Origin of the sequence: Streptomyces iakyrus (genome assembly GCF_000717055.1) — a bacterium.
In the GTDB taxonomy this organism is placed as follows: Bacteria; Actinomycetota; Actinomycetes; order Streptomycetales; family Streptomycetaceae; genus Streptomyces; species Streptomyces iakyrus.
Window position 1 is genome coordinate 286,465 of the sequence record NZ_JNXI01000001.1, and the last position, 56,281, is coordinate 342,745.

Annotated in this window: 62 protein-coding genes and 3 pseudogenes (2 of these 65 running past the window's edge); 14 read left to right on the plus strand and 51 right to left on the minus strand. The window is 68.6% G+C overall.

The window, feature by feature from the left end:
• The 6 genes from OO68_RS01240 to OO68_RS01260 all read right to left on the minus strand — a co-directional run.
• Positions 1-499: the start of an HEXXH motif domain-containing protein gene (locus OO68_RS01240; RefSeq protein WP_033306183.1), read on the minus strand. Its footprint begins 1,355 nt before the window's first position; the window shows 499 of its 1,854 coding nt (coding positions 1-499); it begins with the start codon at positions 497-499; its stop codon lies off the left edge, out of view.
• A 132-nt stretch (positions 500-631) separates the two neighbouring features.
• Positions 632-805 carry a hypothetical protein gene (locus OO68_RS46085; protein ID WP_157852647.1) on the minus strand — a complete coding sequence of 58 codons (174 nt, stop codon included), beginning with the start codon at positions 803-805 and terminating at the stop codon, positions 632-634.
• Positions 806-906: 101 nt separating this feature from the next.
• Entirely contained in the window at positions 907-1,227 is a 321-nt protein-coding gene (locus OO68_RS01245; RefSeq protein ID WP_245236871.1) for a CU044_2847 family protein, read from the minus strand.
• 78 nt (positions 1,228-1,305) lie between these two features.
• Complete coding sequence (locus OO68_RS01250) at positions 1,306-1,485, minus strand: hypothetical protein (RefSeq protein ID WP_033306185.1); 180 nt, start codon at positions 1,483-1,485, stop codon at positions 1,306-1,308.
• Between the two features lie 320 nt (positions 1,486-1,805).
• Complete coding sequence (locus OO68_RS01255; RefSeq protein ID WP_033306186.1) at positions 1,806-2,189, minus strand: hypothetical protein; 384 nt, start codon at positions 2,187-2,189, stop codon at positions 1,806-1,808.
• A gap of 90 nt (positions 2,190-2,279) precedes the next feature.
• Positions 2,280-2,963, minus strand: coding sequence for an NADPH-dependent F420 reductase (locus OO68_RS01260; protein ID WP_051814237.1), 684 nt, complete (start codon positions 2,961-2,963; stop codon positions 2,280-2,282).
• A 74-nt stretch (positions 2,964-3,037) separates the two neighbouring features.
• Between OO68_RS01260 and OO68_RS01265 the strand changes: the two genes are divergently transcribed.
• Positions 3,038-3,409 carry a winged helix-turn-helix transcriptional regulator gene (locus OO68_RS01265; protein WP_033306187.1) on the plus strand — a complete coding sequence of 124 codons (372 nt, stop codon included), beginning with the start codon at positions 3,038-3,040 and terminating at the stop codon, positions 3,407-3,409.
• Here the strand turns inward: OO68_RS01265 and OO68_RS43590 are convergent.
• Positions 3,401-4,227, minus strand: a protein-coding gene (locus OO68_RS43590) for an IS5 family transposase (RefSeq protein ID WP_403551747.1) whose coding sequence is annotated in 2 segments (ribosomal slippage) — positions 3,401-3,883 and positions 3,886-4,227 — 825 coding nt in all. Because the reading frame shifts where the segments join, the coding sequence is not laid out codon by codon here. The genes OO68_RS01265 and OO68_RS43590 overlap by 9 nt on opposite strands.
• 990 nt (positions 4,228-5,217) lie before the next feature.
• Here OO68_RS43590 and OO68_RS01285 point away from each other — a divergent pair.
• Complete coding sequence (locus tag OO68_RS01285) at positions 5,218-6,705, plus strand: hypothetical protein (protein ID WP_033306189.1); 1,488 nt, start codon at positions 5,218-5,220, stop codon at positions 6,703-6,705.
• Between the two features lie 167 nt (positions 6,706-6,872).
• On the opposite strand, the gene OO68_RS01290 is transcribed toward OO68_RS01285, so the two are convergent.
• The 38 genes and pseudogenes from OO68_RS01290 to OO68_RS42035 form a co-directional block, all read right to left on the minus strand.
• Positions 6,873-7,658 carry a DUF4192 family protein gene (locus OO68_RS01290; protein ID WP_033306190.1) on the minus strand — a complete coding sequence of 262 codons (786 nt, stop codon included), beginning with the start codon at positions 7,656-7,658 and terminating at the stop codon, positions 6,873-6,875.
• A gap of 16 nt (positions 7,659-7,674) precedes the next feature.
• Positions 7,675-8,520, minus strand: a pseudogene (locus OO68_RS48570) (DUF4192 family protein); the annotation flags it as partial.
• Positions 8,517-9,044 carry a hypothetical protein gene (locus OO68_RS46670; protein WP_033306192.1) on the minus strand — a complete coding sequence of 176 codons (528 nt, stop codon included), beginning with the start codon at positions 9,042-9,044 and terminating at the stop codon, positions 8,517-8,519. The pseudogene OO68_RS48570 and the gene OO68_RS46670, both read right to left, overlap by 4 nt.
• A complete protein-coding gene (locus tag OO68_RS01305; RefSeq protein WP_033306193.1) occupies positions 9,041-10,051 on the minus strand; it encodes an N-6 DNA methylase in 1,011 nt (336 codons plus the stop codon). The genes OO68_RS46670 and OO68_RS01305 overlap by 4 nt, the downstream gene beginning before the upstream one ends.
• A 91-nt stretch (positions 10,052-10,142) precedes the next feature.
• Positions 10,143-10,445, minus strand: a complete 303-nt coding sequence (locus tag OO68_RS01310; protein ID WP_033306194.1) for a hypothetical protein — start codon at positions 10,443-10,445, stop codon at positions 10,143-10,145.
• Between the two features lie 61 nt (positions 10,446-10,506).
• Positions 10,507-11,148: a hypothetical protein gene (locus OO68_RS01315; protein ID WP_033306195.1), complete on the minus strand. Its 642-nt coding sequence runs from the start codon at positions 11,146-11,148 to the stop codon at positions 10,507-10,509.
• A 298-nt stretch (positions 11,149-11,446) separates the two neighbouring features.
• The gene (locus OO68_RS01320) at positions 11,447-12,034 is read right to left on the minus strand and encodes a hypothetical protein (protein WP_106974248.1); all 588 of its coding nucleotides are present in this window, start codon (positions 12,032-12,034) and stop codon (positions 11,447-11,449) included.
• A gap of 38 nt (positions 12,035-12,072) precedes the next feature.
• Positions 12,073-12,573 carry a hypothetical protein gene (locus OO68_RS01325; RefSeq protein WP_033306197.1) on the minus strand — a complete coding sequence of 167 codons (501 nt, stop codon included), beginning with the start codon at positions 12,571-12,573 and terminating at the stop codon, positions 12,073-12,075.
• Positions 12,574-12,634: 61 nt separating this feature from the next.
• Entirely contained in the window at positions 12,635-12,976 is a 342-nt protein-coding gene (locus OO68_RS01330; protein WP_051814239.1) for an HU family DNA-binding protein, read from the minus strand.
• Between the two features lie 157 nt (positions 12,977-13,133).
• Positions 13,134-13,943 carry a hypothetical protein gene (locus tag OO68_RS01335; RefSeq protein ID WP_033306198.1) on the minus strand — a complete coding sequence of 270 codons (810 nt, stop codon included), beginning with the start codon at positions 13,941-13,943 and terminating at the stop codon, positions 13,134-13,136.
• 33 nt (positions 13,944-13,976) lie between these two features.
• Positions 13,977-14,387, minus strand: coding sequence for a hypothetical protein (locus tag OO68_RS01340; protein WP_033306199.1), 411 nt, complete (start codon positions 14,385-14,387; stop codon positions 13,977-13,979).
• A 19-nt stretch (positions 14,388-14,406) separates the two neighbouring features.
• Complete coding sequence (locus tag OO68_RS01345; protein WP_157852648.1) at positions 14,407-15,132, minus strand: hypothetical protein; 726 nt, start codon at positions 15,130-15,132, stop codon at positions 14,407-14,409.
• Between the two features lie 32 nt (positions 15,133-15,164).
• On the minus strand, positions 15,165-16,655 hold the full coding sequence (locus OO68_RS01350; protein WP_033306201.1) for a DNA cytosine methyltransferase: 1,491 nt from the start codon (positions 16,653-16,655) through the stop codon (positions 15,165-15,167).
• 211 nt (positions 16,656-16,866) lie between these two features.
• Positions 16,867-17,490 (minus strand): hypothetical protein, encoded by a 624-nt coding sequence (locus OO68_RS42880; protein WP_051814241.1) that lies wholly within the window; start codon positions 17,488-17,490, stop codon positions 16,867-16,869.
• A 90-nt stretch (positions 17,491-17,580) separates the two neighbouring features.
• Positions 17,581-17,904 (minus strand): hypothetical protein, encoded by a 324-nt coding sequence (locus OO68_RS46090; protein WP_033306202.1) that lies wholly within the window; start codon positions 17,902-17,904, stop codon positions 17,581-17,583.
• A 30-nt stretch (positions 17,905-17,934) separates the two neighbouring features.
• Positions 17,935-18,861, minus strand: coding sequence for a helix-turn-helix domain-containing protein (locus OO68_RS01365; protein WP_157852649.1), 927 nt, complete (start codon positions 18,859-18,861; stop codon positions 17,935-17,937).
• Between the two features lie 100 nt (positions 18,862-18,961).
• Positions 18,962-20,095 carry a PD-(D/E)XK nuclease family protein gene (locus OO68_RS01370; protein WP_033306204.1) on the minus strand — a complete coding sequence of 378 codons (1,134 nt, stop codon included), beginning with the start codon at positions 20,093-20,095 and terminating at the stop codon, positions 18,962-18,964.
• 79 nt (positions 20,096-20,174) lie between these two features.
• Positions 20,175-21,170, minus strand: coding sequence for a phage recombination protein Bet (gene bet / locus OO68_RS42885; RefSeq protein ID WP_051814243.1), 996 nt, complete (start codon positions 21,168-21,170; stop codon positions 20,175-20,177).
• Positions 21,171-21,197: 27 nt separating this feature from the next.
• A complete protein-coding gene (locus tag OO68_RS01380; protein WP_051814244.1) occupies positions 21,198-21,542 on the minus strand; it encodes a hypothetical protein in 345 nt (114 codons plus the stop codon).
• 108 nt (positions 21,543-21,650) lie between these two features.
• Positions 21,651-21,854 carry a hypothetical protein gene (locus OO68_RS01385; protein WP_033306205.1) on the minus strand — a complete coding sequence of 68 codons (204 nt, stop codon included), beginning with the start codon at positions 21,852-21,854 and terminating at the stop codon, positions 21,651-21,653.
• Positions 21,855-21,945: 91 nt separating this feature from the next.
• Positions 21,946-22,518, minus strand: coding sequence for a hypothetical protein (locus tag OO68_RS01390; RefSeq protein WP_157852650.1), 573 nt, complete (start codon positions 22,516-22,518; stop codon positions 21,946-21,948).
• A gap of 156 nt (positions 22,519-22,674) precedes the next feature.
• Positions 22,675-23,121 carry a site-specific integrase gene (locus tag OO68_RS01395; protein ID WP_033306207.1) on the minus strand — a complete coding sequence of 149 codons (447 nt, stop codon included), beginning with the start codon at positions 23,119-23,121 and terminating at the stop codon, positions 22,675-22,677.
• An 85-nt stretch (positions 23,122-23,206) separates the two neighbouring features.
• A complete protein-coding gene (locus tag OO68_RS01400; protein WP_019753491.1) occupies positions 23,207-23,452 on the minus strand; it encodes a hypothetical protein in 246 nt (81 codons plus the stop codon).
• A 329-nt stretch (positions 23,453-23,781) separates the two neighbouring features.
• Positions 23,782-24,678: pseudogene (locus OO68_RS01405) on the minus strand (peptidoglycan-binding protein); the annotation flags it as partial.
• Between the two features lie 149 nt (positions 24,679-24,827).
• Positions 24,828-25,265, minus strand: a complete 438-nt coding sequence (locus tag OO68_RS01410) for a hypothetical protein (protein ID WP_033306209.1) — start codon at positions 25,263-25,265, stop codon at positions 24,828-24,830.
• A complete protein-coding gene (locus OO68_RS01415; protein WP_157852651.1) occupies positions 25,266-26,375 on the minus strand; it encodes a hypothetical protein in 1,110 nt (369 codons plus the stop codon).
• Entirely contained in the window at positions 26,372-27,298 is a 927-nt protein-coding gene (locus OO68_RS01420; protein WP_033306211.1) for a hypothetical protein, read from the minus strand. Before OO68_RS01420 ends, OO68_RS01415 begins: the two co-directional genes overlap by 4 nt.
• Positions 27,299-27,311: 13 nt before the next feature.
• Complete coding sequence (locus OO68_RS42890) at positions 27,312-28,250, minus strand: phage tail family protein (RefSeq protein ID WP_051814245.1); 939 nt, start codon at positions 28,248-28,250, stop codon at positions 27,312-27,314.
• The gene (locus OO68_RS01430) at positions 28,250-32,518 is read right to left on the minus strand and encodes a phage tail tape measure protein (RefSeq protein WP_033306212.1); all 4,269 of its coding nucleotides are present in this window, start codon (positions 32,516-32,518) and stop codon (positions 28,250-28,252) included. The genes OO68_RS42890 and OO68_RS01430 overlap by 1 nt, the downstream gene beginning before the upstream one ends.
• Positions 32,519-32,552: 34 nt before the next feature.
• Complete coding sequence (locus OO68_RS43600; protein ID WP_033306213.1) at positions 32,553-32,951, minus strand: TFIIB-type zinc ribbon-containing protein; 399 nt, start codon at positions 32,949-32,951, stop codon at positions 32,553-32,555.
• Positions 32,894-33,448 (minus strand): hypothetical protein, encoded by a 555-nt coding sequence (locus OO68_RS01440; protein WP_033306214.1) that lies wholly within the window; start codon positions 33,446-33,448, stop codon positions 32,894-32,896. The genes OO68_RS43600 and OO68_RS01440 overlap by 58 nt, the downstream gene beginning before the upstream one ends.
• 2 nt (positions 33,449-33,450) lie before the next feature.
• A complete protein-coding gene (locus OO68_RS01445; RefSeq protein ID WP_033306215.1) occupies positions 33,451-34,086 on the minus strand; it encodes a phage tail tube protein in 636 nt (211 codons plus the stop codon).
• Between the two features lie 131 nt (positions 34,087-34,217).
• Positions 34,218-34,661, minus strand: a complete 444-nt coding sequence (locus OO68_RS01450) for a hypothetical protein (RefSeq protein ID WP_157852652.1) — start codon at positions 34,659-34,661, stop codon at positions 34,218-34,220.
• Positions 34,658-35,086, minus strand: a complete 429-nt coding sequence (locus OO68_RS01455) for an HK97 gp10 family phage protein (protein WP_033306217.1) — start codon at positions 35,084-35,086, stop codon at positions 34,658-34,660. Before OO68_RS01455 ends, OO68_RS01450 begins: the two co-directional genes overlap by 4 nt.
• Positions 35,086-35,517, minus strand: coding sequence for a DUF6093 family protein (locus OO68_RS01460; protein ID WP_033306218.1), 432 nt, complete (start codon positions 35,515-35,517; stop codon positions 35,086-35,088). The genes OO68_RS01455 and OO68_RS01460 overlap by 1 nt, the downstream gene beginning before the upstream one ends.
• Positions 35,507-35,878: a hypothetical protein gene (locus tag OO68_RS01465; protein WP_033306219.1), complete on the minus strand. Its 372-nt coding sequence runs from the start codon at positions 35,876-35,878 to the stop codon at positions 35,507-35,509. Before OO68_RS01465 ends, OO68_RS01460 begins: the two co-directional genes overlap by 11 nt.
• 318 nt (positions 35,879-36,196) lie before the next feature.
• Positions 36,197-36,769, minus strand: coding sequence for an NUDIX domain-containing protein (locus tag OO68_RS43605; RefSeq protein WP_051814250.1), 573 nt, complete (start codon positions 36,767-36,769; stop codon positions 36,197-36,199).
• Between the two features lie 44 nt (positions 36,770-36,813).
• A pseudogene (locus tag OO68_RS42035) lies at positions 36,814-38,578 on the minus strand (ATP-binding cassette domain-containing protein).
• Between the two features lie 507 nt (positions 38,579-39,085).
• Here OO68_RS42035 and OO68_RS01485 point away from each other — a divergent pair.
• Positions 39,086-39,562: an SAM-dependent methyltransferase gene (locus OO68_RS01485; RefSeq protein ID WP_033306221.1), complete on the plus strand. Its 477-nt coding sequence runs from the start codon at positions 39,086-39,088 to the stop codon at positions 39,560-39,562.
• A 140-nt stretch (positions 39,563-39,702) separates the two neighbouring features.
• Here the strand turns inward: OO68_RS01485 and OO68_RS01490 are convergent, their stop codons facing one another.
• The 6 genes from OO68_RS01490 to OO68_RS01515 all read right to left on the minus strand — a co-directional run bounded on the left by OO68_RS01490 (position 39,703) and on the right by OO68_RS01515 (position 45,806).
• Positions 39,703-40,758 (minus strand): phosphotransferase enzyme family protein, encoded by a 1,056-nt coding sequence (locus tag OO68_RS01490; protein ID WP_033306222.1) that lies wholly within the window; start codon positions 40,756-40,758, stop codon positions 39,703-39,705.
• Positions 40,755-41,201, minus strand: coding sequence for a helix-turn-helix domain-containing protein (locus OO68_RS01495; protein WP_157852653.1), 447 nt, complete (start codon positions 41,199-41,201; stop codon positions 40,755-40,757). The genes OO68_RS01490 and OO68_RS01495 overlap by 4 nt, the downstream gene beginning before the upstream one ends.
• A 109-nt stretch (positions 41,202-41,310) precedes the next feature.
• A complete protein-coding gene (locus tag OO68_RS01500) occupies positions 41,311-42,654 on the minus strand; it encodes a glutamine synthetase family protein (RefSeq protein WP_033306224.1) in 1,344 nt (447 codons plus the stop codon).
• A gap of 95 nt (positions 42,655-42,749) precedes the next feature.
• Entirely contained in the window at positions 42,750-44,285 is a 1,536-nt protein-coding gene (locus OO68_RS01505; protein WP_033306225.1) for an amino acid permease, read from the minus strand.
• An 86-nt stretch (positions 44,286-44,371) separates the two neighbouring features.
• A complete protein-coding gene (locus OO68_RS01510) occupies positions 44,372-45,388 on the minus strand; it encodes a hypothetical protein (protein ID WP_033306226.1) in 1,017 nt (338 codons plus the stop codon).
• Positions 45,389-45,611: 223 nt separating this feature from the next.
• Positions 45,612-45,806: a hypothetical protein gene (locus tag OO68_RS01515; protein WP_033306227.1), complete on the minus strand. Its 195-nt coding sequence runs from the start codon at positions 45,804-45,806 to the stop codon at positions 45,612-45,614.
• A gap of 478 nt (positions 45,807-46,284) precedes the next feature.
• On the opposite strand from OO68_RS01515, the gene OO68_RS47340 reads away from it, so the two are divergent.
• The 11 genes from OO68_RS47340 to OO68_RS01560 form a co-directional block, all read left to right on the plus strand.
• Complete coding sequence (locus OO68_RS47340; protein WP_167345867.1) at positions 46,285-47,649, plus strand: helix-turn-helix domain-containing protein; 1,365 nt, start codon at positions 46,285-46,287, stop codon at positions 47,647-47,649.
• 55 nt (positions 47,650-47,704) lie between these two features.
• On the plus strand, positions 47,705-48,295 hold the full coding sequence (locus tag OO68_RS01525) for a 2'-5' RNA ligase family protein (RefSeq protein ID WP_245236872.1): 591 nt from the start codon (positions 47,705-47,707) through the stop codon (positions 48,293-48,295).
• A gap of 319 nt (positions 48,296-48,614) precedes the next feature.
• Positions 48,615-49,877 (plus strand): helix-turn-helix domain-containing protein, encoded by a 1,263-nt coding sequence (locus tag OO68_RS01530; RefSeq protein WP_245236873.1) that lies wholly within the window; start codon positions 48,615-48,617, stop codon positions 49,875-49,877.
• A complete protein-coding gene (locus tag OO68_RS01535) occupies positions 49,874-50,437 on the plus strand; it encodes a flavoprotein (protein ID WP_245236874.1) in 564 nt (187 codons plus the stop codon). The genes OO68_RS01530 and OO68_RS01535 overlap by 4 nt, the downstream gene beginning before the upstream one ends.
• 260 nt (positions 50,438-50,697) lie before the next feature.
• Positions 50,698-51,126 carry a helix-turn-helix domain-containing protein gene (locus tag OO68_RS48225; protein ID WP_280922457.1) on the plus strand — a complete coding sequence of 143 codons (429 nt, stop codon included), beginning with the start codon at positions 50,698-50,700 and terminating at the stop codon, positions 51,124-51,126.
• A 49-nt stretch (positions 51,127-51,175) separates the two neighbouring features.
• On the plus strand, positions 51,176-52,054 hold the full coding sequence (locus tag OO68_RS01540; RefSeq protein WP_033306230.1) for a GNAT family N-acetyltransferase: 879 nt from the start codon (positions 51,176-51,178) through the stop codon (positions 52,052-52,054).
• Between the two features lie 583 nt (positions 52,055-52,637).
• On the plus strand, positions 52,638-53,297 hold the full coding sequence (locus OO68_RS43615) for a phosphotransferase family protein (protein ID WP_329503715.1): 660 nt from the start codon (positions 52,638-52,640) through the stop codon (positions 53,295-53,297).
• Positions 53,294-54,259 (plus strand): radical SAM/SPASM domain-containing protein, encoded by a 966-nt coding sequence (locus OO68_RS01545; RefSeq protein ID WP_078625126.1) that lies wholly within the window; start codon positions 53,294-53,296, stop codon positions 54,257-54,259. Before OO68_RS43615 ends, OO68_RS01545 begins: the two co-directional genes overlap by 4 nt.
• Positions 54,256-54,957: a phosphorylase family protein gene (locus OO68_RS46100; protein WP_033306232.1), complete on the plus strand. Its 702-nt coding sequence runs from the start codon at positions 54,256-54,258 to the stop codon at positions 54,955-54,957. The genes OO68_RS01545 and OO68_RS46100 overlap by 4 nt, the downstream gene beginning before the upstream one ends.
• Positions 54,957-55,652, plus strand: coding sequence for an SDR family oxidoreductase (locus OO68_RS01555; RefSeq protein WP_051814257.1), 696 nt, complete (start codon positions 54,957-54,959; stop codon positions 55,650-55,652). The genes OO68_RS46100 and OO68_RS01555 overlap by 1 nt, the downstream gene beginning before the upstream one ends.
• Positions 55,652-56,281 carry the 5' portion of a nucleotidyltransferase family protein gene (locus tag OO68_RS01560; RefSeq protein WP_157852656.1) on the plus strand. It continues 201 nt past the right edge of the window, so 630 of the gene's 831 nt are visible here — the first part of the coding sequence; the start codon lies at positions 55,652-55,654; its stop codon lies beyond the right edge, outside the window. The genes OO68_RS01555 and OO68_RS01560 overlap by 1 nt, the downstream gene beginning before the upstream one ends.

Sequence of the window (56,281 nt, forward strand, 5' to 3'; positions counted from 1 at the left end):
TCCCGCGCAAGGTCGCGACGTAAGGTCGCGTGGTGTCGGCTCCGGTACGGGGAAGCCGGGCCGTCCCCAGGGACGGCAGGTGGAGTGCGCCCCCACCGGGCACGGGCACCTGAATGTGGAACTCCACATCGGCCCGCGCAGCCGCGGCAGCCGCCAGGGTGTGAAAGTACCCGGCCTCCGTCCACAGGGGGAGGTCGCTTGTTCTGACACCCCGCAGGCGTCGCAGCACGTGAGCGGCCCAGACCCCGGTCGAGGGATGCATCAGCACCCTGTCGAACGCCTCCGGGTTCTCGTACTGCACCCGGCTCAGCAGTTTCCAGGCTGCGTGCACCGAGGGCAGGGGCCCCATCGCGGCGGGGTCGGCCGCGATGGCTTCGAGCACCATACGGATCAGGACGAAACGTTTACTCTTCTGCGCATGACGGAGCAGTGCCAGGGTTTCGCTGTCACCGCCACCCGTGGACAGCTGGACGAAGCACTCCAGCGGCAGGCGATGCATGTCGCCGAAGCCTTCCTGAAGTTCTGCGGAGAAGACAGCGGAGGATAATCGCGGCTGATTCTTCTTCCTCACCCCATGGCCTCCAGTCGGAGAAGCGAAGCCGATCTCTCCACGAAGAAGCGACAGAGCGACTCAGCAGTTCGTCCCCGTGGCCGACGCCGTCAGCGGCACCGGAAGATCGACCTGAAGAAGAATGCGCCGCACGGACTGATCAAGGTTTCCCAGAGGACACAACATCAGTTCGTCCAAGGAAAGTTCAGCCACGTTCACCAGTTCTGTCGCGATGTCGTGCTCCGCGCGATTCATCCACCAACTCCCCTGTCCGGCGCGGCCCTTGACCGCCCTGTCTCCCATGATGCCCGTGTACGGACAACGTGGGAAGGGGAGCCTGCCTCGACGAAACGGGATCACTCGTCCCCCGCGTCACGGCACCACTCCAGTTTCACGACGAAGTTGGCCTCCGTGGCCCCGCGGGCGACGATCACCCCTGCCTCCGCCGACAACTTGATGCCGAACTCGACGCCCACCCGGTCCGGGGTCTGCGGAAGATGGCGCAGCTTTTCCCACACCGCGACGACGACGGGGCGGATCTTCTCCAGGGACTGCTGGAGGCTTTCCTGGGCGATGGCCGCCACCTGCCCGGGCCGTGCGACGCGGACGATGCCGTCGGTGTCCTCCGACACTTCGACCCGTACCGACTCCCCGCCATCGATGGGAACCTCGATCACATACGACACAGCGCCCGCCCCGTTCCAGCCCGTTGAACCGGTCCGAATCAGCAGCAGGATAGAACGTATCGATGAGGGTTACAGGGCCACGACGAAACCGACGGCGGGGCGGGCGGACCGGCCCGACTCCCCCGAGCGACGATGCGGCCGGGACGTCCCGAAGCCGCCGATGATTGCCGGCACCATGATCATGCGGGCAGTGGCGGCACGGGTCAGCAGCACGGCGGTGCAGCGGGCGGTCCGGGCGGTCCCGTCCAAGGCTCCCCGGACCGTCTGAGGAAGGAGCCTCCAACCCGCGCACAGCGGATGCTCATTCCGGCGCGCAGAGGCTCCGTCCCGCGGGCGACATCCCCGCGTCGAAGCCCGCGGTGCGGGAACCTCAGCCTCGCCGGCACCGCCCTGAAGGAGGCCCCGGCCGCCGGCGACCGTCTCGCCGCTGCATCCGCCACCGCCGTCAGGCAGTGGTTCGAACTGGGGTGGCCCCCTTCACCACCCTCCGGCAGCGGAATCACCTTCCGACGGGGAGAGCCGGCCGCTGTCGTTCTCCCATCGCCGATGAGCCCTCTGCCGGAGCCCTTTCACAGCCCGTGCCGGTCAGGGGTGCTCATCAGCTTGCGTCGGCGTTTGAGTTCCGCCCGCAGGCCGGCGAGATACCCGGTGAACGCGTCCTCGGTCCCCAGCGCGCGGTGGCAGTCACGGGCCGCCAGGAGCAACCCGGCCAGGTGCTCGTAGGCCCGGTCCCCGGTCGGCTCCTTCGACCGCTCGACCAGCCGCAGGTACACGCCGAGCGCCTCGGCCGAACGTATCTCGCGCGACAGGTCGGCGAGTCGCTCCCACTGCCGGTCGTCCGCACGGTCGGCCGCCTCGCGCCAGGCGGCGTCCAGGTCGCCTTCGTCGAGCAGCACGTCGATCAGCACGGGCCCGCCGTACCGGCCGCCGCGCTCACGACGGGCGTCCTCCACACCGGCATCCAACCGCGGATCGGCAGCTCTTGGAGCCCCGAGCAACCCCGGCAGTCCACACGTGTGGCCGCATGCGACGACTAAGAACCCCTAACGAAAAGCCTTATCGGTGGTTTGTAACTTCTCGTCTCTCGGTCCGGCGGCATAGGCCAGCGGGGGTGCGATGGCTTGGGCATCGGCCCCCTCGCCGATCCATAGCCCGATGAAGAGTGCCGCGGTCGCTTCCAGGAGTCCGGCTCGTTCGAGAGAGCCGCCCGCCACGGGTTCGCAGCCGACATGCTGCACCAACTGGTGTACGAGGGCGAGAGCTGTTTCGTCGTCTCCACAGACCGGAACGGCCAGTCGGCGCCCGTCGAAGATGGGCGCCGACATTCGCCACACGTCCTCGTGGCAGAGATTGAACGCCTTGACCACATGGGTTCCTGGTGCCGCCGCGGCCAGTTGCTGTGCGGCCGAGAGGCCGCTCTGTGTCAGCAGCCGGAAGCCCGGGCCGACCGGATTGGAACAGTCGATCAGCACCTTGCCGTCCATGGCCGCTCGTAGTTCCCGCACCACGCTCGTACCTGCGCCGAAGGGCAGCGCGGCCAGTACTACCTGACCGAAGTCGGCCGCCGCACGCAGGCTGACAGGCTTCGCGCTGCCCCCGAGGCTCGTCGCGAGTCGCTCCGCCTTGTGCATGTCCCGTCCTCCGACGGCCACGTCGTGCCCGGCCCGGACCCAGTGGGTGGCGAGCGCGTCCGCCATGTTGCCCGTGCCCAGTACGCCGATTCTCATCACGCATTTCCTCCCACGACCTGCTCGGACCATTCGCAACGACGCTAGAGGGCCTGTCGGGCACCATTTGGTACGTGACGACCGACGCTTTCCTCGCCGACTGCCGTGCTCGCCTGGCCTTCGACCTCCTGTCCAACACCTGGAACGCCGTGGTGCTCTGGGCCTTGCGCGACGGTCCCAGACGCCCGGTCGAACTACGCGAGCAGATCGGGGGGATCAGCTCCAAGGTCCTCACCGAGACTCTGCGGCGCTTGCAGTCCAACGGACTGGTGGAGCGGCGGGCACAACCCGGAGCGCCGCCGCGCGTTGACTACCAACTCACCGCCCTGGGACGGACTTTGTTGGCGCCCATCAACGCAGTCGGAGCGTGGGCCTTCGAGCATGGCGATGAGGTCATAGCAGCCCAGGAAGCCGAATGCACCGCCGCCCAGTACCCCTCAGAGTGAGCGCAGCCGTCGCCAGCAGATGAGTGCGCAGCCCAGAGTGAGGAAGGCTTCGTGGAGGTCGTCGCGGATCTCCCAGCGGATCCGCAGGCGACGGAACCAGTGCAGATGGGCGAATGCCCGCTCCACGACCCAGCGTTGGGTGCCCAGGCCGGAGCCGTGCTCGGTGCCGCGGCGGGCAATCAGCGGCTTCACGCCGAGGTCCCAGACCAGGCGGCGGTACTTGTCGTGGTCGTAGCCGCGGTCGCCCAGCACCACGGCCGGGCGGCGCCGGGGCCGGCCCCGCTTGCCGCGCACGGGCGGCACGGCCTGGAGGAGCGGGATCAGCCGGGTGACGTCGTTGCGGTTGCCCCCGGTCAGGGTGGCTGCGAGGGGGATGCCGGTGGCGTCGGTGATCAGACGGTGTTTGCTGCCAGTTCTGCCCCGGTCGACGGGGCTTCGTCCGGTCTTAGGTCCCCTCTTAACGCCCGGATGTGGGAGCCGTCGACGGCCGCCCGGGAGAAGTCCAGGGCGTTCGCGCCGCGCAGCTTGGCGAGGAGGACCGCGTGCAGCCGGCGCCACACCCCGGCTTCGGTCCATTCGGCCAGGCGGCGCCAGCAGGTCATGCCCGAGCCGAAGCCGAGTTCCTGCGGCAGGTGTTCCCAGGAGATTCCGGTGTGCAGCACGAACAGGATGCCCTGGAACACCAGCCGATCCGGATGCCGCTTGCGTTTCGGATGCCGGGTCCGGCGCTCCACCTGGGGCAGCAGGGGCTCGATCACCACCCACAGCTCGTCGTCGACTTCCCACGGCTTCGGCCGCGCCGCCCCGCACCCCCAGATCACAGTCCTGGACTGATCCAACCACCTCGAAGATCATTTCGTTAGGAGTTCTAAGCACCCCCCTTCGGGCAGGGGGACTTACGGCGCATCAGCTGTGACGGGCGGGCCCGAGCGAGGGGATGGTGAACGGGTGGCCGCCGTCCTCGGAGCCAAGTACGTCAGGAGCTTGCGCCGGATCTGGACCACCAAGCCGAAGAGAGGCCGGACAGCGGTGCCCGGCAGGCTGGGGCCAGGTGGACAGCGACGGCGGCGACGGTCAGGCCGCTCGGCTTCCTGCGGCCGCTCCATTTCGCGCCCCCTGGATCTCGCTTTTTCGGGTGCACCGCGCCAGAAGGGGAGCTTGTTCTGGATCGCCGCAGGTCACAGCCTTGGCAAGGGTCGTCAGGACACCCGACGTGAAACCTGGGACAGTACTTGTGAGCAGCGGATTCTCTCCGTCGGGACCGAGTAGATGACTCAGAGGCACCGGAGAGACGTTTCAGCGGTCAGAGACGTTGCTGGTGGGGCGGGTGGGACTCGAACCCACGGCCGACGGATTATGAGTCCTTTTCTGATCTTCCGATCCGGCCCCACTCTTGCCTCGATCTTCCTATAGCCGCAGGTCAGACGCACCTCGCCATTCTGGCTCTGCGCTGGCCTTCCTGATCCTTCCGGGTCCTTCCGTCCACTGCGTGTCCACTGGCGGTCTCCCGAGAGCCTTCCGGGAGGAGGCGCTTGGGGACGTCAGCTGGATCAATGCAGGTTGAGCGTGGGGGAAGACGAGGTCTCGAACTCTCACGCAGCGGAGTGCCTTACAGATGGAAAGGACTCCGCCCCCTTCGCCCGGGGGTGGAGCCATACGGCGTTTCTACTGGTCAGCCGCCTGCGGACAAGAGTACCGAAGTCGGCCCCGAGCAGGGCGAGCATGTCCGCCCGGCTGCGTGCTGACACGCTGGTCGAGGGCATCGACGGCCACTTGTGACCCGCCTTGTTTCCTTGTGAACTTGTCGCATGCACCGCTGGAAAGCGTTGAACGATCGACAACTCACGCTCCTCAGGAAAGTTGCCGCCGGCGAGGATCCCGGCGCCCAAGATCCGGGCATGCGGCGGTCAACCTATGCGCTGCGCGATCGGGGTCTCGTGACTGTGAGCCGCCGGGGTGGCAGCTGGCGGACGGAAGTTACTGAGGCAGGGCGGTTCTACCTGCAGCACGGTCATCATCCGGAGCATCCGGCACACGGGCGCACGGCTGCTGGTGAGTCGAAGGCACCGGTTACCGTGGCGAAGGGCAGGGTCCGCGGCTCCACGACAACGGCGACAGCTCATGGGAGCAAGCCAGCGACCACCCATAAGAAGCAGCCAACGCCGTACAGCGAAAGGCCCATCCCCGTCGCACGCCGCGCAAAAGCGACCAAGCTCGTGGAACGATTGGTCGCCGAGCGCCATGTGATCATATCAGAGCCTGACGAGGATGAGATCACCGAGTGGCGACGTGTCATCGACTTCGCCAAGCGGCACAAACTCGCGCCGGCGGGCAAGCGCATCGAGAAGCAGCGACTGTGGAACGCTGGCCGTGATCTGCAAATCTCGTTGGTAGACGGCCCACATGCCAACTCTGGGCGGAGGTCCCCAGAGGAGAACCCGCGGGTTTCAGTCCCCGGGCAGTTGCGCTCGCCGCACCGCGTCGTGGCGGCCTTGCGAGACAGCGAGCGCCGGCTTCTTATGCCGCCCTCTCTGCGTCGCCGTGCTTTGCTGCTGCTGCAAGGGCTCGCAGCAGAGGCGGAACGCCGGGGATACAAGGTACGCGAGCAGCGGGTCCCTGAGCGTGACCACCGTTCAGCGCACTATTACAACGGCCGGTACTTCCCCGCGAGTTGTCGGGAAGGGGTGCTGGAGATCGTTATCGACGGCTTCACCAGCTGCGTCACTATCAAGCAGGAGTTTCCCCAGTCTGCCGATCCAGACCGCTCTCAGCAGCTCGCTCTGGACATTGGGTACAGCCGGTCCAAGAGGCAGCACCACTGGGGCGACCGCAAGCGGTCGAGACTCGAGGACGTCCTCGGGATCGTGCTCCGGGAACTGGAGACTCGCGCGGTCGAGGAGCAGCAGAGGAAGCTGGATGAGGAACGCGCGAAGGAAGAGCGCCGCATCAGCTGGGAAGCGGCCATGGCTAACGCCAGAGAGAAGGCTGCTCAGGCTCGCTTCGCAACGATTCTCCGTGAGCAGGCAAGGCAGTGGCAGGATGCGCACGCGCTCCGCCAGTACTGCGACGCTCTGGAGCGCAGGATCAATGTAGCGGTGGACGAGGACGTCGACGTTGAATCGGCTCGTGTCTGGTTGCGGTGGGCGCGCGACTACGCGGAGACCCTCGACCCGCTGACACAACTACCGACCATGCCGTACGGGCTGACGTTCGAGCCGGAAGATCTCAAGCCGCACCTCAACGGGTGGAGTCCATACGGTCCGGAGGCGCACGCATCGGCTTGGAGCACTTTCTGAGGGGAGGCGTGCCTCGCCTTTGTGTAGTGCGGGCATCGCTAGCCACACTCCTGACCGATGCGACAGGGCCGCGCCGTCTGCACCCGAGAGCGCGCCCCTGTCGGCGGTGAGCAGCCATGGGGTCTCCAGGCGGGTGGCCCCGGCGGTTGCCGGGGCCACGGTGTCGGTCAAAGGGTGTCAAGGTCCGGGCGGCTTGCGGCGAATTCCGCCGCCGCGTCGCGGTACGTCGCCAGAAACCGGGCCGGGTCGCATTGCATGCGGATGCCGTCTAGCAGCAACTTGGCCATCGTGTAGCCGGGGTAGATGTCGAGGGCTTCGGTGAAGGCATGGCTCGCGGTGACGGTGTCGCCCTGTCGCCAGGCGACCCATCCGAGGAGGGTGAGGAGGGGCGGTGCCTTTCCGGCGTGCGGCGGCACGCAGCGCCGGGCGAGGTAGCCCCACAGTTGCCGCTCGTAGGGAAGGTCGCTCTCCTCGCCGGTGGACAGTGCGGCGTCCCTGGTGTGCGGGTCTTGCAGGCCGAGAATGATGCGGGCGGCGATCTCGTCCTTGAGCTGGGGACGGCCGTTGCGGAAGTCGGCCAAGGCTCCGGTGATGATGTCGATAGTGCTGTGGCGGGCGAGGAGACGCTCGTCTTCGGTCAGGACCTGGTCGTAGTGGTGGCTGGTGGCTGCGTCGAGGGCTTCGCGGTAGCACATCGCGGTGGTGTCGGTGACGGGGCGGTACTCGCTCGCGACCTCGACGGCGTGCCGGAGGTGTGCCGCGCGGTGGGCATGGCCCTCGCGGGCGGAGGCGAGCCAGTCTCGGGGGTCTTCGGCGTCGATCGTGCCGAGGTGTATGCCCGTGGCCAGCTCGTAGTCGGGGTCGGTGGTGATGGCGTCGCGCAGGGCGAGCCGCGCGGCAATGAGGTCGCCTTGCCGCCAGGCGACGAACGCGAACAGCGTCAGGATGGGCACGGCCTGCTGCGTGAAACGGTTCGGCGCAGTGCCGGGCGAGGTAGGCCCAGAGGCGTCGGGCGTAGGGAAGGTCGCCGTCCTCCGCGTGCGCCATGCCGGCCTCCACGGCGGCGTCGTCCTGCAGGCCGACGATGAGCTGCGTGGTTAGCGCGCGGCTGAGGACGGTCGCGCCGTCACGGAACCGGCTCATGGCGGCGTCGATCTGCTCCAACGTCAACGCGAGCGTCGTGTCGCGTCCGGCGTTAGTCGCGCACCGCGAGTTGAAGTGGTCGGCGGCGGTGTGCAGGTCCTTGAGGAGGGCGGGGTCCGCCGTGGCCCGGAACTCCTTGATGATGTCGCGGGTGCGGGGGCCCGGGGTGCGACCAAGGCGGGTCATCTGCGCAACGACGCTGGTGGGGTCGTCGGGCGACGGGAGCGGCTCGCCCTCGCAGCAGCCGTCGATGTCGCACTCGTAGGCCCACCACCGGTTTGCGACGAGCCCGATCGTCTGGAGGACGGTGGCGCGGTGCTCCGTGAACTCGTTCGTGAGCCAGGTGCCGATGGGGGCCAGGAGCGCGGCGGTGTCCTCTGGGCTCTGGCCGGGACGCGGTTCGCGGCACAGGTAGATGATGACGCCCTGGGCGGGGTCATGCCCCTGGTCGTGGGCGTAGGCCACGAACTGACGGGCGGCGTTCTCGGCGGTGGCCTGCCACTCGGCGCTGTCGCCGGGGAGGGGGCACGTCATGGTCGGCCCGTCGTGGAAGTTCGGGCCGGGGGCGTGGAGCGCGATGCTTTCGTCCGGGTAGTGGCCGAGGAGGTACGGCAGGATCTGGGCGAGGTTGGGCAGGCTGGTGACGTGCACGGTGTTGTCGGGCGTGCTCACTTCTGGGTTCCTTCGTTCTGCGATGGCGTGTCGGGCTGCCCGATGCGGGCGGGCGGCTCGGGGGCGGGCATGCCGCGTGGCTTGTTCGTGAGGGCGGGGAGCAGCCGTTCGCGGACGAGTGCGGCGAGGTCGGCGGCCAGGGCTTTGCTGGTGCGGGTGGTCAGGACGGCGTGCCAGGTGCGGCCGGGCTGGAGCCGGGCGTCGTTGGCGGCTTGTGCTTCGGCTTGCTCGATGTCGGTGCCGTCGGGGATCGGCGGCAGGTCGGGGCCTGCGGTGATCCAGGTCTGGATGGCGAGGCCGCGGGATTGGACGCGCAGGCCGATGCGGTGTCCGTCGGGGTGCTGGTAGGCGGCGGTGCGGTCGGGGGTGTCGGTGTCCTCCTTGCTCCACGGCGGGTCGAGGGCGGGGGCGATCTGGTCGAGGGGCGGCAGGTCGATTTCGTCGCGGGGTCCGGCGAAGGCCGGGCGTCGGCGGCGCGGTACCGGGGTGGTGCCGGGTCGGTCGAAGGGGTCGGGTTCGGTCACGCGGCGTTCTCTTTGCTGGGCATGAGCTGGTCGACCAGGTCGAAGGCGCGGCGCCAGGCGACGATCGTGCTGGCGGTCTCCATGTACCGGTCGCGCTGCTCGAAGGCTTCTTTGGCTTCAGCGCGGGTCTTGGCGTAGTCGTCGTCCGGTGCGAGGGAGTCGGCGCAGCCAATGAGGCAGCGCGGGCCGAGGTCCCAGATGATCGCGTTGACGGCGGCGCACCCGGCGGACAGCGAGTCGATGTCGTTGCCGTACCAGTGGAAGTCGTGCGGGTTGAGGCCGAGGTCGCGCAGGCGTTGGGCGACGGAGCGGAACATCGTGCCGGAGCCGACGGCGGGTTCGCGGAAGGACATGCCTGGCTTGGCGAAGTCCTCGTCCACGGTCATGTTGGCCATCAGGTCGGTGATGCACGCCGGCGTGTGGTACTCGCCGCGCCACTTCTTGTCGCTCTTGTGGCGGAGGCCGGTGAGCAGGGGGCTAAGGACGTCGGCCTCGGAGCGTTGCCAGGGGTCGTCGTGGCCGGTGAGGTCCATCAGGCCGGTGTTGATGGCGGCGCGGGTGACGGCGTGCACGGCGCGGAGCTGCTGCTTGTCCGGGTTGGGGTTCCAGGCCCAGTCGTGGAGACGTATCGCGCGGTTGATCAGGTCGGGGCGCTTGATCCAGTGGCCGAGGTAGATCTCCTTGAGCAGTTGCGGGAGTTGTTCGGGCTGGAGGTTGAGCACCCAGTCCGCCAGGCCGGGCACGTTGCGCAGCAGGGAGAGCCCGGCGACGGTGCCGAGGGGGACGTCGATGCTGCTGCCGCCGAAGGACTGGTACCAGGCGTTGAGGACGTTCTCCGAGATCTTGCGGGCGTGCTCGTGCGGGTCGCGCGGGGCGGCGTAGCGGCGGGCGGTGATCTTGCTGGTGGGGCGGGCCTTGGACTTGGGCGGGGGCTTCTTCGCCCACGATGGCGCGGGCCGCGCGGCGGTGGCCGGGATTGCCGCGCGGGGCAAGAAGTCGTCGGACATGGCTACGGATTCCTTTCTGCGGGCGCGCATGGGGCCGCCCCGGTGCGCTGGGCGCGGCCGGGGCGGCGTGTGGATGAGGTGAGGAGCGGGATTAGCTGGTCTGCTGGAGGTCCCGGAGGGTGGCGAAGATGCCGCGGACCTCGACGTCGTAGGCAGCGGCGGGGTAACCGGCTTGACGCAGGCCGTTGATGAGGAACATCAGGGCCGCCTCGTCGGCCTCCATGTCCTTGATGAGCTGGTCGAAGCTGGTGTCGCGCAGCTCGTCGGGGCGGTGCTCGTAGCCGATGCGCAGGGTCTCCTCGATCTCGACGAGGGTCGCGGCGGTCTGCTTGTCGGTGAGGCCGAGCAGCGTGGCCCAGGCCGCCAGGGTCGCGTCGTCAACGGGGAGCTTCACGGGCTGATGCCTTTCTGGTGGGCCGCGCCCGGCCGCAGGGGGCGGCCGGGCACGGGCGGGGTCAAGAGGCGGGGGCGGTGGGGAAGGGGTTGTCCCGGTGGTCGGGGTGGCAGGCGGCATACAGGCCGCCGGGGAGGCGTTCGGTGATGACGCCCCATCCGGCCCAGCGCATGACGGCGAGGTAGCCGAGGTCTCCGCCCGCGAAGCCGGTGCGGCGCTTGGCACCGGGGTCGGGGGCGATGAACACCCAGCCGGGCAGTTCTCCGGTGTCGTCGGGCAGGACCTGGAAGCCGGGGCGGAGTTCATGGATGCCGTCGGTGTGGATGGGCGGCAGTCCGGCGGCGGTCAGGATGCGTACGGCGGCCTGGACGTGCGGGTGGCCGTGGCATTCGGGCCGGGTGCCGACGCCGGTGTGGATGGGCCGCTCGTACGGGAGGCGGCCGACGGCGGCCTTGTAGATGTCCATGAGGAGTTGGGCGTCGTCGCGGCGGCCGGCGTGGCGCATGGCGAGGTTTGCGACTATGGCGATGGAGTGCCGGTCCTGGGTGAACAGGCGGTGGAACTGGTCGAGGGTCATGCCGGTGGTTACCTGCACGCGGGCGAAGGTGCGTGAGGCGAAGCGGACGGCGTGGGCGACGTGTTCGGGGTCGAGCCCTATTTCGTGGGCGAGTTGCCGGACTCCGGGCGAGTAGGTGTCGGTCATGGGTTCTCCAAGAGGCACTTGCGCGTATGGGTGCGCCCCCGGCGGTTGGCCGGGGGCGCAGGGTGCTGCTGGGGTTCGGGGGATGGTTAGCGGCGTCCGCCGCATCCGGCGTGGCCGCAGCCACCGCAGAAGCCGCCGCTGTTGCACTCGCAGCCGCATCCGTGGTTCTGGATTTCCATTCCAATTCCCCTTTCTTTTCGAGCGTTTCTCGAATTCGTTACTTATATCTTAATGGCAAATACCCCAGAAGCAAGGTGCCGCCGAACGAATGCGCATTTAATTTCCGCAATTCAATTCCCTAATTTGCGGCTGCCGGAATGAGATCAGGCCAGCGGACGGCCTCCAGCGCACGGCGGTGCGAGTCGGGCACGGGCACCGTCGGGTAGCCGAGCCAGTCGAGTCCCATCGCGGCGAGGATCGTGGCGTCCGCCTGGTCGTAGCGGCCCGGCCCTTCGCACGGGACGCCGTACCGCTCGACGGCCACCGAGCGCACCATGCCCTTCGCGATGCGGGCCCAGTCCTTGCGCGGGAAGTCCTGGGCCGGGTTGGCCCGGCCGGTCGCGTAGATCGTGCGCCCGTGTGGAGTCACGACGGCGTACGGGATGCGGTGCCGCCACAGGTACTGCGTGACCAGCCACCACAGCCCGGCCAGCTCGTGGTGCCCGGCCTGCCCGCCCTGGGCGTACGCGGCGCCCTCGACGACCACTAGATCCGCGCCGTCCTTCACGCTCAGAGCGACAGCCGTGAGCAGCCAGTCCAGCCGCTCGTGGCTGCGGCGCCGGCCGGGCCGGTACGCCCGCGCCCAGTCCGTCCCCGCGATACCGGTCGAGGTCAGCGACAGGTCAAGGCCGACAACCCGCGGCTGCCACTCCCCCTTCTCCTGCACGCTCGGCAGGGTCACCGGGGCGCTTTGAAGTTCGGCGGTCACCGATCACCCTCGCCGATTGCGGCGCGATGGTCGGTGATAAGCCGGTTGGCCTCAGCCATGGCCACAGTCTTGGCGCGGGCCGTCCACTCGCCGTCGTAACTGCCGGGTGGCCCCCACAGGTACCAGCCGGTGTCGTGGTAGCCGTCCTTCGGATTCCTGCGGCGGTAGCTCAGTTCCCACCAGCCGTCGCGCCAGCGCCACAGGCGCTTCGCGTCCGGGTCGGGCACCCAGCCGGCACGCTCGGCCAGGGCCTGGAGACGCGCCACGTCGGTGCGCAGCATCGCCGCTTCGGCGGCGGCGTCCAGGTCGCGCGGAGCGGTGCACTCGTCACCGCCCGCCTGATGCCCGGGGGAGGAGGGGCGAAGGCCGAGCTGCCGCACGGCCTCGTCCCTCTGGCGCGCGACGCGCCGTAGCAGACGGGCCGCGCCAACCATGTCCCGCTCCTCCAGCCACTTCGCCGTGGCGTCGATCTCGACGCCCACGGAACGGTCGTTCATCTCGAACTCCTTCGGCGGGGCCGTCCGGCGCGTGCCGGGACGGCCCCTGGTGTGCAGCGGGTTACGGGCGGGCGGCCTTGGAGGTCTTGGGGTCCTTCTGGATGCAGTTGCCGGACTCGGGCATCGCCCGGCGGCCCGCGACGAGGTCCTGGAACCGGGCTCCGGGTCGGAACTTCACGACCCGGCGCTCAGCGATCTCCACCGGCTCACCGGTCTGCGGGTTGCGGGCGGTACGGGCAGGGCGCACCTCGGGGGTGAGGCTGCCGAAACCGGTGACGGAGACGACTTCACCGGCGGCGACGGCGCGGACTATCGCGTCGAGCGCGGCCTCCACGGCGTCGGCCGCCTGAGCGCGGCTGCCGGTCGTCTTCGCCACGGCCTGGATGAGCTGGGCCTTGTTCACAGAGGGTTCCTTTCGATTCGGCTGGGCCGCAGGAGTCGAGGGATGGGCGCGCCACGCGGCGGGCCACGGGGTCAGCCCGTAGCCGGGGTCCGCGACCTGGTCGCACCCCGGAGCATCAGACCTCACAACATGATTCATAAATGTCACCTATCTCGGCTCAGTCGGGCATGCGGACAAGGAACTTGCCGACCGCGAGCACCTGGGAAATGGGCAGGGTTACGGCCGCGTAGTCCGCCGAGATCAGCCGCGGCTCCTCGCCGGGGCGGGGCCGGGCGGGCACGACCCACGCCGTACCCGTCCGGTCCGCGTAGCGCGCCCCGACCTCGAGGAACTGCCCGGCGAAGAGGAACAGGCGGGTGCGCAGCGACGACGACCAGCCCTGACCGGGCTCCGGCCCGTCCCACCCGTGCGGGGTCTGGAGGCCGAGGAAGTCGGGTCCGGCACTCACCAGGGTGCCCACCGGTCCAAGGGAGCGGAACTCGATGGCCTCGCCGTTGCCGCCGGCGCTCAGCCACATGGACAGGTCGTCGGCGTTGAGCTGCACGGGGCGCCCCTGCGCCAGCGGGTGTTCGCGGGCGTCGAGCACCAGGCGCAGCAGGGCGCGCCAGGGCAGGCGGCCGACGTGGGGTGCGGCGGGGACGGTGAGCTGCGCGACGCCCTCGGTGAAGCGGAGCAGCTGGTGACCGTCGCTGGTGACGTGTTCGACGGTGACGGTGTCGGACGACTCCAGCCAGCCGCGGAGCGCGGTGGCGTCGTCGTAGCCGACAGGGGCCGTCCACACCCCGCCTGCGACGGGAGTGCGGGCGACGGCGAGCGTCCGGTCGCTGCACGCGACGGCGTGGAGGTGGCCGGGGGTGCAGTCGAGGATCAGGGCGTCGAGGTCGCCTGCGTCCTCGTCCGCCCTGAAGCGGTGCGGGGCGGCCTGGTCGAGGATGGCCGCCAGATCGCGAGCCTTGATGGTGAACATGTGGTATCTCCGCAGGAGTTGTAGGGGTGGTGATCAGGCGCCGGAGGCGCGCTTGCGGGCCCGGCGGGCTTGCTGGGCGAGCCGTCCCGCCTCCAGGCACAGGGAGCAGGCGCGCTCCCCGCGCCGGTTGTGGGCACGGGCACCGGCTTCAGTGCCGTGGGTGATCGGGCGCCGGCCGCGCTCGCGTAGTTCGGCGGGCTGAGCTCCCTCGCAGGTCGCGAGGACCTGGCCATTGCGCCAGAGCCGCCCGCCGCACACGCCGTCGAACAGGCTCGTGCTCGGCATGACCAGGTCGATGCACTGCGAACGGAACGCGCAGCCCTGGCAGGCCGCGAGGAGGGAGAGGACCAGCGGCTCCGTCGGGGCTTCGGCCGCCGTCTCCTCGGACGTGAAGCGGGTGTCCCCGGCGCAGGGGGCCTCACCGACCCACCCGTTGCCGCTCATCTGTTCCTCCTCCCGTCGGCTAGGCGGTCGGCGGCAGCGGCATCAGGCGGACCTGATCGCTGACGCTGGAGCCGTGGGGGTGGGCAAAGCCGCGCGGTACCGGCATCAGGTGACGGTCGGCCAGCGGCGGGAGAAGGAAGACCTGCGCGGCGAGGCGCGTGAGAGCGTCGTCGCATGCGCGGCTGAGGCGTGGCCGGGCCACGGGGACGGGGGCGTCGCCATCAGCCTGTTCCTCGATGACCCCGATGACCCGGCCCCCGCCCGCGCTGCCGTCCACGACGATCGCCGTCGCCGCAGGGTGGTGCCCGCGTATCAGCTCGGCCACGCGGGCCGCGCGGTCGACCGGGGGCAGCCCCAGAAGCCAACTGCCGTCCATGCCCGTGTTGCGGTGCACGAGCGCCCACGCGGGTGAGGTCGGGGGCAGGAGCGCGTACTCGACGTCCAGGGTGATGTCCGAGTCGATCTCGTTGAGCGGATGGCCGGTCTCGGTGCCGTCCCACAGCCAAGGGCACGCTCCCAGCGGACTCGGCTGCTCGCCGAGCACGCCGTGGACGGTGACGGCGCGGTCTTCGCCGCTGCGGTCGAAGGCCACGTAAACGGCCTCGGGGCAGCGGGCACGGATCTTGGCCGCGAGGTGATCGATGATGGCCAGGCAGTGAGCTTGCTCGGCTCGGCGGAGCGCGAGCGACAGCTCCTCCCGCTGCTGAGCAAGGATGGCCACCTGGTCGTGTGCTGACGATGTCATGGCAGGGGTGTCCCTTCTTCTTGGGGATGGGGTCAGGCGAGGACGGGCTTGAGGCGTTCGCCGATCCACCGGGCGACGTTGACGCTCACCGCGTTGCCGGCTTGCTGGGTCTGGGCGGCCTTGGAGCCGACAACCTCGTAGGTGTCGGGGAACCGCTGACCGCGCAGCTGCTCGCGGGGCTGCAACATGCGGAAGTAGCAGTCCTCGATCTCGGGCGCGCTGCGCACGACGGCCGCAGAGTCGCGGGTCGACAGCGTGTGCAGGGGCTCGGCCGCGGTCTTCGGCGCTGCCTTGCGGTACGGGATTACCAGCGTGTTGCGTGCCCGGGTGCGGACATCGCCGTCGGGCACGACCAGGCCGTGGTGACGGGCCGTGGCGATGGTGCTCAGCGGGGCGCCGATCGGCGCGGCGTCGCAGTTGTTGCGGAACTCCACGATGAACGGGTCCGCCGTGACGAGGGCTTCGCTCTCCCGGGTGGTGCGGGTGCGCATCGGCTCCCCGACGGGCGAGGCCGTGTCGTTCCACGAGCCGCCGACCGGCACCAGCAGGGCTTCACCGAGTTTGGCCGTGCGGGTGGGCAGCGGCCGGGCACACGGGGCGAAGGCCCGGTCGGTGCCGTCCTTGCCGTGCGTGAGCGTGACGACGGACGGCTCGTAGGGGAACTTCGCCAGTCCGGCCGCGATGCGGCGCATGGTGTTGGGCACCAGCGGGCGGGCGCGGTCCCCGATGCGCTGGCCGATGTCGTCCCACATGATCACGTCGGAGGCGGGCCGGACGTACGGCTCTACGAGCGCGTGGCGGCAGCGGCTGTTCGGGCAGCGATAGTCGTACTGCTGCTGGTACTTGCCGACCTTCACCCGCGGGTCACGCCAGCTCTGGCGTGCTTTGACGTCCCGCCCGCACTCGAAGCAGTACGCCAGCGGGCGCGGCGCGAGGTCGGGTCGGCGGATGCCGGTGAGGGTGAAGACCAAGTACACGCGGTCGCGCCACTGCGGGGCGTACGGATTGGTCTCCGACCCGATGTGCGCGGAGGACACGGAGACGATCTGGACGCGGTAGCCGAGTTTCTTCATGGCGCGGATCCACTCGGGGAACAGCAGCCAGTCGGTGATGAACTCGACGACGTTTTCCACGACGACGCACGGGAACCGCTTCGCCTCGGCGGCGCGCAGCACGCACCAGGCGGTTACCCGGGTCATCTCGAAGGCTTCCGGGGGCAGTTCGCGCCACTGCTCCTCTTCCTCGAACAGCGCGTCCTGCGCCGGGTCGGGCCGCTTCTTCCCGCCGGCGGGGCTGACCTCGGTGCAGATCACTGAGGCCCACAGCACGAGGGCCTTGGGGAGCCAGCGCATGGGGTAGTTCTGGATGTCGGCGCAGCGCGCCGCCGCATTCGGGTGGTTGAGCCCGAACGTGTCGACGGCGGTCTGCCAGTGGTTGATGCCGAGGATGGGGTCGAAACCGGCTTCCAACAGGCCGGTGGCATCTCCGCCCGCTCCGCAGAGCAGGTGGATGGATCGGGGCACGGTCTTAGGTCTCCAAGAGGCAGGGGCCGCCCGGCCCGGATGGTGGGCCGGGCGACCGTTGTCAGGACTCGTCGGAGGCGCGTAACGCGCGGTGGTGGCGGCTGTCCTCGATGCCGAGGGCGGTGAACCCCAGCAGGCCGAGGGCGCACACGATCAGCAGCCAGATCACCGGTCCGCGCCCCCGGTGGGGCGCGGTGCGCGGCGCGGCCGGTCAGTCATCGCTGCGGGTGACGCGGACGGTCGTGATGTGTCCGGCGCACTCGAACAGCGCCAGCGGGTAGCCGTCCGCCTGGGACCGCTGCCAGACGCGGCGGTAGCCCTCGTGGTCGGTGAGCCGCTGGGACCACTCCGAGAAGCGGGCGATGGCGGTGGCCGCGCCCTCGATCCCGGCGGTCTGGTTGTGGCTCGCGCCGTACGGCGCGGTGTGCGTGGCCGAGACGATCAGCCGGGGTGCGCGGCGGGGAACGTCGAGGGCGTCGATGCGGGCGAGCAGCGGAATGAGGCTGTTGCGGTGGTGGCGCTGCGGGCCGTTGGGGGTGGAGTCGTACAGGACGGTGTGCCTGTCCGCGTTCTCCACGTCCTGGCGGACGGCCGTCCAGCCATTCACCTCGGCGGGATCGGCGGGCAGGCTGTGCTCGGAGGCAATGATCAGCTCAGTGCCGTCCCGCAGGTCGGCGCGGACGAAGAACTCGCCTCCTCCGGCGGTCTCGATGTCGGTGACCCAGCCCGCGTAGCGCAGCGGGGTGATGACTTGGCCGTAGCTGTGGAAGAGCCGCTGCCACAGCGGGTCGGTGGTGCGGTTGTGGTCGGGCAGAGCCGCGATGGTGGTGGTCATGTGTTGGTCTCCAAGAGGGTGTGCACGGCGGGCGCGAAGAAAGCACGCCCACCGTTGAAAAATGTCACCTATCTCAGGTGAAAGCGGTTGTCAGACGGTGGGCAGTTCGCTGCGGGCGAGGATCTGCACCGACCACATCCGGCCGCCGGGGGCGACGACGCAGCCGATCGCGCGCCCCTCGTGGGGCAGGACGAAGCCACTGCCGCCTTCCTCCTTGCTCAGGTCGCTGACGAGCTCGCGGACGCCGTGTTCGGCGCACTCGGCCGAGCAGTAGAGGTGGTCGCCGAGGCGGGGTGCGACCGGCGCGCCGTGGATCACTTCGGCGACCACGACGTAGGCGTCGGGGGCCGGGGTGAGTGTGTCAGTCAAGGTGGTCTCCAAGAGGTTGGCGAGTTCGGCCAGTTCCGAACTCATGCTTATATCTTAATGGCGTACACCGGGGCGTCAATGTTTCCGATCTTGTGAACGCCCATGTTTATGCCGGGAGTTGGCGCCCTTCTCGCGCCCCATTCGAGCCAGGTCTCGCACTCGTTGGCGGGCCATCTCCAGGGCTTGCGGGTCCGTCTCGGCAACGCGCCGCTCCTGCTCGGCGAAGAACTGCCGTAGCCAGTCCTGCTGCTCGCGATGTTCGTGGTCGGCCGCTTCGCGCCGCTCCTGCTCTCTCCCGGCACGCGGGTTCGTCCCGCACCCCCGGCAGTTCCCCACCGGCTCGGCGTGCTTCGGGCAGCCCGCCCGCTGCGGCTCTCCGCGCTCCGCCTCCTGCTCCCCTGCGGCGTCAGCCGTGGGGGTAGGGGGGTGAGGAAGAGAAGAGGAAGAAGGAAGAAGAGAAGGGGTTTCCCCAGGGGAACCCGCCCGGTTTCCCGAGGGCAACCCACTGGGTTCCCCTGGGGCAACCCTGCTCGGAGCGTCGTCAGGGTTCCCCTGGGGCAACCCTGGCTCCGAGGCGGCCTCGGCGGCTGCCCGTGCCTCTTCACGTGCGGCGACGTCCTGCTGGGTCCGGGCCGCCGACGACGGCTTGCGGCGCGCGGTCTTGCGGGCCAGCCGGGGATTGGTCGGGGCACGCTGCGCCGCCCGGCGCCGCTCGATCAGCTCCTCCGTCGACGGGATGGGCGGCACGCCGTGCGGGAACACCCGGTACTCGGCGCGGCGGCCGACACGTCCGACCGTGACCCGCTCGACCAGGCCGAGGCCGACGAGCTGCGTCACCACCGTGATGACCTGCTTCTCCCCTACGCCGGCCCAGGCCATCATCCGCTCCAGGCCCGGCCGGGCCAGCCTGGTCTGGTCGTCGGCCGAGTCCGCGATCTTCATGAGGACCAGCTTCTGCGTGGTATTGATCACCTCCTTCGGCAGGTAGGCGGCCACCACCATCAGTTGGATGCTCACCGGCACCTCTCCGTGTTCCGTCCGGTCCCCGCCACGCCGGGGCAGGGGCGGAGCACGCCGGCTCCGCCCCCGCCGGGTGGCGCGATCAGGGCTTCTTGCGCGCGGTGACGTTGATGCTCACCGCGGTCCGCCGGTCGTGGTCGAGGCGCGTGGGCACGGGGATGCCCACCTCCTTCAACGTCGCCTTCATCGACGCCGCGTCCGGCACCATCGGCACCTGAAGCCCCGCACGGCGATACAGCGCGACCATCGCTTCGACGTCATCGACCTTGGTCGGGTTGCCGCCGTTCCACTTCAGGACGTTGTCGCCGTAGACGCCGGGTTCGGAGCCTTCGAGCTGGGCGCGCAGGAACTTCTGCCGGTCCTTGAGCGGCTTGATCTGCTCGGAGACCTCGGCGTACTCGGCCAGCACCTTCGCGCGGTCCTCGTCGTCGTGAATCAGCTGTCTCTGCGGTGAGCGCCCGGCTACGAGCGGCCCCCAGCACGCGGTGCGGAACGGGCAGTGGTCGCAGATCGCGGAGATGCCCGGCCCCTGGAAGGTGCGCGGCAGCTCCTCCGGGGAGGTGGCGGCCCGCACCTGCTGAACCCACCAGCGGGCACGGCGGGCACGGTCGGCCTCGTAAGCGATCTCCTGAACGTGGTCGTCGCCCGAGTCGCGGTTGATGAACCGGAAGCGGATACGGGCGACCGGCACCGGCCCGAGGTGGGCGAGCTGCCGCTGGCCCCGAACGCTGGCGAAGCCTTCCGTGCCGAGCAGGTCGGCGTACAGGTAGACCTGCCGCAGCTCGGCCTCGCTCGCGCCGTACCGCAGGACGCTGTCCCACTGGTACGTGCTCTTGGTCTTCACGTCCTCGACGGTCGTCTCCTCTGCCGGGAGCGCGGGACGCAGCCGCTTTGGGAGCCGGGCGGCGGTGGCGCTGTCGAGCTGGACCGCGTCGATGTGGCCCCGGAGTGTCTGGTCCTCGACGCGGCGCTCGACGAGCCAGCCGTACTCCTCGCGGGCGGCCTCGAGTATCCCGGCGTGCAGCCAGGTCCCGAGGATCGCCTTCCGCTTCTCGCCGACATCAGTCGGGGTGCGGCCGTGCAGGAGGTATCCGGCTCGGCGGGCGCACACGGTGTCGCTGGCACCGAGCTTGGTCTGCTGGGAGCGGGGGCGGCGTGCGTCCGCCGCGTGAGCGGCGGGCCACAGGCTGACGGGCCGCTCCGGCGCGATGGCCATAGTGGTCACGTTGATCTCCAAGAGGATGGGTGCCGCCCGCCGACAGCAGGCGGCATCCGGTGTCGTCAGGGGTCAGGCGTCAGGAGGCGCGGCGGGGTGCGGAGGCCCGCTTACGCGGGGTGCGCTTCGCCGGGGCCGGAGCCTCGTCGGACTCCGCGGCGGTGTCCGGCTTGGCCTCCGGGGCGGCCTTCTTCGCGGCACGCGCCCGCTTCCTCGGCGCGGGCTTGTCCGTGCTCTCGTCCTGGCCCCCGCCCTGGGAGTCCTCGGTGGACTCGTCCTTCGCGTCGCCGCCCTTGTCGGTCCCTGTTTCGAGTCCGGCTGCCTCGCGCAGGCGCCGGGTCGCCTCTTCCGCCTCGCGGACGACGGCTTCAGCGTCGGCCCGCGCCATCTCCTCATCCACGTACACGCCGGACAGGTCCTGCGGTGCGGCCATGCGCAGCGCGCCGGCCTCGGCGCACTTGCGGAGCATGTGTGCGGGCATCTGCTGCCACATCTTCGCCACGACGTACGCGCCCTGCTTGCGGTCGTAGTACGTCGGGGCGAACTCATCCCAGCGGGCGATGAACGGGAACCTGGCGTTGCCGCGCAGGACGGTGACCTTGACCGCGGCCGGGTACGCCTTCGACAGCCAGACCTCGTGGGCGTTGCCCTCGGAGTCGTAGTAGACGGTGTCCTCGTACGAGATGGACTCCCCTGCCTTGATAGCCGCGCGGTGGGCGACCGTGCGGAAGCCGTCGATACCGGTCTGGATGGTCCAGGTCTTCTCCGGCTCGTCGGGGTTGTCGGCGGCCTTCCAGTTGGTACGGCCGATCATGTAGATCTGCCGCGCGAACGGGTCGAGGCCGGACCGCACGCAGAAGTGGAAGAACAAGGCCAGCTGGGCACGCGGCGCCTGGGCGAGTCCGGGGCTGATCAGCGACAGCGCGGCCACCTGACGCGCGTCGAACTCCACTTGGTCGGCGCGCAGCACAACGGCGCTCTGGGACACGCTGCGTTCGGGCAGCACCTCGGTGGCGGTCAGGGGTGGGGCGCTGGACGGAGCGTCGTCACCCTGCTGCTCGGTCGGTTGATTCATGGGTCGTTCGTCTCCAAGAGAACTGGGTCAGTCGGTCCGCAAGGCGCGGACCTCGAACGCGCCCGCCCACTCGGGGTGGCGCTCGATGAGAAGCCGGACGTACCGGCTGCGGAAGTTGTTGTTGAGGCGGAACTCGTCGCCCTCGGTCGCCGTGACGTAGCGCCAGCGCAGGACCTCGAAGAGCATCCCGATGCCGACACGGCTCGCGCCGCGCTTGAGGTAGTCGGCAGTCAGGGCCTCCAACGCGCGCAGCACCCAGGGGTTGAGCTCGTGGAATGTCTCGAACTGGGCCTGGATCGACGCCGGCTGGCCGTCCGGCTGCCTCACGGTGTGGATGACCAGGCCCGGTATCTCGTCCTGGACGGCTGCCATACCCACCCCCTGGTGACTTCTTTCAAGAATGTCACCTATCTTGCGGGTCGACGGACAGATGATCAACCCCACCGGCTACAGGCGCGACTTCACATACTCAGCCCGAGGTCAGGCGGAGGCTCGCTCGGCCGCCTCCTCCATGCGCGCTTCACGAGCCTCGTTGGCCGCCGACGTGGCCTGCAGGGCGTCGATGGCGACGTTGGACTCGGGATGCTTGAGCACGTAGAGGGAGAGGGCCCCTTCGACAATCAGGGCCTCGCGGGCATCCATGACCGCGATCTCGTCGCCGCCCGGCGTGACGATGAACTGCACTACTACCTCCTTGGTGAACTGCGGACCCTCATGGCGAGGGGTTACTTATATCTTAATGGCAGTTCGAGGCTAAGTACAGTAATTGCGCAGGTCAGAGGGCATTTCGGGCGTGGCGGCCTCGGGTCAGTACGCGACTGCCAGGCCCGTCGTACGTGCCGTCGCGCAGGGCGGAGACGACCGCTTCGTCCACGTCCCAGGGCAGGCCCCGCGCGCTCTCGCGGAGCTTCGGAACAGCATCGAGGACGGTGTCCAGCATCCAGAGCATCGACCCGGACAGCAGCCAGTCGTGCTCCGGGAACCGCCCAGTCGCGATGGTCGTCGCCAAGTTGCCCTGTGCGGGCAGATGGAACAGCTCGATGATCTCCTGCTGGCCGATGATCGGTGGCAGCTCATCCCCCAGATCCGGCTCCCAACCCTCGCCCTGCTCCGCGATGATCCGCGACTTCACGTCCAGGTCGACCTGGCGGAACCGCGCCGTGGTCGCTCCCCACCGGGCAGCGAAGCCGAGCGGCCAATACCGCACCCCACTGACGATGATGGCGGTCTCCGGATCCAGCACGCTGCCACGGCTCGGCGCCAGCCACTGCGCGACCTGCTTCGGATCGACGCGGTACAGCGCGGCGAACTCCTGGTGCCCGACCAGATACGGCTTGCCCCGACTCATCCCCGTCCTCCGGTGTCTGCCCTGGATGCAGAGGGCAGCGTAGCCGTACGCGCACGCCGGCATGCGCGGCGGTCGCTGCTATGGTGGCGGCGGTCTTTTCTCCAAGAGGCCCTAAGGCCCCCGCTGCGGCGGGGGCCGTGTGCGTTGCCGCGCGCTCTACGCGCTCTTGCCCTCGGGCTGGTCGGCGGTGGAGCTGAGCCGGGTCGAGCCCTGCTCCTTCCTCTGTCGCGTGAACCGCAGGGCGTGGATGGTGCGCCCGCCGGTCACTTCGCGGAAGGCGGTCGCCACCTCGGCCTTGGTCAGCCGCCGCCCTCCCAGCGTGAACAGCGGTCCGTCCGTACGGGCCCCGATCAGCTCGCGCAGCGCGTTGGCCGCCGACACGGTGATCCCGGCCTCGTAGACGCCGGCCTCCTTTGCATGGCGGATGACAACCAGGCGATCATCCAGCTCCGCGTCCGGCACGTCGAACGCCAGGACCTCGTCCAGCCGGACCTCCGACTCCCAGAGCAGCTGCCACACCGACCGGATGGCGGCCGGGACCGCCGGGTTCGCGAGCGCAGTGTCCACCTCCAGGTCGGTGACGAGCAGGCTTGTCGTATGCATGATGACCCCCAGGCCGCAGGAACAAGTGCGCCCTTACGCTATGCGCGCTGTCGGACAACACCGCTTGACAGCAGGGGCGTTCGTCTCAGCCGCGGGCCAGGCTGAAGACGGTGAGCACCACCGCGGTGATGCTGGCCAGTACGGCGACGGTCGGCAACGGCCACCTGGTCTTCTCCAGCGCACTCACCCGTTCCTCCAGGTCCTCCAGGGCCTTGTCCGTTTGGTCGCTACGCTGGACGAGCAACGCCAGCTGTCCGTCTATGCGCGCGAATCCGACCTCCAGCGCCTGACGCAGCTCTGCCAGGGCGAGCGCGACCTGCCCTTCGGGCACGGCCTTCCTCCTCTCCTCTCGCTGCCCGGCGGTCAGTGCTTGGGCGTGGCCGGGTCGCGCTTGAGCGGGAGCCACGAGGCCGTTCCGGGCCTGCCCAGGACGGTGCCGAGGGTGGACTTCAGCGCGCTGAGCGCGGCGGGTATCGAGGAGACCGCCGCGGCCTGCCACGCCGACAGGGACACCATGTCCGTCGTGCTGGAGGCTGCCATCAGGCCCAGCAGCGACTGGAGGTAGGTGGCAATCGTGCGCTCGGCAACGTCGGCAAGGGCCTGCGGCATCGTGTCGTGCTCCTGGTTCGGGGTGGTGGGGGTCGGGTCGAGGGCACCGGCCTGGTGCGGGACGCGGAGGTCCGCCCAGGTCTGCGGGCCAGGAATGCCGTCGGCGTCGGCACCGTGGTGGCCGCGCTTGATCTGGTAGGCCGCGTACGAGCGGCGGTGCGCGTCGTTCCACACCGGACCGGGCGGCGTGTCGTAGGAGTCGCAGCCTTCGGCGATCAGCCGCTTCGCCATCGCGGCGATCACCGGGGACGAGCGCCCTTCGCGGAAGAACTGCTTGCCCGGGTACGCCGCGTACTTCGGTGTCGGCTTGGGCTTCGGGTCCGGCTTCGGCTTCGGGTGGGGCTTCGGCTTGCCGCCGTCCTTGAGGTGCCGGGCGACCCGGGCGCGGAATTCGTCCATGTCGATGCCGCCCGGGTCCGGCTTCCCTGGCTGCCACTCCTTGTGGCCAATGACGGAATGCTCGTTCCAGCCGTGCGCGCGGCAGATCGCCGCCGCCGCCCGCGCCATCGCGTCGAGCTGCGCCGCCGGCCACGGCTGGCTTCCTGTGTTGATGCACTCGAAGCCGTAGAAGTGCCGGTTGCCGTCGGTGTCCGCTTCGTTGTCGCGCGGCAGGCTCGTCTTCTCGGCGATGACCGCGAGCATGACGTCTGTGTCCCCCATGCCTGCGTGATTGGTCCGGCCGTAGCCGACCAGGTGGATTGTCCCGGACCGGTCGATGACACCATGGCAGAGGGGACCTGGAAGATCCTGGTAGCCGACGCGGCAGAGCTCCACCATGTCCTGCTCGGACGTGTACGGCCCGGTGTGATGGATCATGACGCCATTCGCGGGGCCCCAGTTGCCGTGGGTGTTCCGGTTGTGGGTGCGCCATTTGCCGTGCTCGACCACGCCGAGCCCGGCGCCCTTCAGCACGGACAGGAACCTGTCCGCGCTCAGCGGTGTAGCCACGCGCTTCGTCCTTCTCCCCTGCGCCGGATGGCAGTCGGCCGTGGCCGCCGCGGCGGTCCGGTCCCTCGGGAGTGCGAAGCGGGTGGAGGGTCACCCAGGGCGTCATGCTACCGGCGGCGCACCGGCCGATTGTCGGGGCGCGCAGCTGGTCAGGTGTCGGCGCGGTCAGTCCGGAACGACGTGCTGTCGAGGCTGATCCATGACGCGCGGACGCTGCCGCCGCCCTGCACGCGCAGCCGCACAAGGCCCCTCGGGTCGATGCCGAGCTGGAGGCTGCGGCGTGCCGCGTCGGAGGCGACATCGACCGTGCGCGGCGCTTCCGGCCAGTACCCCTCGGGCAGCAGCGCGACCAACTGCTCGTCGGCGGCCCGGCCGCCCGCCAGTCCGATACGGCCGCAGAACTCGGTCGTATCCCAGGGATTGGCGCGGAACTGCGGCGGCTGCTCCTCGTCCGGGACGGTGGTGTCGCCGGTCAGCGGAAGGTCGCGCCACTCCGGATACGGCGCGCGGCGGGCGCGCTCCAGGGTGACGACCCGCTGCTCCAGCTTGGCCAGTCGGCGGCCGAGGTCTGCGATCGTGTCCGGCACCTACTGCTCCTCTCCTTCGCCCGTCTCGTCCTCGGGCTTGTTGGTGCGCTCCAGCTTCAACGTCACGCGCTCGGCCGTCTCACCCTCGCCGGGCCGCACCGTCCAGCCGACGATCCGGCACCAGCCGTCGTACTCGGTGTGCGGCTCGAACAGGCGAATCCGTACGTCGTCCCCGATGCGCAACGCGTGGATCGGGGCCGCCGGGTGATCGATGATCTCCAGCTCGGTCAGCGAGGGGAGAACCTGGCGGGCCAGCCGTTCGCGGCGGGCCCGCTGCTTCAGCTTCGCCTCGTCCTTCTCGTTTGTCTCCAGCCGGTGCTCCAGGCGCAGGCGGCCGTTGCGCACGCCGTCCACGACGACCTTGCGCTTCTTGCCCTCGCCCGCGCCGAGCCCGATGACCCACTGGGCGTAGGAGTCGGCGTCCTTGATGACGTGCGGGGTGCCGACCACGTTGGCGCCGGTGGTGAACGTCAGGTCCTCGCGGCGTCGGCCAAGGCGCGGCGCACCGAGGATGATGCGGCGCTCGGCGCGGCGCCCGCGCCATGCCACGGTCTCCGACCACTCCAGGCCGTCATCGATCTTGGCCATCTCGTCCACGATCTCGCCGAGGTTGCGCGGGTCAGTCTTGGAGGTGGTGTACGGGTCCTTCGCGGTGCCGGTCTTCGCCTTCGACTTCGTGTCGTCCACGACCACGCCGAGGTTGCCGTCCGGCTGCGCCTGCGCGTAGGCCCACACATCGCGGATCACTTCGCACGGGTCCGCTTCGATGTAGGGGCCGCGGCCGTCAAGGTTGCCGTGCAGATCGAAGCGGCGGTGGAGGTAGCTCGTGAACCCGGAGGCTTCGACGGGCAGGGTGTTGCCCTCCGGTTCAGCGCGCCAGAGCAGCCCGCCCCAGTCGAGGCGGGCGTTGCGCTCGACGAGGAGCACCGTGTCGCCGGCGTCGAGTGCGTCGCCAAGGGAGCGTCGGAACGCGGTCGGCAAGGTCGCCTTCAGTGAGCCGGGCCCGGATATCTCCGGGCCGTACTCGACCTCGTTTATCGGCAGGTTCCAGTGCAGAACATCGCCGGTCGCGGCCCGCGCGACGATGTAGCGGTAGTCGGCCATCGTCACGCAGGCCCTTCCGTGAACGCGACGTCGAGCGTAACCGTCGTGCCCTTGGCCACGCTCAAGTCACCGTCGCCGTACTTGTCGTTCTGGTTGATCTCGACGGCCAGGTGCTGGCGGGTGCCCCGGTAGGCGGGCGGCACAGCGAGGGTGTCGGCCAAGGTCACGGAGGAGCGGCGGGTGGTGGTGCCGTCGTCGTCCACGACGGTCGGCTTCGCGGCGCGCTCTCCGAGCCGGGTGCGCAGCTCGACGTACACGGAGCCCGCCTCGGCACGCAGGCCGGACAGAGTGACGACGATGGCGGCCTCCGTCGCCCAGGCGGGGATGTCCACGTCCCAGGCAGCTTTCTTGGGCCAGGCCGCCCACTGGCCGTGCTTGCCGGGCACCTTCTCCGTGGTCTCGGGGTGCGCGGTGCGCAGCGTGCGCTCGGTGCGCGGGTTGGCCAGCCGCCGCAGATCGGTGATCATCTCGGCGGTGATCGTCGCAGTGTTCCGGGGGATGGTGAGGCGGGCCAGCGGGATCGCCGTCATCTCCCTCAGCGCGGCGGTGTCCTGCGAGCCGATGTTCTGGATGAGGTGGAAGTAGCCGATCTCCTGGCGGCGCGGGTCGCGGTCGCCTTCGAACTCCGGGTCCTCGATGCGCAGCACGAGTAGGTCGGCGCGGGCGACCGGCCCAGTCGGCGGCACGTCGACCACGGTGTCGCCGATGTTGGACTGGGTGTAGGCCCCTTGCCACGGCCGGGCGCCGTGGATGAGAGCGGAGCCGTCACCGATGCGGACACCGGGGCCCGGGGTCTCCAGGGGACGGACCTTCAGGTCCTCCCCGCCCGCGACACCCTGCCGGCCTCGGGCCAGGTCGCGGATCATCAGGCGCATCGCGCGGGCGGAGTGGTCGGCCCCGCGCACCATCATCGGGGGTTGCAGCGTCACGAGTGCTCTCCGTTCACAAGGTGGTGTACGCCGACCGCCACGCCACCTCGAGGCGCGCGGTACCGGACGGGTCGGTCGCGCTCCACGCGATCTCGGACCGTCCGGGCGGGAGGGTGAACAGGTCGAGCCGGGAAGCGGGGCTGAGGTCGTTCGCGACGTTGACAGTGCCGTTGCGCAGGGCCCAGCAGGTGCCGGGCCGGGTCTCCATCTCCACCCACTCGCCCTCGCGCAGGGACAGGCCGAGTTCGAGGACGCGGCGGGTGGCGGTGTTCCAGATCCGCGGGTTGGTGACCGGGCCGTGTACGCGCAGGCTTGGGTGCGTGGGCACGTCGCCGTGGTTGATGACCCATCCGGGCCTCTCGTCGGCTGGGTGATGCTTCGACTCGGGCGGGCGGCGGCAGTCGGCGGGGCGGCCCATCGCCTCGTCGACGGTGCGGGCCGCTTGGTCGAGGCCGAGCGTCAGCGTCGAAAGCTCGTCGTTGTACCAGCGCGGGTCGTCCAGGCCGACGAACTCAATGTCCAGGGGGATCCAGCCGTGCACGGCGTTGGCCGTGCTTGTCGCTTCCATGCGGCGAAGTCGCCCGTACATGCGGCGGGTGGTGTGCCCTGGCCACCGTCCGCGCAGAATGTGGCGGCCATCGGGGCTGGTGCGGGCGTCGGGGGTGTCCAGGGCCCGCTCCAGCCGGGCGAGGATGTCGGCGGCCTTCACCGGGTCGCCGGGGGTCTTGATGCCGGCCTCGAAGCGCAGGGAGCGCGGGCCGTAGAAGTCCCGGCCCGGGGTGGTGCCGTCGCTGTTGGCGTTGTCGGCGTCCTGCGGCCGGGTGGCGGGCGATCCGAGCCCTTCGACGTTGCCGACCGGGACGTAGGTGCCGGTGCCGAGGACGACGCCGCCGATCTCGTACTGCCACGGGGCCAGTTCGGGGCGGCTGTGCTTGTTCGGTGCTGTGGTCATCACACTCTCCCGCCCCGCTGCGCGTTGCGCAGGGTGCGCATCATCTCGTTGCCGATCTGCTCAGGGGTGGCGGCGCTGTCGGTGACGCTGATGGGCATGGAGCCGATCAGCGGCTGCTGCTCGCGCACGACGACGACCTGGACCCGGCCGCCGGCGCGGGCGTCGACCACGCGGGTGCGGGCGCGGTCGCTGCTGGTGCGGATGTCGAAGGAGCGCACGACACCGGCGATGGCCTCGACACTGCGCGCCTGTTTGAAGGAGCTGGCGAGCATCGGCGTGTAGTCACGGCTACGGGTGCCGCGGACGCCGCCGTTGGCGTACCACTCGACCTGGCCGCCGAAGCGGTCAACGACTTCCTCCACGATCGCCTTGCTGCGCTCGCGCTTGGAGTCGGCCAAAGGCACGTATGCCTCCCCACCGGTCTCCCGCTCACCCCAGATGCGGTAGCTGCCGGCCGGGGCGATCTGTGCCACGTGCCGCTCGCGGCGCCCTGCGCCGGTGAGCCCGCCGTCGGCGAAGTAGTCAACCACCGCGCCGTCGGCATGCCGCTTGGCGGCGCGGGCCTGTGCCTCGGCCTGCTTCTCGATGGCGTCCGCGATGTTGGCGTTCTGCTCGGCGAGCTGGCTGAAGATCGAGACGTGCCGGGTGGTGACCGTCACCTCCTTGCCGCGCAAGGCGTTGATGCGCTGCTGGATGGCGTCCGCGGCCTTGCGCGGGCCGCTGGTCGGCACGATGACCTTGACATTCTTCGACCCGGGCACCTTCTCGATCCGGAAGCCGAGCGCCTGCAACTGCTTGCGCGCCTCAGCCGTCGGCGCCTGCACGACGACGTACTTCGCGCCCGGCGTCGCGCGGATCTTGGCTTGGACGGCCTCCAGGCTCTTGATCGCCGCGGCGGTCGGCGCGGAGACGGTGACCTTCTTGCTGCTCGGAGTGCGGCCGAGCTTGTCGATCAGGGTGTCCAGGTTCTTCTTCGCCGCCGAAGTCGGCGCCGTGATCTTGATCTGGCGGGTGCCCGGCACGGTCTTCACGGTGAACCCGAGGTCGCGCAGCTTCTTCTGTGCGCCGTCGCTGAGGGAGTCGACCTTGATCGTCCGCTGCTTCGGCAGACGGTGGAACTCGGCCTGGACGGCGATCAGGTTCGCCAGGGTGGAGTCCATGCCCTTGGTCTGAAGCAGCAGCGACACCTTCGACGGCAGCAGGCCGAGGCTGTCCGCGACGCCTTCGGCCTGGGCCTTGGTCAGGCCGTAGCCCTGGGCGGCCTTGATCGCCTCCGCGCGGGCGCGGCTCATCTGCTCGCGTGCCTTCGCGAGCGCCGCGGGCAGCGTCTCGCCGTTGCGTTTGGCCAGGTCGAACGTCGCCACCGAGGCGTCGGCCGCCGCGTCGGACAGGGCGGTGAGCTGGGTGTAGAGCTGTTGGCCGTTGCGCGTGGTGGTGTTGAGGGTCTTGTCCTCGTTGACGAGCAGCTTGCCGCCGTAGCCCTGCCCGCGGTTGACGTTCCTGCTTCCCTCCTGCAGATCGAGGACGGCGCTGTTCACCTTGGCCTTGGCAGCCTGGAGGGAGATCTGTCCGCCCGACAGCAGGTCGAGGGCCGACTTCAGCGAGCGGGTGCGGGTGTCGGCGTCCGCGGTCTCGTCGGCGAGGCCACCGACGGCCGCCTTGAGCCGGTCGTAGGCGGAGGTGCCGTCCCCGGCGCCCTTCGTGGCGTTGGCGAGTTCCTTGGCGTTTTTGATGGACTCGGCCATCTCGCCCTTGACGCTGCCGAGGGCATCAGCGGCGTCCTTGTACCGCTGGCCGACGTCGGTGTAGTCGAGGACCGTGGCTTTGTCGGCTGCCAGGTCCTTGTACTCGCGGTGGGCGTTAGCGGTGGCCATGAGCTGCTTCTGCAACGCCTCCAGCGACGTGCCCTGCCCGAGGTAGGCGTCCGTCAGGGTTGCCAGCGGAACGCCCGCTTCATCCAGGACCTTGGTGAGCTGGCCCTGGCTGGTCTTGGTATCCAGCAGGACCTGGGCCGCCTGCTGGCGGACGTTGCTGTCGATCTGTCCGCCGGACTCGCGCAGCGCGGAGGTGAGCGAGGAAATGCGCTGCTGGTGTTCAGCCGCGGCCTGCGCGGCCTTTTGCTGGCGTGCCGCGAGTAGCCCAAGGCCGACCGACACGCCCGCCATAACGACACCGAACGGGCCGCCGAGGGCGTTGGTCACGCCGCCGAGCGCAGAGCGAAGCCCCGATCCGGCCGCCCGGCCGATCCCGTTGAGCGTGCCGGTGAAGGTAACTCCGGCGCCGTTCGCGCTGCGGAACGCGGCCGTCATGTTGCCGAGGAACCCGATGCGGGCTTGGACCGCTGCCCAGGCGGCGCCGTACCGGGAGAGGGCGACGCCGGATGCGGCGGCCAAGGACTGCTGCACGCGTATCTCGTCGTTGAACGCCCGGATACCGGAGCGGACCGGACCGCTGACAGTGGTGGCCAGATTCGTCAGGGCCGGCTGGGCGCGGCGGAACAGCAGCATGGCCAGGGCGGCTGACTGAATGGGGGCCGGGAGGGCGCCGAACGCCGTGACGAGGCCACCAACGACGTGACCGACCGGCACGAGCACGAGGGACAGTCCTGAGACCGCGTCCATGGCCGCGTTGGCGACGGTCGCGACGATGTCGAGCGTGCCGGCCGCCGCTCCGCCCTCCTGGCCCAGGCCCGCGACGGCCTTCAGGAGCGGCTCGGCGCCATCGGCGGCGTTGGACAGGACATCGCCGAGGGTGCTTCCCGCGTTGATCAGCAGATTGAGACCGGTGGCCAGGGAGTGTTCGCCGATCTCCTTGAGCGGGCCGACCAGCTCTCGGGCCTCATCGATGAGCCCGCCCAGTCCGGCCTCGGTCCTCGCCTTCAGGTCCGGCCCGTACAGCGTGGCGAGGTCGCGGCCGTAGCTGAGGGCCGTGGTCAGGTACGGCGTGGCCCCGGCCATCCCGCGGGTGAGCAGCCGGGTCACCCACTCCAGGCCGGGCGCCATCCCCTCGTACAGGGCGATGCCCGTCTGCCGGGCCTGCGTGCGCAACTGCGTCATCGCACCGGTCAGACCCTGGCCTCGAGAAGCGGTGATGGACGCCGCGGCTCCGGTCTGCCGTACGGCCATCGACAGGGCGTCGAAGCTCTCGGTTCCCTGGTGGGCGAGCGCCACGGCGCCACTGAGCGCGGGCTTGCCGAACGCACGGGTCACCCCGGCCGCGAAATCCTTCTGCGACATGGTGCGTTCGGCCTTCGACAGCCCGTCGATCACCGTACGCAGGCCCCGGAAACGCCCCTGCGCGTCGAATGCTTCGATCCCCAGGTCCTTCAGGGCACCCCGCATCTGGGGTGTGGGCGCCGCGAGGTTGGCGAAGATCCCGCGCAAGCTCGTGCCGGCAGTCTGGCCGAGGATGCCGCTCTTGCCGAGCATGCCGACTGCGGCGGCGGTGTCCTGGAGGCTGACGCCCAGGGCGTGCGCGACCGGGCCCGCGTACCGCATCGAGTAGTAGATGTCGGTGATGGACCCGGAGGCGCTGTTGGCCGTGGCGGCGAGGGTATCGGACGCCTTGGCCGCCTGATCAGCACCGAGACCGTACTGATCCATGATGTCGCCCAAGTACTTGGCCGACGTGGCGGCGTTGACGTCGGCCGCCGCGGCGAGCTGGAGGGAGGCGCGCACGGCGTCGATCGACTGATCCGCGCGGAAACCCGCCTTGCTCAGCTCGACCATGCCCTCGGCGGCGTCCGCCGAGGTCGTGGTGGGCAGGGTGAGGTCGTTGCCGAGTTCCTGGGCGACGACGGCCGCCCTCTTCATCTGTGCGGCGGTCGCGCCGGTCACCGCACGGAAGAGGTTCATCTGCCGCTGGTAGCGGTTGCCCTCTTCGATGATCTGCCCGGTGCCGAGGACGAGGGCGCCGCCGGCGAGCATGTTCGTGGCGGACAGGCCGCGCCGCCCGGCCCCGGCGGTGGCCCGCTGGAGCCGGGACATCGACCGTGCGCCGTCGTCCCCGGCCGTGCGCAGGGCCGTGCGGGCTGCGGCGGCCCGGGCGGTGATCCGGTTCAGTTCGCCGACGGCCGCGCGGGAGGAACGATTCAGCGCGGCGAACTGCGAAGCGAGCCGGGCCCCGTTGGCGTCCAGCCGTGCCAGGGACCGGTTCGCGGCCTCGGTCCGCTCCCCCAGGGTCCGCATCTGTGCGGAGGCAGCACGGGTTCCCGCGATCAGGTCGCGGACCTCGGCGCGCATCGCGACCGTGAGGGTGAACCCGGCCACCGCGGGCGGCCTCCTTACATGGTGGGGGGGTGGATCAGGGGCGCGGCTGGTACTGCTCGCGCGGCAGGAGCTGGATCTTCACGCCGTAGCCGGAGCGGTCCTGGGGGACGTGGTCGCGTTCCTGCTCGATCAGCTCGCAGCCGGGGCAGCGCAGGGTGTCGGTGACGTACGCGTGGGGGTCGCCGCCGCGTTCGCGGTCCCACTCCTCCAGCCGGGTGTGGCACTCCGGGCACACCGATCGCTGCCACTCCACCCAGGCCAACGCCTTGGCCCGGTCGAGGTCGGTCCAGCGGCCGTCGCCGCCGAGGAACTGAGAGTGCGGGATGCCGTACCGCTCGCACAGCTCCAGTTCGGCGCGCAGACCGGCGTCACGGCTCAGCCTTTTCCCAGCTCGACCCGGCTCTCCTGCTGGATCTGCCAGGCGGCGTCCCACAGGGCATTCGCGTCCGGTGCCGACCAGCCGTTCAGCAGCTCCTCGGCCTCCTCGCGGCTCATGCCGTCCACGGAGGCCGCTGCCACCAGCGCGGCGGGGAAGGTGTCGGCGTTGAAGATCGCCCCCTCCTCCGCCTGCTGTTCGGTGGGCGGGTGCTCGCTAATCAGCTCCTCCAGCACCGGGCGCGGCAGCGCGCGGAAGGTCAGGAACTCCGAGGCAGCGTCGAGTGCCTGGAGGGCCCGGTCCCGCGCCGCATCTGCGTCGGCGACTTGGCGCGTGGCCAGCTCGTCACCCGGGTTGGCCTCGGCGACGAACCGTGCACGGCGGGCAGCCTGCTCAGCCTCCTCGTGCCGCTGGCGCAGCTCGGCGTCATCGCAGATCCGGAGCCGGTTCTGCGGGCGGGCCCGGCGGCGCAGCCGTTCCATCTTGGCCGACCACGCCCCCTCCGCCGACGTGGCGGAGGGGGACGGGCGCTTGGCCTGTGCGGGGCGCGACACGATCAGCCCTCGTCAGCGTCGTGCTCGCGGACCGTCGCCTCGGTCTTGGTCTTCGTGGTGCTGACCACGGTCACGTCGACGTGGTCACCGTCGTGGTGGCCGTGCCCGTGGTCGTCGTCGCAGTCCTCGTCCGGCAACGGACGGGGATGGGCCTGCGGCACCGGGCGGTCGAGCGACGGCTCGTCGATGATCGTGAAGTCCACCTTGAACTTCGCGGCCTCGTTGCCGGTGCTGTACGTCGCGGCACGGGTGGCGACCTGCACGGGGAAGACGTCTACCGAGCGGGAACCGGGCAGGTCGCCCTTGCGCAGAAGGATGACGTAGCCCTTCGCGCCCTTGGGGAGCTGCTGCTCAATCGTGTCGGAGAACCGGTCCTCATAGAACGTCAGGCTGGAGTTCTCGGCCTTGTCGTTGCCCGGGATCGAGGAGTTGAAGGTCGAGCCCATGTCGGGGGTCTCGATGGGGTCATTCTCCAGCGCCCAGCCCTCGATGTCCGAGACGGCGTCGGTCAGGCCGAAGGCGTTGGTGATCTCTCGGCGGCTGGGGTACTTCGGGTCGCCCAGATCCTTCGACCACAGGATCTTGGAGATGCCGCGCCGCAGAAATCGGGTCTGGGTCTTCTTCGTGCTCGTGGACACAGGTCCGCTCCCACTTCTGGGGCAGCGTCCCATGCCGAGGCCCTGCCCCTTGACGTTCAAAGGGGGTTCGCCTGGCCTGGGGCCTAGCGTCCGCGCGGGCCTCCGCGGTGAGGATCAGAAGAAACGTTCCTTCATGCCGGGGTCACGGTGATCGTGACCCGCTGCACGTAGGACACGATAGCGCCTGCCGCCGACACCGAGGGCTCTCCTCCAGCGTCGTAGGTCAACTCCCGGTCGATGACGCGCGCTTCGGGAACGTACATGTCGTGGGCCCAGGTTCCGTCAATCCGGCCGACGACGCCGGCGCGTACGCGGTCGGCCAGCCACTCGACTTGGTCGACCCGTTCCCCGACCGAGGTGACCTGGTAGGCCCAGGCGGCATCGGCGTGCCAGTCCCACAGGGGCGGGCCTGCGAACTCAGCGGGCAGCGAGTCGAGAATCGTGTACGGGACAGGCGCGGGTTCCCAGCCGGATTTCCCCTGAACACGCGGGAGTTCACCGATCCCGCACGGGCGACCCGTGGCGTGCTCCAGGAGGGCGACGAGCGCGCGGGTCACCGGAAGACGAGCGGTCACGGCAGCACCCCGTCCGCCAGAGCCTGGATGAACGCCGGTTCGGTCTGCCGGAACGCGGGCTCGACGTGCGGGAACGGCGGCTGGCGGTAGTGCCGCCCGAGGCTGTCCACGCCGACGAAGCCGTATTCCAGCCGTCGCGCCTGCGGGGCGTCGGAGAACACCTCGGCGGTGACCTCGCCGCCGCCGGTGCGCACCCGAACATCCCAGGAGGCCCGGTACTGCCCGGTGATCACGTTCGGGCCGGGCCTGCCACTCGCGTTCCGCTGGATGCGGACCCGCAGCAGCATGGCGTGGTGCCGCGTGATCGTCCGCGTGCGGGCGCGGGTGGCCGGACCCATCCGGGCCAGCGCGGCGGCCAGCGCGATCGGGTCGCGGAACGCCGTCGCGTCCGGGTGGGCGTTGGGGTGCGAATTCGCCGGTGCCATCAGTCGATCACCTGCACCCTGACGATGCGTACCACGCTGTAGGTGCTTACGGTCTCGTCCGAGACGCGGAAGCGGCGCCCCACTAGCTGAGGATCACGCGGCCCACCCGGCCTCACCGATCCGGCCACGCGCACCACATCGTCCGGCCGGAGCTCCGGAGCATCAACGGGGAGCACGACCTGGTAGTCCGTCGTGGGCGGCTCGACGGCGACGGCACCGCTCAGCGGCCGGGTGATCGCGGGACGGCCCAATGGCATCACGGCGCCGAGCCCGTCCCAGACCAAGGACTCGTCCGGCGTCGGGGACACGAGCTGGCCGGTGGCTTCGTCCAGCACATCGTCCGCGCGGCCGGCGCCGTCCCGCCACACTTCGAGCTTGTCGTCCAGGATGCGGCCGACAACCCGACGCGCACCCTCCACGTCAAAGGCCACGCGCCCACTCCACGAGCTGCGTGAGCATCGCCTGAGTCAGGGAGTGCGGGCCGGTGCCGAGGTCAGGCCGCGCCAGCGCAGACCGCTCCAGCTCCTCGGCATCGATCGCCGACAGGAACACCGCGGCAGCCGGGCCCGGGTCGGGCATGTCGGCCACGGAGACACGGGCCAAGCCCCCGAAGACCAAGTCCACGTAGTCCCCCGAGTACAGGACAACCTGCGGCGGCTCCCCCTCCCGGTGGGTGAGGGTGTAGCCGCTCAGGGCCCCCGGGTCTACCCGCTGTCCGTCGATCTCGATCGCGGCCTTCCCGCCGCGAGCGGTGATCTGCACTCGGTGCACGTTCTCGTCGTCGTGATCCATTTCCACGACGCTAATGCGGCTGTCGGACGGCCCCCTCAGTACGATGTCCAGGCGATCGGTCGGTACGGGGAGCGGGAGGGCGCCGCGGGGGCTGGCACACCGTGGTGATATCGCATTCCCAATTGGCCGCTGGGCATCATCGTCACCTGCGTCGTCGCCATCGCGATCACCATCAGCCCGCCCGACATCGCAACGGGCGGCATCGTCACCGCCATACTCGCGGGTGGCTGCGCCGGCCTCCTCACACAATTCGTTCAGGGCACGGCGCAGGCCCGCTACGACGAGCGTTCACGACAGGAGTGACGCCCGCCTACGGGATCACCTCTCCGCCAGCTCCCCCAGACGCCCCGAGCGCGTGTGCTCTGCGAACAGCAGGACTCCCAGTGCCCCGCCGGCCAGCATGATGGAGCCGTCGGTAACTGCGGCCACTGCGTCTTGCAGGTCCCACCACTCCACAGTCATGCCGTTCTCGTTGCTGCTGAGCTTCCGCTCGCCGGGGGTGAGACCCATCGCCGTGAACAGGTGAAGGCGTACGGTCGATCGGTTCAGCAGGCGTGTCACGTTGAGGGGCGTGAGCTGCTGCGCGATCACGCCTGCCTCTTCCTCCAGTTCGCGTCGAGCTGCCTCCCGTGGGTCTTCCCCCGCCTCGATCGTTCCGCCTGGGAGGTTGAGGGTGTCGCCGTGCAGGTAGTGCCAAACCCGGACGAGTGCGATCTTGCCGTCTCCACGCTGGGCGACGACGGCCACGCCGTGCCCGATTTCTTGGTACTCGAATACGGTCCGGCTGCCGTCGGGCCGCGTGACGTCGTCCCGCCTGATGCAGAAGTCCTGTGTACGCACGGGCTCAAGGTGGCCATGGCGGGTCCAGCCGCCTCCGGGTTGGTGGGTCACTTCACTCCTCGGGTAGGGCGAGGTGCATGGGCTTGGCCGGGTGATCAGCGGTCCTTGGCCAGGGCGAGGAGTTCCGCGAAGAGCCCGCCGCCGTTGGCGAGTTCCTCGTATCGGCCCTGTTCGGTGATCCGGCCGTTTTGCATGACGATGATCCGGTCGGCGATCTTGGTGTTCTCGAGTTGGTGAGTGACCACCACCGTGATGCGGTCGGCGGCGATGCTCTTGATCTCCTCGAAGATGTCGTGCTCGCCTCTCGGGTCCATCTGCGAGGTCGGCTCGTCCAGGATCAATAGTGGTGAACGCCGGTACAGCGCACGGGAGCAGGCCAGCCTCTGCCACTGCCCACCAGAGAGTTCGGAGCCACCGAAGAACTCTCGGGCGAGGAGTGTGTCCAGTTCCTTGGGCAGCTCTTCGATCGCGGTGCGCATGCCGACGGCGTCGACGGCCTCCCACACGGGATCGTCGTGGAAGGTGCGGGGCTGTCCGAGCGTTACGTTCTCCCGGGCGCGCAGGGGCCACTGAGCGAAAATCTGCGGGACCAGGCCGGTGTGCGCCCACACGCTGCTCGGGTCTGCGGAGGCCAGATCGATTCCGTCCCAGGTCACGCGGCCTTTGTCGGAGGATTCCGGTGATTAGTCGGCTGAGCGTGGACTTCCCGGAGCCGTTCTCGCCGACGATCGCCAGGATCTCGCCGCGGCGCAGGGTGAGGGAGACGTGGTCGATGGCCGGCCGTTCCTTGCCGGGGTAGCAGTAGACCGCTTCCTCCAGTCGGATCTCTTCGACCGGTGCGGAGATTTTCACCTTGCCGCGCTTGGGGGCACGCTCGGCGGCGAGGTCGAGGAAGGAGCGCATGTCGGCGAGGTACAGGGAGGTGTGGAACAGTGCGGCACCGTTGATGACGAGCTGGGACAAGGCGGCCAGGGAGGTCTGGACTGCGACGACAGCGGTGGCGGCGATGGCCACGTCCAGGCGTCCGGTGGCAGCCAACCAGGCGAGGGTGGCCCAGGTGGCCAGGAGGAAGATGCCGCCGAGAGCCGAGGTGGCCAGCACGATGCGCAGCATGCGGGGAGCAGCAGTAAGGGTGCGCTGGTCGATGCGCTCGGACAGAGTGCGGTACCAGTACCCGATGTAGTCAGTCATCCCGTTGGCGCGGACTTCGTCGCCGTGCCGGGAGGTGGTCGCCCACCAGCGCATCATGCCTCGGACGTTGCGGTCACCGACGTTGGCGTAGTGCGTCTCGTAGTCGACTCGGGCGGACAGCACGGCCCCGAGGCCGGCGGGCACGACAGCCAGGAGTAGCAGCGGCAGCATTAGCGGATGCAGCGTCGCGAGGACTCCGCTGGCGGCGATCATACGGACGAATGCGGCGGTGAACCGCTGGGCGTCCTTGACCATCATCGTGGTGCGCGAGACGCCGACTTCAGCGGCTTCCTGCCGGTTCGCGAACCCGTCTTCGCTGTATGCGGAGGCTTCCACGCGGCAGACTGCTTCGACCAGGGCGGTGTCGGCAGCGGTGATCAGGCCGGGGCTGATTCGGCCGTCGCAGTAGGAGGACAGCGCGCTGGAGATGCGGCCAACAGCAACCGCTACGGTGATGACCAGGAGGGCTGGGAGGGCGGCGTGCAGCCGTTCGGACACGGACTCGTCACCGACGAGGTGCTCCATGGCCTTTGCCGTAGATGCCAGAACTACGGCGGCGGCGAGGCCGGTGAGCACCTGGCACACCAAGAGCAGGATGACGGCCAGCCGGTCGATGGCCCAGGCCATCTGTGCGGTCTGCCGCAACACGCTGGGCAGCCGGGCGCACATGGCTGTGAAAGTGGCCTCTCCCAGCGGGTTCTTCCCGTAGTTGCTCTCGAACGAGATGGTCGCTGGGGGTGGTGGAGGGGGCGTCTGCGGGGCTTCGATCGGGGTATCAGTGGCGGTCAACTGCGTCCCTCCTGTGCGGTTGTTGCGGCACCTGGGCGGTGTCGCGGTGCCAGGCTCAACGAGGCTGCGAGCGAATCGAACACGCTCGATTCCGGACGACGCACAGGCCTGGAATCTGGGGGCGTCGAACCGCGTGGTCGTGGTGATGTACGGCTTTCAGGGCGGCGGAAGTTGGCCGAAACGCCGACACCTGTGGCGGTTGTGACTCTTGAGGTTTCCTGGCTGAGGGGCGACCGTGTTCCGTCGCCCTACGGCGTGATGGCCAACGTGACGGCCACGGCAGCGTGTCAGTCAGTTCCCGGCCATCGCCGAGCTGAATGTACGAGCTGCCGTCTATCTGGCCCACGTAGATTGACGGCGTCACGACGAGGGACAAGGGGAAAGCGGATGACGCAGTCGCTGGAGATCAAGCCCATCGGCACCGTGGTCGGAGGGCGTACCGAAGCCACCGACGACCACTGGATCGGGAGCGCGATCATCCGGCTGAACAGTGACTTCCCCCTCGAGGTGGTACGCGGCCTTGAGGAGTTCTCCCACCTGCTGGTCGTCTGGCACTTCCACAAGGCGTCTCCCAGTGATGTCGCCCTGCATGCACGCAGCCCTCGTAACAACCCGCGGTGGCCGGCTACGGGGACGTTCGTGCACCGAAACCATCGTCGCCCGAACCAGCTCGCGCAGTCCTTCCCACGCCTCCTTGAGGTCGACGGCCTGGACCTGCACGTCACCGACCTCGACGCTATCGACGGCACTCCCGTCTACGACCTGGGGCCATACTTCGCGGAACTGGGTCCCCGTGGCGAAGTCCGGGAGCCGAAGTGGCCAGCCGAGATGCTTTCGGACTACTGGGGCCAGGCGCAAAACTGAGCCAGGGCGCGCTTCAGCGCGGGAACATGCCACCTTCAGCACCCTTTCGTGCAACCCCTTGGCGGGCTCCGCGGTTCCGGAGACGGCCTGCGGGTGGCAAGGGCAAGAGCTGCCGGTCATGAGCCAGTGCCGCGCATCAATCACGATCGGCCTCCCGGTTGCTCAGCCGAGGAGCGGAGCGCATCTTCGAGATCCTCAAAGCGGTCCAAGAGTCGGCGAATGCTGGTCTGCCGCTCGTGCCAGTGCCGCTGCAAGTCCGCTTCCGCCTCGGCAGGCAGGCCGTACTCGGATGTGACCGCGCCGAAGAAGCTGAACAGCATGTAGAGCAGCGCGACACGTACGCATGCCACGACGTCGGCCAACGGCAGGGTGGGGTTCTCCGATCGGTAAGCCTCAATCATCACCAGGGCGCAGTCAGCCCACTGATCGCTCGTGGCGATCGTACGGGGATCGAAGGCAGCGCGTCCCAGCTCCCAGGCCGGAAACGCCCTCGCTCCACGGAAGTCGATGACGCCGGTGACGACATCGGCGAGGACGAGCATGTTCGTGCGGGTGAAGTCGGCGTGCACAGCCTGCTCCACGAACACCTCGGGAAGCCCCGCTCGTAGACCGTCCACGTGTGCGCGCAAGTCATTGCACCGCTGGTTGAGTTCGTGGCTCAGAAGCACCACGTCCGGGTGCTGCTGCCGCTTAGCGGCCGCCAGCACGGCGCCGGCTTTGACCATGGCGTCTTCGACCGAACCGGTCCGCCACCGTGTGTGCTGCCGTAGCCCGGGCAGCGGATAGGCGGCCAGGACTCGGTGCATACGTCCCAGCACCATGCCGATCTGTTCAGCTCGCGCTACCGTCATCGCCGAGGTGGCCACCCGACCCAGAGCTTCATCGACCACCGCCCAGGCACTTCCTTCGGCCACCGCGACGAAACTACCGTCCTGGTCGGGCCATACCCTCGGCACGGGAAGCTGTGCCGCACGGCAGTACTCCGCCATGTCCCAGGCCGCTCGCACCGCCGTGAGGTCCACGGTCGCCCCGTACTCCTTCACGAAGAGCCGGCGGCCGTCTGCCGTCAGCACGCGCCGGTTGATGGTGTCGGTGCCCATCGGCACCATCTCGACCGCTTCGACGGCGATTCCGTACTGGTCGGCCAGTACGTCGGCCACCAGCTCCTCGTTCCAGTCCGCGTCCATCTCGCTCATCGTCCTTCCCGGGAGGAAGGTCGCTGGGCGGTGAGCACGGCGAACGCGGTGTCCTCGGTGAGCACATCGCCTGCGGCGTACTCCGCCAGTACGGTCTTCACCGCCGACTCGAAGTTGTCTCGACGCTCCATGAACAGGTGCGGGGCCGCAAGTGACGTGGAGTGCAGGTACCCGACGGCTTGCTCGACGTTCCACGTTCGGCGCAAGGGGATGACGGTCTGGGTGACGTCACTGAAGGCCGAGTCGCGCAGCGCGGTGAGAGCAGCGCGGCCGCTCACCCCGAGCCAACGGCTCATGGACGGCACCGGGACTCTCACCGTGCCGCGCGTGGTGTTGAGGGCGAGGACTGTCGCCTCCGTGTCGAGACCATTGGCGATCTTGTGGAGGATTCGGTCCTGTGCCGGGGTCAGCCGGTCGGGAACCGTACTGGGGCGTGCAGACATGCTCATCCTTCTTCGTTCTTCAACCCGCCCGGGTTTGGCTGGCTACCGGAGCGGCCAGCACCGGCGATGGGGAACTTCCCCGTCCGGGCCTGGTCACTGGCCGCGTGGATCAGGCGCGGGTGAACCAGCGGGCCTGATCTGCGTCGGTGACGATGCCGCGGTGGTGGTCGAGCTCGAGTTGGGCGAGGTGGGCGTAGTGCTCGACCACGTCCTTGCCGAACGCCTCCCGGGCGACGGGGCTGTGCCGGAAGGCGGAGCGGGCCTGGTCGAGGGTGAGCGGCACGAGGGGCACGTCCACGGTCTCGTAGGCATTGGTGGTGCAGGGCGGTGGCGGGGTGAGTCGCAGCTCTATGCCATGGACGATGGCTGCTATGGCGGCGGAGAGGGCGAGGTAGGGGTTCGCGTCAGCCCCCGGTAGACGGACTTCCAGATGCAGTCCCGCGCCCTCGCCGGCGATCCGTACAGCGCAGGTGCGGTTGTCCGGTCCCCAGGTCATGCGCGTGGGAGCAAAGGAGCCGGGCGTGAATCGCTTGTAGGAGTTGGGGTTGGGCGCATACAGCGGGGCGAGCCCGGGCAGGGCCGCGAGCAGTCCGGCGACCGCCTGCGTGCCGGTCTCGGAGAGCTGGCCAGCTTGATCGCCGAGCGTGGGGTTGCCACTGCGGGTGAGGGAGATGTGCAGGTGGAGTCCGCTGGCGACACCGGTCTGCGGGGCGGCCATGAACGTAGCGGTCATGGCGGACCGGCTGGCCAGCGTGCGCACGGCGTGCTTGAAGACGACGTGGTTGTCGCAGGCGGGCAGCGCCGGTCCGTAGGGGAAGGTGACCTCTACCTGACCGGGAGCACCTTCCGTCTTGATGGCCTCCACGGGCATACCAGCTTTGGACAGCGAGCCCTGCAGGCGCCGGAAGAACCGGTCGTACTTCAGGGGATGGTCGAGCGCGTAGTCCAGGTTGTCGACGGTCACCGGCACGAGCCCGTTCAGGCCGACTCTGCTGGTCGAGGTGTAGGCGCCACGGTAGAGCACGAACTCGGTCTCCAGGCCGGCCTGGGCATGCAGACCATGGCTGGCGAGGCGTGTCAGCTGGTGCCGCAGGATCTGTCGGGGAGCGACCTCGATGGGCTCTTCGCCCGGGCCGAGGGCATGGCCGAGGATAAGGGCTGTGCGCGGCATCCAGGGCAGGATCCGCAGCGTCGACAGATCCGGCTCAACCTTCAGGTCCTCGTACCCGCTCGCCCAGGAGGTGAGGGCGAATCCGTCGACCGGGGTCATGTCGGGGTCCGTGGCCAGGATGTAGGCGCACATCTCCGCGCCGCCGTCGAGCACGCGGTCGAGGAAGTGCCGTGCCCCGTACCGCTTGCCCTTAAGACGCCCTTGCAGGTCCGGCACTGCAAGGAGCACGGTGTCGATCAGGCCGGCACCGACGGCCTTGCGGAGCTCCTCGACGCTGAACACGCGGGCAGGATGATCCGCAGAGGTCGGCGTGGCCTCGGCCTGAGAGCTGGTGTTGCGGCGTGACGGTGTTGCGGCGGTTGAAGGCTGGTGGGTCATCACACGACCTCTTCCTGGATCTTCGCCATGCCCGAGTTGGCGTCGGCTGCGGCGGCAGGCACGGTGTAGTCGCGTCCCGCGACGCGCCACCACACGGACGCGAGCGCAAGCACGACCAGCAGGGCGATGGGTGCGTAGTTGAACGTGGTCACGGAGAGGAGTCCGGAGTCCGGGCGCGTCTGGGGCAGGCAGAACAGCACGGTCACGAAGGCCACCCACGCGACGGCGACCACACCGACCGGTACGCCCCAGCGGCCAAGGTTCCACGGCCCGGGCTGGAAGCGGTGACGGTTGCGGACCCGCAGATAGATCGGAATGGCGTACGCGGGCGTGATCCCGATGACGTTGATTGCGGTGACTGCGGCGTACGCGGTCGGGCTGTACAGCGACGGCAGCGCAAGCACTGCGGCCACGCTGACCGACAGCCACACGGCGCGCGTCGGCGTGCCGGAGCGGGCATCGACATGGCGCCACAGGTGTGAACCGGGCAGGGCACCGTCCCGGGAGAAGGCGAACACCATTCGGCTGGCGGCAGCGGTTTCTGCGTTGCCGCAGAAGAGCTGCGCGACGATCACCACGAGCAGCAGGGCCTTCGCCCCGGCGAGCCCGATGGCGTCGAGGAAGATCTGCGCCGGCGGCACCCCAGTGGCGGTCGCCTGGGTGGCGGTGTAGTTCTGGATGGCGAAGGTCAGCCCGGCCAGGAGCACGAACCCGGCCAGCCACGACCAGCCGATCGCTCGCACGATGCCGCGGGAGGCGGAGACCTGCGCGTTGGTGGTCTCCTCGGACAGATGTGCGGAGGCGTCGTATCCGCTGAAGGTGTACTGCGCCAGCAACAGCCCGATCAGCACCACGTACAGCGAGCTGGACCAGCCGGTGCCGTTGACGAACTCGCCGAACACGAAGGACGGGTCCTGGTGGTGAGAGGGCACGATCGCCAGCACGCCGACGATCAGGGCGACCCCGCCCAGGTGCCACCACACGCTGATGGAGTTCAGGATGCTCACCAACCGGACACCGAACAAGTTGAGGGTGGCGTGGAGGGCGAGGATGCAGACGTAGATCGCCAAGATCTTGCCCGGCGTGGGGACGAAGCCGAACTGCAGGTTCAGGAAGGCGCCGGTGAACAGCGCGGCGCCGTAATCGATGCCGGCGATCGCCCCGAGGAGACCGAGGAGGTTGAGCCAGCCGGTGTACCAGCCCCACTTGCGCCCGCCGAGTTGCTCGGCCTGGTAGTACAGCGCGCCGGAGGTGGGGTAAGCGGACGTCACTTCCGCGAGACCGGCGCCGACGAGCATCACCATGAGGCCGACGGCGAGCCAGCCCCACATCATCACGGCCGGGCCTCCTGTGCCCAGGCCGAAGCCATACAGCGTCATGCAACCGGAGAGGACGCTGATGACGGAGAAGCTGATGGCGAAGTTGCCGAACGGCCCCATGCGGCGGGTGAGCACCGGCTCGTAGCCGAGCTCACGCAAGTACACGTCATCGGCTTTGCCGCCAGCACGCTGACGGCTCGGGCCTGAGCGGAACATGAAGCAACCTCCAGTAAACGAGGGACGGGATCAAGAGCGTGCGATGGTCGGGTTCATGCCAACCATGGGCGTAGGTGCGGGCGCAGTCAGGGATGCGGGCCGACGCGTGGCCCATGCGTACGGGCGAAGGACAACGATTCCCTTCGCGCCCGGAGCAAGAGCGCCTCACCACGGTCCAGCGTCGAGGGGCCTTCAGCCACCGAGCCCCACGGCTCGCGCGACGCGTAAGGCTCCATGGCGGCGAAAACCTCTGCCGCTTCAATGAAGTTGTGGCTGACCCACAAGGCATAGGCCAGGTGGTTCATGTCGGCCACGGACCGCAAGTGCGGGTCCCCCTTCAGGAACCACTCGGCGAAAGCCTTGAGCGTGTAGGTGAGCGTGGGCTCCTCCACCCACTGCCGCCGCCACAATGGATCGACCCGTCCATGCGCTAGTTGCTGTCGGCATTGCTCCACCTGCGCGTACACCGGCAGAAGCAGCAGCGGCGAGCCGACCGGTGCCCACGAGGCCACCCACCTGCCGAAATCAAAGACCGCGGCCAACGAAGCGGCCCGGGGCGCCTCCCGCGCGAGCAGAAACTGCAGCACCCGGTGAAAGGCTTCGCGGTTGTACGGGTCACGTTGATTTACGTTGTGCAGCAGCCCCCAGGGCCCGCTCGGAAGCATGGGCTCCGCCGACCACTCACGATGCTCCCGCCACACCTGGCGGGAGTCGATCTGCGAAAGGGCCAGCAGGCACACCCACGGCACGGGATCCTGCGGCGCGCGGCGAGCGGCCAACAGTGCCGTCTGCCGCGCACCGGCTTCGAGGTCTGCCACTCCCGAGTGCTGTTGGCGATGTGCGCGCAGAGCGCGTTCGGCGAGGACCCGTGCCCGCATCACCTGGGCGTCGTAGCTGTCCGGCTCCTCAGCCAGCCACACATCGACCACATCGGAGCGCGCGGCGGCGACCGCCAGTACCTGCGTGCGTGAAGTTCGAAGCGTCCAGTTGGCGTGCGTACCGCGTAGCAGGTCCCGAGCAGCCTTCCAACGACCTGCCTGCAGTTCAACCAGGGCAACGCGTAGGTCGTCATCTGCGCCAGCGGGGTGGTACACCGGGCGCATCAGCAACCACCCAGACAGACATAGTGCGCCGACTCCACAATGCTGCCAGAGGCGGGAACCCCGACCTTCGGTATGCGGTGGTCAGAGAGGCGGTTGGCCGCAGTAACGATGAGCGACATCGAAGTCCTTGGCATGTGGGGGGCTTCCGCCCGCGGGTTACGAGAGGCTGAAGCTGGAAGGCCGCCGGGAGAGCCTTTGGCTCGCCCGTGCCCCGACGGTCGGCTTAGAAGTCGATCTTCGCGATCAGTTCGACCGCACCCTGCACGCCATCCGTGATAGTCGGCGCAGCATCACTGCCGGCCAGGAAGAAGCCGAACAGAATGCACACGATGCCGTGCACGACGTTCAGGCCCGCCTTCTTCACGAGGAGGAAGACGATCACGCCCAGGAGGACAACGGCGGAGAAGCTAACGACCACAACGGGCCTCCAGGCGGAGGTGCCTGCCACGGCCTGATCGGTGCTGCGCCGCCGGATCCCACTCGGGCATCCGTGGCAAGGGCTGATCCATCCGTACACGTAAGGCCGAAAACACCTTGGACTCCGGTGGCCGAGATCAGGGACAGGTGATCCCGCAGCGCGAGCAGCAGGCAGGCGCCCTAAAGATCCGTTCCCGGACGGTTCGGCGGTGCTGTGCACTGCGGGAGACCCCAGAGTGGTGGGAGAACGCGCGGTGCGCACATTGCCCAGGTGATATCACTGGAGTGATCGCCGTTTCACCAGGGGCAGTTGGGCCAGCGGGTCCGTGTTCAATCGGGAGGCATGAGTGCTTGCGCAGGCGCCGCGACACTGCGAACGGTGCGGCTGCCAACTGAGCCAGTACAACTCGGGAACCCTGTGCTCGGCTTGCCTTCGCTCACACAGTCTGGCCCCAGCCGCTCCCTCCGTTCCCGAACACGTGTGGCGGGACGCTGATGTTCAACGAGCGTTATCTACCTGGGACTTCGGTAAGGCGACGCGCCTGATCCGCCAGCGTGGATCGCTGCGCCAGGACGACGTCGCTCAGCTCACCGGACTCAGCCAAGCATTCCTCTCCATGCTCGAAGCGGGTCGCCGGCGCCTCACCAACATCGACAAGATCGTCGAGTTTCTCACCGGCCTCGGCGTCCCACCAGAGCTCGCTCCCTTCCCGCGTCCCGGCGTTCAACGCGCTCCGGTCGTCGAAGCTCAGTGGGAAAGCCCGCTCGAGATCGCCAAGCGGCTGAACACCCTCACCTCGTCCCATGTGGATCCGGCAACGCTGTGCATACTGGAGCAGCAGATCACGGACATCGTGGATCGCTATGAACAAGAAGGTCCACACCAACTGGTGTCGGTCGCGGCAGAACTGCGCACGTACGTTCAACCGTTGTTGGAAGAACAGCAGCCACCCAGGCAGCGTGAAGCCCTATTCCGCCTGGCCGCACAGGCATCCGGGCTCCTGGGCTACATGGCCGTGAACGCCGGACGCGAGGTCTTGGCGGAGGCGTACTGCACAGAGGCCCACGCGCTCGCGGCCGAGATCGACGACCAGGATCTGATGATGTGGGCCCTGGGCACTCGATCGTTGAGCGCCTACTACGCTGGGCGCTTCGCCGATGCCCTCACCTGGGCCGAGGCGGGCATAGACATCGATCCGCATAGCCCCCAAGCCATTCGCCTTCTGGCCAACGGAAGCGCCCGTGCCCTGGGAAAGCTCGGAGACGCCAAGGGCGCTCAACGCGCCCTCGCCCAGGCAGAGGAGCTCAGCGGACAGCATGTGTTGCCCGACGGCCTGACCTCATGCATCTCCTTCGCCCCCTACAGCGTGGCCCGGACCCTGGCCAACGCCGCCACTGCCCACCTTGCGCTCGGCGACACCTCAAAAGTCATCGCGTATGCCGAGCAGATCGACGGGCTCGTAGCGCAATCCGACTCCGCCTGGAGCCGAGCCTTGGTCCGTCTCGATGTCGCCACCGCCCTGCTGACTGGGTCACGACCTGACGTTGAGCACGCCATGGTTCTCGGACGGCAGGTTCTCGACGCCGGCGGTGGGCCGCCGATCCGGTCCGTAGTCCAGCGCGCCGGAGAACTCGCCGGCCGCGCCACTCAGTGGCGCGACCTGCCGGCCGTACGCAACTACAGGGAAGCCCTGCGCGTGTGGCGCTCCTCCCCGCTGACCCGCGCCGTGGCCGAATCTGCCAAGATGACACGCCCAGACGGACCGCCGCGAGCGAGAGGGGCCGCCAGTGCTCTTGACCGCCAGCCCCACCGCGTTTCCCACCGCCCCTCCGCACAGCACTGATGATCCCCAGGTCATCGCCGCGCACGATTGGGCTGCCTTCGCCACCGTCGATCGGATGAGTAACCACTGGGACCGGCCAGGCTGGCACGAATCCACGCGCGCCTACTATTGGATGCTCACCTTCGCCGATGTCCCCGCCCTTACCGAGCAGATGCGGTCCTGCCAGCAGCAGCTCGCTTCGCTTGACTTCGACCTCATCGGCGAGGACGGGTTGCACCTGACCTTGGGGCGGATCGGCCTAGCGAACGAGGTCAGCGAAGCCCAGCTTCACACGCTCCGCAACCGAGCGTCAGCCCGCCTTCCCGATGCCTTCACCATCAGTGCAATCCCGATGGCCGCTTCCCGCGGGGCCATCCGCTACAGCGTCGCCCCTTGGACCCCCCTGATCAACCTCCATAGCGTCCTGTCGCTTACGAGCGATCAGTGCGGACTGCCGCTGAAGAAGCCGACCTCCGTGCTGCGCCCACACATCGGCATTGCCTACTGCAACCGGACCCTGGACTCGCACAAGGTGCGGGAGACGATCAGGCCGCTGCGTGACCTACCCGCCATCACAGTGCCGATCGGGCAGGTTGAGCTGGTGGAACTACGGCGCGAAGATCGCGCCTACCGATGGCGCACCCTCGCCGTACTGCCCTTGCGCTGACGACCGAGACGGTCACGTCCACGGACCTGGTGTACGGCGGGCTGCTGAGGAAGTCGCGGGTCGGAGTGGTTGAAGCTGGGAGGGCGCCCCTGCCGTCAACTCGCCGCATATTTGCCCAAAGTTGTTCCACTTTGTATGGCAACTTCACCGTAGACGAGGGCGGCGCCTAGGTCTCCCGCACCCGTGGGTGCATCGATCAAGCCTCTCGAAGCCGGACAGAGTGTCCGGCACGCCCTAGATTCGAGAACGGATGCTGAGCCCCGGCACCACCTACCCGAATCACTCCTTGATCCCGGGATCTGGTCGGCCGCTACCGTGAATGCAGACCGAAAGCCGGGAGGCAGCGCACATGCGGGGTCTTGGGGACCACCTCAGCATCGGAGAGCGGATCGCGTTCTACCGCGAGCGCCGGGGCTATACGCAGTCCGTGCTCGCAGGGCTCGTCGGGCACAGCACCGACTGGCTGTCGAAGATCGAGCGAGGTGCGCGGAAGCCTCCCAGGATCGACAAGCTCGCCGAGCTCGCCCGCGTGCTACGCGTACCGCTCGGCGACTTGATGGGGCAGCCCCTCCTCATGGAAGACGACGAGAAGCACATGGACGACGTGCCAGCCGTCCGTGATGCACTGATGAACCCTCGCCGGCTCTCCAAGCTGCTGTTCGGGCCGACGGCAGACAGACAGCTGCCCCGGCCAGAGCAAGTCCAGACGTTGGTGGAACGAAGTTGGGGTGACTACCAGGCTGGCGTTCTCGGGGACGTTATCGCCGCCTTGCCTGGTCTGCTCCGAACGGCTCAGGAGCTCGAAGACCTTCCGCCCGGCGATGAGCGTCGACGAGGCCTCGCGGTCTCCGCTCGCACGCATCATCTGGCGGCGACCACCCTTGCCAAAGTGGGTGAGTCCGACCTGTCATGGCTCGCGGCCGAGCGCGCCATGCGGGCAGCCGACGAGTCCGAGGATCCGCTGTCGCTCGCCTCCGCCGCACGATCCGGCACTCATGCCCTCCTGGCCAACGGGCGTTACGCGGACGCCCTCGAACTGGGCGACACCGCCGCAGCCTGGCTCGCGCGCCAGGTCGACGAGGACGATCCCGCCGCCCTGAGCCTGCTCGGCATGATTCACCTGCGCGCGGCTGTAGCCGCAGCGCGTCACCAGGACCGGCCCACAGCCAGCGCCTTGCTCGAACGCGCGACGAGGCTGGCCGATCGCCTCGGCTCCGACGAGAACTATTGGCAGACCTGCTTCGGCCCGACGAACGTCGAACTGCACCGACTCTCGATCGAGCTGGACCTGGAGAACATCCCGTACGTCATCGACCACGGGAACATCGACGTCGACCACATGCCGCCAGAACGCGCAGTGTCCCACCGCATCGACTACGCCCGCGCCCTTTGCCTCAGCGGACGCGTCGACGACGCCTTCAGCGAACTGCGCGAGGCTGAGCGGACATCGCCGCAGCTCGTGCGGAACAATCCGCGGGTACGAGAGACTCTTCGTGATCTGAGGAAGCAGTCACCGGTCACTGGTGGCAGACACTCGTCCGAGCTGCTGGCCATGGCCCAACGGTGCAGGGCGGTGCAATGACGTTGATGCAGGGCAAGGTGCTGGGCGTCGTAGGGTCCGGCGCCGGCGGAGTCGAGGAGTTGCGTACGGGACTCGTGGTTCCCGCCCTCGACCGCGGCTGGACCGTTGCGGTTACGCTCACCCCGACAGCAGGTGAGTGGCTTCGTTCCAGCGGAGAGGCCGCCAGGATCGAGGAGCTGACGGGCCTGCCCGTACGAACCGAGTCGCGTATGCCTGGTGACTCGCGCCCGCACCCTCCAGTGGACTGCTACGTCGTTGCCCCTGCGAGCGCCAACACCGTCGCCAAGCTCGCCTTGGGTATCTCGGACAACCAGGCGTTGACGCAGGTGAACGAGGCCATCGGGACCCTCAATCTTCCAGTTGTCGTCTGGCCGCGGGTGAATGCCGCGCATGCCCGCCACCCCGCGTGGGAGGGCCACATCAAGGCTCTGCACGATACCGGGGTTCGGTTGATCTACGGGGACGAGGTGTGGCCGCTCGCCGAGCCGCGGGCTGGGATGCCGGGGCGCCGGTACCCGTGGGAAGCCGTACTAGACCAGGTGGAGACTTCCGTCGTCTGACGCTTGGTCAACAGCCGTTAGGTGGCGCGAAGTCGGGCCCGGACAGACTGTCCGGGTCCCTTGCTCTGCACCAAGCCATTCTGAGGGCGTCACCGGCCAACGACCGACTGTGCTGGTGCGGCATCGTACGGGCATGAACGGGACCGGTCATGCGCTGACCGGCTCGCTGTGGTTGTCCGGGGGAATGCCACCGGTACCAGTTCGCCAAGGAGTGGATATCCGTGCCAGGGCTGCGCACCGCCGAGGAACCCGCGACTGCCATGCGTCCGCGCCGCTGCATCGAGTGCGCGTGCCAACTGAGCAGATACAACAGTGAGGACTGCTGCAGCGCCTGTCTCCGAGGGCGGAAGGTGACCGCATCTGCCTCCCGCTGCGTGCCCGAGCAGGTCTGGGAGGTGCCAGAAGTCCGGTTAGCCCTGGCACAGCGAGACTTCGGGAGACTCTGCACGTTGGTGCGAACCCTCGGGGGCCTGCGACAGGATGACATGGTCACGCTGACCGGGTTGAGTCAGTCATTCCTGTCAATGCTTGAGAGAGGCGAACGCCGCCTCACAAACATAGACAGAATTGTTCAACTTCTCGCTGGCCTAGAAGTCCCTCTCGAACTCACCGGCCCGATTTTGCGACCGGCGGGGCCCTCAGAGGCTTCGGCAAGGTCTGCGGCGGGACTACTGGGCCCTGTCACCTGATCAGCAGAATCCCGCGGGCATACGTCGACAGTACGAGTGATCGTGAGGTATGCGTCCCGGGCAGTGGCACCTCACCGAAGATCTCGACGGTTTTCTCGACCGAGCCGGAATCTTCCTGCGGTCGCGCCCCGCACTGCACACCATTCCGCTGACGGTGACCGAGTCTCTGCGCAAGCGTGGAGTGGACGCGTACGGCGCCGAGGCTCCCGTCTTCGGCTGGTTGGAGCGGGAAGGCGATGTCCACGCAGCCCTCTTCCGCACCCCACCCCGCCGCCTGGTCCTCACCCCGCTTACCACCGAGGAGGCTGGCTCTCTCGCCGAGCATCTGGCCAGTCTCGGTGACCCTCTCCCCGGGGTCACCGCAGACCACGGCACCGCCACGGCCTTTGCCAAGGCCTGGCAGCGGCACATGGGTGCGACGCCGCTTCTCCACGAGCGGCAGCGTCTCTACAGGCTCGGTGCTCTTACGTCACCGGAGCCGCTCCCGGAGGGCCGGGGACGAGTAGCAGGCGAGCAAGACCGCCACCAACTCATGTGCTGGTACCGCGAGTTCGTCGATGCCATCGGCGAAGTCCCTTCCATGGACGCGAGCTCGTGGGCCGACACGCGCATCGCCTACGGGCGGGTCAGGCTCTGGCAGACCCCCGACGGCACCCCCGTCTCCATGGCGGGCGCCACCCCCATGGTCGCTGGCCAGATCAGGGTGGCCCCTGTCTACACCCCGGCCCACCTGCGCGGCCGCGGCTATGCGGGAGCCGCGACGGTCGAAGTGAGCCAGGCCGCACTGGCCGCCGGTGCAGCGGAAGTCGTGCTGTTCGCCGACCTGTCCAACCCCACCAGTAACGGGCTTTACCAACGGATCGGGTACCGCCCGGTGACCGACTTCGCGCTGTACGACTTCTCGTGTGGCGAACCAGAAGCGGGTTGAACGACTCGCGAGGTTCCACAGCGGGCTGCGCAGCCGACGCTTCTGCCATCTGACCTGGACCCGGCGCGTATCGCCTCATGAACCTCGACAAGATCGTCTGCCTGCTCGATGACCCACAGGCTCTGCTCGAACTCACCGCCTTGATGCTGCAGCCGCGCGCTGACCCGGCTCCTGCCCGTGAAGCCGGCGCCGACCGCGGCTCGTCAAGCAGGCGTACGCCCTTACGGAGCGGCACATCACCCCGGTGATATCACGGCCGTGATGTGCCAACCCCCCAGTAGAACAAGCAGAGTTACAGCAGCAAGCCGAACCACGACGGCCCCCTGCGGATGGCCGTGATAGCGCCAGCGGATTCCTTCATGCACCAGATGCGCGGTCAAGGAGTTTCCCAATGGAAATGGGGTCGGTGGATTCTGTGAGCGAGGAAGGGTGCACCGGATGGAGGCCCGTCCATGTCGACCGCTCGGGACGTTCACTGTGGCATGTTCCAGGATCGGGGAGCTCAGGAACGCAGGCCGCAAAGTACGTCAAGCGATACGCCAGCTTAGGCCCGTATGAGCGGGAGTTGCGCGCGTTGCAGCAGATGCCGGACGGTCTCGCTCCGCGCATCTTGGAGCATCGCCGGAATCCACCGACACTCGTCCTGGAAGAGCTCCCCGGTATAAGGCTCGACGCCCCAGCGGCCGGAAACCCTTCCAAGTGGATGCAGAAGGTACTGGAGACGGTGGTTGCCTCCATTGGACTTCCTGGACCGTGGCCTGATGACCAACCAACACAAATCAGCTCACTCCAAGCCGAGTTGGCCTCAGCCCTCGCCTCTCAAGCGCCAACCACCACCCAAGCACTCCATAGGGCGATACAGGAGCCGTTGCGAGTTCCCTGCCACGGGGACGCCACCCCTCCGAACGTACTCGTCGATCCTGAGCAACCCCGAGCGTGGTTGTTGGACTACGAGTTCTACGGCCCCGGAGATCCGCTGCACGATGTTGCCGCCCTTTGTCTGACGCCTTCCCTGGACCTGCCGGCAAACATGCGCCTGACACTCCTGCGGCAAGGGCGACTGATGGTGGAAGAGGCAACAGAGATGTCCCTGGCCGACCGGATGGCTGGAGCTATCGCCATTTGGGCAATTCAGTGCGCGGCCTGGCATCGCCGCCATCGCCCGGCAACGGACGGGTTCGAGCGAGCCGTAATCAGCAACGCGACCCTTGCAATCGAAGAATCCGAAAGGGGACTGACATGACCAAGACGGTGGGGGATCGTTGCCGATTCCGCCCTCCTGCTGAGGGTGCCACGGTTGTATGGGAGGTCACCAACTACTGCAACCTGTCATGCAAGCACTGCCTGTCAGACTCTTCCCCGCAGATCCCCCGCTCGAGTGATCTCAGCACCACCCGGTTCCTCGACGCTGTGCGGGAAATGACCTCTTCTGGGGTGACCGAGTTCTACCTGACCGGAGGCGAACCGTTCGCCCGAGACGATCTCGTGGACATCATCGCCGCTATTGACCCGAACGTCGCCGAAGTGTACGTCAACACGAATGGCTACTTCATCACGCAGGAAGTAGCCGACGCGCTGTCCGGGACGGCTCTGCGTCGAATAACGGTGAGCGTCGACGGGCACAATCGGGAGGCTCAGGCGCTCGTGCGCCACAAGCCGACATCGTTCGACCGAGCCATAGTCGGCGTCGAACGTCTCCTGGCCGCTGGAGTTCCCGTTCGGGTATCCCATGTCGCCCACCCCGGAAACGTCGATTACGTCGCCGAGTTCTGCGCCCAGATGGCACTTCTGGGCGTCGAGGCGCTGGTGATCAACTCCGTTTTCCCCGCAGGGCGAGCAGCGCGGCACCCGGAGCTGGCGCTGACTGCTGAACGCAAGCAGGAACTGTTCGATGAGCTCACCGAACTCCAGGCGAAGTACAGGCAGCTCGGTATGCAGATCGATCACAGCCTCGGGAAACCGCAGCCCAGCGATGTTGAGGGGTGCCCAGCGGGACAGTCGGTGTTCTTCGTGGCGCCGAACGGGGACCTGGCCACGTGCTCGTGGCTCTACAAGCTGGACCAGGACCGGTTCCGTCTGGGGAACCTGGAAGAAGCCTCCTTCACCGAGTTGCGAGCGGGCGTGGAAGCCATGATGCGCCCCGTCCGGGAATTGGCCACAGCCTGCCCGCTTCCGGTGCTCTCGCTGCCGGTGATCTCGTCGTGACCGCACAGGGAGGGCTGGTCTCCAGCCAGGTGCAGGTACCGGACGAGCAGTGGCGGCGGCGGGCACGTATGACGCTGCTCGGCTGCGATTGGCTCGGTCCCGAAGTAGTCCTGACCCCTATCCGCAGCATCCACACGGCCCTCGCCCGCGGCGGAACGGAGTGTGACGGATGGTGGCGTACCTCCCTGCTCGGGGACGCTGCCGTCGTACACGTCCCTCAAGGCACAGCCGCCAAAGACATCGTCTTCGCCCTTCCCCAGGCGACCCGGGTTACTTTCGTCGGCCTGGCGGGTGGCCTGCGGAACCAGACGATCGGCACCACCGTGGACCCGGAGTCCGCCTTCATCGCACACCCCTCCGCTGCAGCGGAAGGTCAGTCGGCAGACTTGTCCTTCCACAGCCGCCGTAGCCACCCTGCCAAACCACTCCAGCCGGGCGGGGTCGTCGCAACGGTCGGATGCCTGGCCGACTCCACACTTCTTCACCGCCAACTCGCGAGCGCGGCTGACTGCGTCGACATGGAGAGCGCCCATCTGTTCTCCGCAGCTGCTCTCACTGGCCACCAAATGCGTTGCCTGCTCGTCATCTCGGACCACAACCGCGACGGGGACGTGTTCACCAGCAATCCGGAGCACATCGCCGGCGCGATCGATGACCTATGCCATTCCATCCACGAGGATCTGACCGGAGGCCAGTGATGAACCAGACCACCCAACGTGTCGCGGTTATCACAGGAGGGAGCCTCGGGATCGGCGAGGCCATCAGCACCCAGCTGCTCAACCTCGGCTGGAGGGTCCACATCCTTGCCCGGCGAGCCAGCAACTACGTTCACGCCGATCACGATGGCTGCCGTACGCATGATGTCGATGTTCGCGACCTCGACGCCATCAGAGAGGCCGCTGAGGCTGTGGCGAGTTCCTCCGGACACGTAGATGCCTTGGTCCTGTGCGCGGGCGTCGGCTACCCGACACCGCTGCCCTCCGCCAGCCGCGTCCAGTACGAGGAACTCTTCGACACCAACGTGGCCGGGTCGATCTTCTCCACCCAGGCCTTCACACCCCTGCTTCGTGACGGCGAAGCGGTGATCACGTTCGTCTCGTCTATCGCAGGTCGTAGGGGATTCTCCGACTGGTCCCTGTACTGCGCCTCCAAGCATGCGCTGGAGGGGTTCGCCGCGAGCATGCGGGACGAGCTCCGGCCACGCCGTATCCGTGTGACGAGTGTCCAGCCAGGCTCGGTCGATACACCCTCGTATGACCACCTGCAGCCCGAAGAGAAGCGGGAGTTTATGGATCCCGTGTCCATCGCTGAGCTGACTGTCACGGCGATTCGGCTTCCTCCACAAGCCTGCGTGGAGACGCTGTTCGTCAACAACGCGGTGGGGGACCTGTGATGCACGGCGAGATCATCGGTATGGACGAGGCTGACCACATCCACGAGCAACTCGGCAAGCTGGTCGAAATCCACATACCCGACGCGGTGGTGGCATTTACCAGCGGCAGCCTGCCCTACGGGGCCGCCGTTCGCGGAGACAGCGACATCGACGTCAACGTCATCCTTCCCGCCGACACACTGCCGGACGACGCGCTCTTCGACCGCCTGAGCGACTTCATCGGCGGCTACCGCAAGCTGCATAGCCAGTATGGAATGCGCCTCGACCGCCGTTACCCCGGCGAGTACTTCACCATCGACCAGGCGCACGACGCCGCAGCAGGCCGCGGCGTACCCGTGATCAATGGAGCGCCCGAGCTTCCCCGGCAGCTGGGCGACTCCTACTGGAACACCAGCGAGGGCACGTGGTACCTGGCCTGGATGGGCGCCTTGGCCTTCAGCCGACACGTAGCCGGCAACAGGGACGTCCTTACAGGGCTGCGTAGACAAGCGTGGACCACTGTCGTGGCCCTGTGCCTGCCCGACCTCAGCAGCGGGGACTTCAAAGCAGAAGACGTCATGGCCCGCATCCTCGACCAGGACCACCCGAACGGCGGCTTCGGTGTCCATCCCGGCTACCGCAGGTTCGCA

Bases quoted from the DNA above. Each gene is read 5' to 3' on its own strand.
- OO68_RS43615 (WP_329503715.1), top strand. From the start codon at position 52,638: ATGCCGGACGGTCTCGCTCCGCGCATCTTGGAGCATCGCCGGAATCCA.
- OO68_RS01260 (WP_051814237.1), bottom strand. From the start codon at position 2,963: ATGAGAATCGGCGTACTGGGCACGGGCAACATGGCGGACGCGCTCGCC.
- OO68_RS01335 (WP_033306198.1), bottom strand. From the start codon at position 13,943: ATGTTCACCATCAAGGCTCGCGATCTGGCGGCCATCCTCGACCAGGCC.
- OO68_RS01505 (WP_033306225.1), bottom strand. From the start codon at position 44,285: ATGTTCCGCTCAGGCCCGAGCCGTCAGCGTGCTGGCGGCAAAGCCGAT.
- OO68_RS42880 (WP_051814241.1), bottom strand. From the start codon at position 17,490: ATGACCACCACCATCGCGGCTCTGCCCGACCACAACCGCACCACCGAC.
- OO68_RS01510 (WP_033306226.1), bottom strand. From the start codon at position 45,388: ATGCGCCCGGTGTACCACCCCGCTGGCGCAGATGACGACCTACGCGTT.
- OO68_RS42890 (WP_051814245.1), bottom strand. From the start codon at position 28,250: ATGACCACAGCACCGAACAAGCACAGCCGCCCCGAACTGGCCCCGTGG.
- OO68_RS01495 (WP_157852653.1), bottom strand. From the start codon at position 41,201: ATGTCTGCACGCCCCAGTACGGTTCCCGACCGGCTGACCCCGGCACAG.
- OO68_RS01365 (WP_157852649.1), bottom strand. From the start codon at position 18,861: ATGGTGGTGGCCGCCTACCTGCCGAAGGAGGTGATCAATACCACGCAG.
- OO68_RS01455 (WP_033306217.1), bottom strand. From the start codon at position 35,086: ATGGCACCGGCGAATTCGCACCCCAACGCCCACCCGGACGCGACGGCG.
- OO68_RS01325 (WP_033306197.1), bottom strand. From the start codon at position 12,573: ATGAACGACCGTTCCGTGGGCGTCGAGATCGACGCCACGGCGAAGTGG.
- bet (WP_051814243.1), bottom strand. From the start codon at position 21,170: ATGAATCAACCGACCGAGCAGCAGGGTGACGACGCTCCGTCCAGCGCC.
- OO68_RS48225 (WP_280922457.1), top strand. From the start codon at position 50,698: ATGCGTCCGCGCCGCTGCATCGAGTGCGCGTGCCAACTGAGCAGATAC.
- OO68_RS01555 (WP_051814257.1), top strand. From the start codon at position 54,957: ATGAACCAGACCACCCAACGTGTCGCGGTTATCACAGGAGGGAGCCTC.
- OO68_RS01380 (WP_051814244.1), bottom strand. From the start codon at position 21,542: ATGGCAGCCGTCCAGGACGAGATACCGGGCCTGGTCATCCACACCGTG.
- OO68_RS01315 (WP_033306195.1), bottom strand. From the start codon at position 11,148: ATGACCGACACCTACTCGCCCGGAGTCCGGCAACTCGCCCACGAAATA.
- OO68_RS01345 (WP_157852648.1), bottom strand. From the start codon at position 15,132: ATGACATCGTCAGCACACGACCAGGTGGCCATCCTTGCTCAGCAGCGG.
- OO68_RS01465 (WP_033306219.1), bottom strand. From the start codon at position 35,878: ATGGATCACGACGACGAGAACGTGCACCGAGTGCAGATCACCGCTCGC.
- OO68_RS46085 (WP_157852647.1), bottom strand. From the start codon at position 805: ATGAATCGCGCGGAGCACGACATCGCGACAGAACTGGTGAACGTGGCT.
- OO68_RS46090 (WP_033306202.1), bottom strand. From the start codon at position 17,904: ATGAGTTCGGAACTGGCCGAACTCGCCAACCTCTTGGAGACCACCTTG.
- OO68_RS01540 (WP_033306230.1), top strand. From the start codon at position 51,176: ATGCGTCCCGGGCAGTGGCACCTCACCGAAGATCTCGACGGTTTTCTC.
- OO68_RS01340 (WP_033306199.1), bottom strand. From the start codon at position 14,387: ATGAGCGGCAACGGGTGGGTCGGTGAGGCCCCCTGCGCCGGGGACACC.
- OO68_RS01545 (WP_078625126.1), top strand. From the start codon at position 53,294: ATGACCAAGACGGTGGGGGATCGTTGCCGATTCCGCCCTCCTGCTGAG.
- OO68_RS01390 (WP_157852650.1), bottom strand. From the start codon at position 22,518: ATGAGTCGGGGCAAGCCGTATCTGGTCGGGCACCAGGAGTTCGCCGCG.
- OO68_RS01530 (WP_245236873.1), top strand. From the start codon at position 48,615: ATGCAGACCGAAAGCCGGGAGGCAGCGCACATGCGGGGTCTTGGGGAC.
- OO68_RS01485 (WP_033306221.1), top strand. From the start codon at position 39,086: ATGACGCAGTCGCTGGAGATCAAGCCCATCGGCACCGTGGTCGGAGGG.
- OO68_RS01490 (WP_033306222.1), bottom strand. From the start codon at position 40,758: ATGAGCGAGATGGACGCGGACTGGAACGAGGAGCTGGTGGCCGACGTA.
- OO68_RS01535 (WP_245236874.1), top strand. From the start codon at position 49,874: ATGACGTTGATGCAGGGCAAGGTGCTGGGCGTCGTAGGGTCCGGCGCC.
- OO68_RS01285 (WP_033306189.1), top strand. From the start codon at position 5,218: ATGCACCGCTGGAAAGCGTTGAACGATCGACAACTCACGCTCCTCAGG.
- OO68_RS01370 (WP_033306204.1), bottom strand. From the start codon at position 20,095: ATGGCCATCGCGCCGGAGCGGCCCGTCAGCCTGTGGCCCGCCGCTCAC.
- OO68_RS01395 (WP_033306207.1), bottom strand. From the start codon at position 23,121: ATGCATACGACAAGCCTGCTCGTCACCGACCTGGAGGTGGACACTGCG.
- OO68_RS01525 (WP_245236872.1), top strand. From the start codon at position 47,705: ATGAGTAACCACTGGGACCGGCCAGGCTGGCACGAATCCACGCGCGCC.
- OO68_RS01305 (WP_033306193.1), bottom strand. From the start codon at position 10,051: ATGTCCGACGACTTCTTGCCCCGCGCGGCAATCCCGGCCACCGCCGCG.